Origin of the sequence: Streptomyces sp. NPDC051576 (assembly GCF_040681835.1) — a bacterium.
Classification (GTDB): domain Bacteria; phylum Actinomycetota; class Actinomycetes; order Streptomycetales; family Streptomycetaceae; genus Streptomyces.
This window is the reverse complement of sequence record NZ_JBFAZO010000005.1, coordinates 1-55770: the sequence shown is the minus strand read 5'-3', so window position 1 is coordinate 55770 and position 55770 is coordinate 1. Positions and strand designations below refer to the sequence as shown.

Here is a 55770-nt window from a genome sequence, read left to right as displayed (position 1 = left end):
GCGACGACCTGCTCCGACAGGCATCCGGCGCCGGCTTCAGCTCCGTCATGTACGACGCGGCCCGCCTGCCGTACGCCGAGAACCTCGCCGCGACCCGCACCGCCGCGGACTGGGCGCACGCCCAAGGGCTGTGGATCGAGGCCGAGTTGGGAGAGGTCGGCGGCAAGAACGGCGAGCCGCCGCTCGACGCCCACGCACCCGGCGCCCGCACCGACCCCGCCCGGGCCCGCGCCTTCGTCGCCGACTCCGGCATCGACGCCCTCGCCGTCGCCATCGGCAGCTCCCACGCCATGACGACCCGTACCGCCACCCTCGACCACGACCTCCTCAAGCGGCTCACCGCCGCCCTGGACATCCCGCTCGTCCTGCACGGCTCCTCAGGAGTCCCCGACGACGAACTGACCGCGGCCGTCGCCGGCGGCATCACCAAGGTCAACGTGGGTACGGCCCTCAACCTCGCGATGACGGGCGCGATCCGCGCCTTCCTCGCCGAGCATCCCGAGGCGGTCGACTCCCGCACGTACCTGAGCGTGGGGCGCGAGGCGATGGCCGGGGCGGTGACCCGGATCATCGGCGTGCTCGCCGGACGTGGCCCTACTACCGCTTGACGGCCTTCAGCACCACGAACTTGGCGTCGCTGGCGACCAGTCGGCTGTTGCCGAACAACCGCTTCAGCTTCACGTGGTAGGCGAGATGCCGGTTGCCGACCACGTACAGCTCGCCGCCCTGCCGCAGCGCGCGCCGCGCGTCGGTGAACATCCGCCAGGCCGTCGCGTCGGTCGTCGCCTGGTGGGAGTGGAACGGGGGATTGTTCAGCACGAGGTCGACGCTGTCGGCCGGCACCCCGGCCAGCCCGTCCCCGACCCTGAACTCGGCATGCCCCGGAACGCCGTTCGCCTTGTACGTCGCCTCGGCGGAGGCGACGGCCTGGAACGACTCGTCCACGAACAGGACTTCGGCCTCCGGATCGGCCAGCGACACCGCCGTACCGACGACTCCGTTGCCGCATCCGAGGTCGACGACCCGGCCGAGGCCACGGCTGTCGGGCAGGTGCTGGAGGAAGAAACGGGTGCCGATGTCGAGGCGCTCGGCACAGAACACCCCCGCGTGGTTGACCACGGTCCGCCCCGAGACGACGCCGATGCCCTCGGGCAGGGCGTAGCTGTGCGGCCAGGGGTTGGCGGCGCGGGCCGCCGACTGCCGTGGCGCGCACTGGATCAGGCGGGCCTTCTTCTCGGCAAGCGAGGTCCGGGTCGGACCCAGGATCCGCTCGAACAGCTTCAGCGTCGAGGTGTGGATCTCCTTCACCATGCCGGTGCCGACCACGACCGTGCCGGCGTGCACCGCGGGCGCCAGCCGCAGCAGTTGGTCCTCCAGGAGCGCGAGACTCTTGGGCACCCGCACCAGCAGGACGTCCACGCGTTCGGGCGGCGGATCCTGGGTGGTGAGCAGCCGTACGGAGTCCGCGGCGACCTCGTTCCGCGCGAGGTTCGCCCGCGTCGCCTCCTGGGTGAGGAACGAGTCCGTGATCTGCACCGGGCCGTGCTCCGCGAGCGCCGTGGCCAGCGCGCCCCAGCGGTCGCCCACGATCACGACCGTGCCGGACAGCGGGGTTTCCTGCTCTGCCAGGTGCCGCAGAAGGTATTCGTCGGAGGCGTCCCAGGCGCGCAGCCGGTCGCGCGGGTCCTCGGGGAAGCGGGCCAGGGCGCGCTCGCCCCACGGAGTCGTCATTCGGTCGGTACGGTCGTCCATCGTGCGCCAAGGCTAACCGAGTCCCAGCTCATGGCCCGTCGAGGCAGGATGGGGATATGGACGCCGAGCTGTTTCCGAGGGCCCGTAAGGAGATCGCGCCGGGCGCGGTGCACCTGCCGGACTGGCTCGACCCGGACCGCCAGCGCGAGCTGCTGACGGCCTGCCGGGAGTGGGCCCGGCCGCCCGCCGGACTGCGCACGGTCCGCACACCCGGCGGCGGCACGATGACCGCCCGGCAGGTCTGCCTGGGCTGGCACTGGTACCCGTACGCCTACTCCCGCACGGTCACCGACGGCGACGGCACCCCGGTGAAGCCGTTCCCGGACTGGCTGGACGAACTGGGGCAGCGGGCGGTCACCGACGCACTCGGGGCGCCGACGGCGTCGTACGACATCGCACTGATCAATTTCTACGACGGCGACGCCCGCATGGGCATGCACCGCGACAGCGACGAGAAGTCCGATGCGCCGGTCGTCTCGCTCAGCCTCGGCGACACCTGCGTCTTCCGCTTCGGCAACACCGGGACCCGCACCAAGCCGTACACGGACGTCGAGTTGAGAAGCGGCGACCTGTTCGTGTTCGGCGGGCCCTCGCGGCTGGCCTACCACGGGGTGCCGAGGGTCCACGAGGGCACGGCGCCGGTGGAGTTGGGGCTGACGGGGCGGTTGAACGTCACGCTCAGGGTGAGCGGGTTCTAGCCCGCGCCCTTGGTGGCCCCGCCTGCGGATCATGGGAGACTCGCCCTCATGAGCGGCAAGGCGGACCCCCGGCCGGCGGGGGAAGGGACCACCTCAAGGGCGCGGCTGGACCGGGGGCGCGGTGCGCTCGGGCCCGCGCTGGAGCTCGTGCACACCGGGCGGGCGCCCACCCGGGCCGTCCTGACCGCCGAGCTGGGGGTGACCCGGGCCACGGCCGGCGCGGTCGCCGCCGAGCTGGAGGCGCTGGGGCTGATCCGGGTCGACGCCCGGCCCGGCGCCGCGGCCGGTTCGCAGGGGCGGCCCTCGCACCGGCTCGCGCTCGCCGAGGACGGCCCCGTCGTCCTCGCCGCCCAGGTGCACGCCGACGGTTTCCGGGCCGCGCTGGTCGGGCTCGGTGGGCAGCTCGTGGCGACCGCGCCCGGCTGCGAGACCGTGGACGCCGACCCGGCGAAGGTGTTGGTCTCGGTCGTCGAGGCCGGTACCGAGCTGCTGCGGGACACCGGCCGGCGCTGTGTCGGCGCCGGGCTCGCCGTGCCCTCCGCCGTCGCCGAACCCGACGGACTGGCTCTGAACCCCCTGCACCTGGCCTGGCCCGCAGGCGCGCCGGTGCGCCGGATCTTCGCCGAGTGCGTGCGCGCGGCCGGCATCACCGGTCCCGCGTTCGCGGGCAACGACGTCAACCTCGCCGCGCTCGCCGAACACCGGCACGGCGCGGGGCGGGGCGCCCGCGACCTGCTGTGCGTGGCGACCGGGCACCGGGGTGTCGGCGGTGCGCTCGTCCTCGACGGGCGTCTGCACACGGGGAGTTCGGGCCTGGCGCTCGAAGTCGGACACCTCACCGTCAACCCCGAGGGCCGCCCCTGCTACTGCGGCAGCCGAGGCTGCCTGGACGTCGAGGCCGACCCGCTCGCCTTCCTCGTCGCCGCCGGCCGCGAGCCCGGCCCCGAGGTGTCCCTGCTCCAGCAGTCCAACGACCTGATCCGTCACCACTACGACGACCCGTCCGTCCGCGAGGCCGTGGAAGCCCTTGTCGACCGCCTCGGGCTGGGGCTCGCCGGGCTGGTGAACATCCTCAACCCCGACCGGATCATCCTCGGTGGACTCCACCGCACCCTCCTCGACGCCGCCCCCGAGCGGCTGCGCGCGGTCGTCGCCGACCGCAGCCTCTGGGGCCAGAGCGGAGGGGTGCCGATCCTCGCCTGCACCCTCGACCACAACAGCCTGGTCGGCGCAGCCGAGTTGGCGTGGCAGCCGGTCCTCGACGATCCGCTCGCGGCCCTGTCCTGACCGCGCGGACAGCCCGCGACAGAAGGAATCGACGAGCCCGTTGGGAGCCGGGGCAGAGTAGGTCTATCGTCGGAAACCTAAGGCCAGAGGATGGAGGGCGGCCGGTGATGCCGCAGGATGAGCCCGTGATCGGATGCACGGGGCAGGTGATCATCGGAACCCGCGGAAGCGCGGGCCCCGGCGAGGTCCTGGTGCGCGTCCGGGGTGGCTCCGAGACCTTCCTCGCCTGGTCGGACGATCCCCTGCCCACGGGGGCGACCGTGCTCGTGATCGAGTCGCGTGGGGGTCGTGAGGTCCACGTCATCGAATGGGTGGATCCATTGGACGCGCTGGGCGGGGACTCCGCCGGCGCAGAGTGAGGAGTACCAATGTTCGGTTACCGCGTTCCCGCTCCCGACGAGGCGATGCTGATCTCGGGTGGCAGGCGGGGACTGGGGGGCGCGCCGTTCCGAGTCGTGACGGGGCACGGAAAGTTCGTGCTCCCGGTCTTCCGCAAGACCCGTTTCCTCACCCTGGCGATGTGCGAGGCAGAGGTCACCGAGACCTGCGTGACCCGGCAGGGCATCGCCCTGAACGTCCGCGCCGTGATCGCCTTCAAGGTCGGCAACGACACCGAGAGCATCATCAACGCGGGCCAGCGCTTCCTGTCCGACCAGGACCAGATGTCGGTGCTGACCGGCCGCATCTTCGCCGGTCACCTGCGCGCCATCATCGGCTCGATGACCGTCGAGGAGATCGTCACCGAGCGGCAGAAGCTCGCCGCCGAGGTGCTGGACACCTCGAAGATCGAGATGGCGAAGATCGGCCTCATCGTCGACTCGCTGCAGATCCAGTCGATCGACGACGGCGCCACCGGCTACATCGACGCGATGTCCGCCCCGCACAAGGCGGCCATCCAGCGCCAGGCCCAGATCGCCCAGGCACAGGCCACCCAAGCCTCGGCCGAGGCGGAACAGGTGGCGGCCCGCAACCAGGCCGAGTACGCCCGGCAGACCGCCGTCGTCAAGGCGGAGTACTCCGCCGAGGTGGACCGCGCCCAGGCACAGGCCGCCCAGGCCGGACCGCTCGCGCAGGCCCACGCCCAGCAGGAGGTGCTGGCCGCGCAGACCGAACTGGCCCAGCGCCAGGCCGAGTTGCGCCAGCAGCAGCTCGTCGCCGAGATCGTCAAGCCCGCCGAGGCCGAGGCCCAGCGGATCAAGCTGCTCGCCATCGCCGAGGCCGACCGCATGAAGATCCAGGCCGAGGCGGCGGCCTCCTACGACCGGGTCGCACTCGACCGGATGCTGATCGACCAGCTCCCGCAGATCGTCAAGGAAGCGGCGGGCGGCCTCGCCGGAGCCAACGTCAACGTCCTCAACGGCGCGGACGGCCTCGGCGAGATCGCCGCCGGCCTGGTGTCCCAGGGGCTCACGATCCTGGACTCCGTCCGCGGCAACCTGAGCGGCTCGGACAACGACGGCCGCCACCCCGGCGAAGAGGTCAAGAACCTGCTCCAGCTCCAGGCCAAGAAGGACGACAAGAAGGACGACGGCCCGGTGAACCTGGACTGACCACCCGTTCGCCGGTGGTTCTACGGCGGTCCCACGGCCGGTCCTACGGTGCCGTGAGGCTCCACAGGGCCGCCACCAAGGGGCGGCGCAGATCCGCCCGCCGTACGCACAGCCCGATCGGGAACGGCTCCGGGGGCGGGTCCGCAGGGACCACCGTCAGCCGTTCCCGTACGGCGCTGCACTCCAGCACCAGCCGGGGCACCACCCCCGTCCCGCAGCCCAGCGCGACCAGGGTCAACAGGCCTTCGTGGCCGTCCGGTTCAGCGGCTACGTCCGGGGCCGTGCCCCGGGATCGGAACCAGCGGTCGGCCGCCTCCCGGACCAGGCCCCGGTGCGGGAGGACGAACGGGCCGTCGAGAGCGGGGTCGGGGCGGTCGCGTGCGGTGACGAGGACCAGGTCGGTCACCGCGACCGTCCGGCTCACCAGGGGCTCCGGCAGCCGCGCCGGGATGCCCGCGACCGCGACGTCCACCTCGCCCTCGTCGAGCCGGGCCAGCGCCGCCGCCGCGTCGCCCGTGCGCAGATCGAGCCGTACCTGTGGGTGCGCGGCCCGGAAGGGCGCCAACAGGTCGGGCAGCAAGGCCTGGCAGGCGGTCACCGTGGCGAACAGGCCCAGACGGCCGGTGAGTTCGGCCGGGTCGGGGTGCTCCTCGCGGTAGGCGCGCCACAACTCCAGTGCCTGGACCGCGTATTCACGGAAGCGATGCCCCTCCGCCGTCAGGGACACCCCGCGCGCACCGCGGTCGAACAGCCGGTGTCCGAGGTCGGCCTCCAGCCGCTGCACGGTCCGCGTGAGCGTCGCCGGACTGACATGACAGTCGAGACTCGTCCGCCCGAAGTTCAGCGTCTGCGCCAGATGCAGGAAGAGCCGTAGCTCCCGGTGATCGTCCCGCATGCCGTGACCTGGCCCTTTCGTTTCACGCAATAGCCCGCTGCACATGTTGCGCTTGCCGCAACACTCGCCCGCAGCCTACAACTCGACCATGACCTCGACCACGCACACCTCCGCCGTCTTCACCCTCGAAACGATGGACGTGCCCGGCGGCACGGAGACCATCCTGCGCGGCGGCCGCCACCTCTTCCCGCTGCTCCCGCAGGCCTTCGCCGGCATCCGCCGCATCGGCGTCATCGGCTGGGGCCCACAGGGCCGCGCCCAGGCCCGCAACCTGCGCGACTCCCTCTCCGGTACGGACATCCGGGTGAGCGTCGGCCTGCGCCCCGGCTCGGCCTCCGCCACCGACGCCCGCGCCCACGGCTTCACCGAGGCGGACGGCACCCTCGGCGACTGGCTCGCCGTCACCGCCGACAGCGACCTCGTGATCCTGCTCATCGCGGACGCCGCCCTCGCCGCCCACCACGAGCAGATCTTCGCCGCCCTCAAGCCCGGCGCCACCATCGGCCTCTCCCACGGTTTCCTCCTCGGCCATCTCCGCGAGAACGGGGGCGAGTTCCCGCCCGGGCACGCCGTCATCGCCGTCTGCCCCAAGGGCATGGGCGACTCCGTGCGCCGCCTCTACGAACAGGGCGCTGAGATCAACGGCGCGGGCATCAACAGCAGTTACGCCGTCCACGCCGACCCCGACGGCCGGGCCACGGACCGCGCGCTGGGCTGGTCGGTCGCGCTCGGCTCGCCGTACACCTTCCGCACCACCCTGGAGAGCGAGTACCGCTCCGACATCGTCGGCGAACGCGCCATCCTGCTCGGCGCCGTCCACGGCATCGTCGAGAGCCTCTACACGCGCTACCGCCTGAGCGGCGACGACCCGGTGACCGCGTACGAGCGCTCCTGCGAGAACGTCACCGGACCCGTCGCCCGCACCATCTCGCGCGCCGGACTCCGCGCCGTCCGCGAGAACTTGGACCCGGCCGGCCGGGAGGTCTTCGACCGCGCGTACTCGGCGACCTACGGCCCCGCCCGCGAGATCGTCGCCGAGATCTACGACGAGGTCGCCGACGGCACCGAACTGCGCAGCGTCGTCCTCGCCGAACGGCGGCTCGGGACACGGGAGATGAGCCGGATCGGCGGCTCTCCGATGTGGGCCGCGGGGGCGGAGGTGCGGGCGCGCCGGGCCGAACGGGCCCTGCCCGTCGAGCCGTTCACGGCAGGCGTGTTCGCGGCGACGATGACCGCCCAGGTCGACGAGTTCGCCGAACGCGGCCACCCCTGGTCGGAGATCGTCAACGAGTCCGTCATCGAGGCGGTCGACTCCCTGCTGCCCTACATGCACGCCCGCGATGTGGCGTACATGGTCGACAACTGCTCCCGCACGGCCCGCCTGGGCGCCCGCCGTTGGGGACCCCGTTTCCAGGCGGCCTACGAACAGATCGCCTACCCGGCCGCCGAACTGCCCGCCGACGAAGCCCTGTTGACGGCCTTCGACGGTCACCCCATGCACGAGGCGCTGGCCGCCGCGGCGAAGCTACGGCCGTCCGTGGACATCTCGGTGGTCTAGCCCTGGCCGGTCAGGTCAGCGCGAGGCCGGGAACGGCAGGGCGTCCTGGTAGGCGTTGACCGGCTTGGCGACCTTCTCGACGGTGACGCCGTCGAGCGCGGCCATGGCGGACTTGGTGCCCAGGGTTCCGCCCGCGTGCCAGGTCCCGGTGATCGTCACCCAGGTGTTGGCGGCCAGGGCCGGGATGCCGTAGACCCGCACCTTGATGGACTGGGCGTCCGCCGCGCAGCACGAGATCATGATCCGCGTCAGGTCCCAGTACGTGCCGGCTTTGTCGGGCGTGACGAAGCCGGTCATCTGGAGGGTGTGGCCCTTGATGGACCCCTTGCGGTCCTGCTGCACGCGGGTGGTGAAGTCGGTGAGGGTCATCGGCAGCGGCGAGGTCGCGGGCAGCGGATCGAAGGAGTCCTGCTGGGCGACGGCCTTGGGAGCGGCACGGGAGGCGGTGTAGGCGCCGAGGGCGGGTGGGGCGTAGAAGAGGAGGCTGAGCGCGGGGAGGAAGAGCAGCCAGGCGACGCGGGGCACCTTGGAGTGGTTGTGGCCGGCGTGCTCCTCGTCCGCGTCCGGTCTCCGCCGTGACCACGCCTCCGCGATGCCGAGCAGGATCAGCAGGAACCCCGAGACGACGAGCATCGGGCGCATGCTCGGCTTGACGTAGCGCAGGCACAGGTCGGTGAAGAGCGAGGCGTGCAGCAGGCCCAGGCCGCTGAGGACGAGCAGGGTCACCTGGAGGGGGCGTCTCACAGCAGTACGGCTCCGATCAGCGCGCTGGACAGGACCGCGACGACCGTCGTGGCGGCGGAGAAGCGGGCCGCGAAGGCCCGGCCGAAGGTGCCCGCCTGGAGGGCGATCAGCTTCAGGTCCACCATGGGGCCCACCACCATGAAAGCCAGCCTGGCAGTGGGCGAGAAACCTGTGAGTGAGGACGCCACGAACGCGTCGGCCTCCGAGCAGACCGCGAGGATGATCGCGAGCGCGGCCAGGAAGAGCACGGACAACCAGGGCGAACCGGCGAAGGTGTCGAGCACGGAACGCGGCACCGCGACATTGAAGGTCGCCGCTGCCATCGCCCCGATGACGAGGAACCCGCCCGCGTGCAGGAAGTCGTGCTGGAAGCCGGTCCGGAACTCCGTCCAGCGGCTGTGCCCCGGCTGATGCCCGGCATGCCGTACGGCCGGCCGCAGCCACTCCTCACGCCCCAGCCAGAGCCACAGCCAGCCCATCACGACGGCCGTGGCCAGCGAGGCGAGCAGCCGGGCCAGCACCATGACCGGGCTGGCGGGGAAGGCGATCGCGGTGGCCGTGAGGACGACCGGGTTGATCGCGGGCGCCGAGAGCAGGAACGCGAACGCGGCGGCCGGGGTGACCCCGCGCCCGATCAGACTGTTCGCCACCGGCACCGACGCGCACTCACAGCCCGGCAGCACCACTCCCGCGACCCCGGCGACGGGGACGGCGAACGCGGCCCGCCTGGGCAGGACCTTCGTGAACACCCGTGCCGGAACGAAGGCGTTGATCGCTCCCGACAGCGCCGTACCCAGCAACAGGAAGGGCAGAGCCTGCGTGGTGATGGCCAGACACACGGTCCGCCACGCCTGCACGGCCGGCGCGTCCAGCCACCGCCCGACGGAGAAGAGCAGCAGACCGGGAACGACAGCGGCCGCCAACAGCAGAAGCGGCCAGGACCGGGGCCACCCGGCCGCAGCGACCTCCGCCTCCGCCGCTCTGGGCGGTTCCACTGTCGTCTGCACACCAGCTCCACATGTTCGATGTTCGCGTCGAACATAGCGGGCGCCCGTCAGCCGTCGACGACCGGCTCCGCCGAGGGGGCGTACTGCGCGACGCCGTCGCCGAGCGACCAGTCGACCGACGCGTTCTCGGTCACGGTGACGAACACGTTCCGCGGCTCGGTCCCCGCGTACGCGTGCGCGAGTTCCGCGATCCGCCGGTACAGCGCCCGCTTGCGGTCGGGGCCGCGCCCGGAGCGCATCGTGATCGCGACGAACACGATGCCGTCGTCACGGCGTACACCGAGGTAGTCGCCGTACCGGATGGTGCTGTGGGTGCCGTCGTGACCGACCAGGACCTGGAACCGGTCGTCGTCCGGAATCCCGATCGTCTCCACCAGGGCGTCGTGCACGGCACGGCCGAGCGCGTCGAGCCGTGCGGAGTCGGCGTGCAGCGCGTCTATGCGTACGAAGGGCATGCCGGTTCTTCTCCCGTGTTCTCAGGGCCAGTTGACGGCGAACGCCCGCGCGGGGTTCTCCGTGAAGATGCGCCTCACCACTTCCTCGCCCAGTTCCAGCGCGAGCCGTGGCCCGACCCGGCGCAGCAGATACGGCATGCCCGGGCCGCCGTCCACCGAGCGGGCGCCGGCGACCACCGTGTCGCCGCCCAGCAGGAGGCGGTCGGCGAAACCGGACTCGGCGAGGGCCCGGACGCCGTCCGGCATCCGCCAGTCCGTGGCGTGGTTGGCGCGGGACGGGCCGTCGAAGGCCAGGTAGGCGCCCGTTCCGGCGGCCTGGCGCTGCACCACGGGGTCGGGGGAGCGGTTGAGGTGACCGAGGATCACCCGATGCGGTTCGACGCCCAACTCCCCGCACAGCAGGTCGAGTACGTCGAGCGCGCCCGTGCCCAGCTCCAGGTGCACAGCGATGGGAGCACCCGTCGCACGGTGGGCCTCGGCCGCCGCGATCATCGTCCAACGGGCGTGCGCGTCAAGGCCGTGGAAGCCGCCCGCGACCTTGATGAACCCGGCGCGGACACCCGACGGCCCGATGCCCTCCGTCAGCTCCGCGACGAACAACTCGGCCAGCCTGCCGCGCAGCCCCTCGATCAACTCGGGGCTGTAGTGGGCCGCTTGGTGCAACCCGGTCGCGCACACCACCCGCACCCCCGTCGCCCGCGACAGCACGGGCAGATCGGCCACCCGGCGCCCCATCCCGTACGGCGTCCACTGCACGACGCTGTCCCCGCCGACGGAACGGAACGCGGCCAGCTCGGCCCGCGCGGCGGAGGCGTCGCCCAACTCCTGGCCGGGAAGCCGAGGGCTACGGAGGAAGAGGTGATCGTGTGCGTCGCACACGCCCAGCTCCCCTGGCGCAACATCCCCCAACACCGTACGGACGGCGGCGACTTCACTCACCACTGCCGGCCGCGCGGCAACTCGCGCCGACCCGGCGCCGAGAGATGCAGCACCTGGAACACGTCCCCCTCCGCCTTCGGCGTCTCGTGCTCCCAGAGCGAGAAGTGGGCCAGCTCCCAGCCGTGCGGGTCGACGGCCGCCGCCGCGAGCACCGCGCCGTCCTCCCCGGCCAGCCGCCGGGTCTCGTTCACCGCGTCCGCCATCACCGCGGCCAGCTCCACCCCCTCCGGTATCCGTCGGCGGTTGCGCACCGCGACGGCGGCGGGGGAACCCGCGGCACTGCCCTCCTCGTAGGAGAGGCCCGTCCACCGCAGCACCTGGGGCCGCCCGAAGTCGTCGGCGAGCCCCTGGAAGGCGCTTCCCCAGAGGAAGCGGTTCATGCCCTCCACCGTGTTCCACAGGTAGAACGGGGCGTACTGGTTGACCGGCGAGCCATGCACTCCGCGCTCGCGCAGCAGAAACGACTTGAAGCCGAGGCCGTCCCAGTCGTCGAGCAGATGCCCGATCCGCGCGACCCGGCCCCGGATGATTCCCGTGTCGTAGTCGGCGGGCAGGGTGAGTTCGTACTGCATGGCGAACATCAAGTGCCTCCTCAGGCGGGGTAGTCCGCAGGGTCGACGTGCTCGTGCCATTCGGCGGTCGTGCCGTCCTCGGCGGCCTCGACGACCGCGAGATGTGTCATGAACGTGCGCGGTGCGGCGCCGTGCCAGTGCCACTCGCCCGGTTCGATCCACACGGTGTCGCCCGCGCGGATCGGCTCGACGGCGCCGCCCTTGCGCTGCACCAGCCCCTCGCCCTCAAGGACGTGCAGCACCTGGCCGTGCGGGTGGGTGTGCCACGCGGTGTGCGCGCCGGGCGCGAAGTGCACGCTGAACATCCGGATCCGGGACGGCGGCCCGGGCGCCGCGATCTCGTCGAGCCACACCGTGCCGGTGAAGTTCTCCGCCGGGCCCTGCCGTGTGTCGCGGTGCTTCCTGGTGATCTGCACGTACGTGGACTCCTATCGGGATGACATGGAGGAGGTGGATGGCGAGGACATGGGGGAGAGAAGGGCGAGCAGCCCCCGGACACCCGCGTCGAACGCGGCCGGTGAACCGGACGCGCGGGCCAGCACATAACCACCCTGCACGGTCGCGAGGATCGTCGCCGCGATCTCCTCACCGTCCAGCTCCGGTCCGAACTGCCCCTGTTCCTTGCCCTCTTCGACGATTCCGGCGAGCCGCTCACGGATCGCGTCGAGCACCTCGTCCACCGGCTCACGCAGCTCGGCGCTGGCGACGACGTCCGGGTCCATCGTCAGCCGCCCGACCGGACACCCGCGCAGCACATCCCGCTCGCGCCGCAGATACGCCTCGATCCGCTCGTACGGCGAACCAGGCCCGTCGAGTACTCCCTCGGCGGTGGCCCGCAACTCCTCGGCCGTCCGCCGGATCGCCGCCAGCGCCAGATCCGGCTTGCCCTTGAAGTGGTGGTACATGCTGCCCTGCCCGGCGCCCGCGCGCTCCAGGATCGCCTTGGGGCTGGTGCCCACATAGCCGCGCTCCCACAGCAGCTCGCGGGTGGACTCGATCAGTCGCTCCGGGGTGCTCATGCGCTGACTGTACATACCAGTAGGTACAGAAGTCGAGTCCTTGAAGTCGATACCTCAAGGAGCAGCCGGAAGGAACTCGCGTACTCCCCAGGAGGTACCCGCACTGCCGCTGCCCGTACGACGCCCCGACCCCCTCCCCGGAGCCAGTCTCGATACATCACGAACAACCTCACACGAAGGCCCTTCAGGGCTTCGGACCCCTAGGAGATGAATCGATATGCAGACCCTGGCGAACTGGAACGGCGGCGGCCCCGGCCCGTGGATCCTGTTCTTCCCGCTGATCTGGGCGGCCGTGGTGGTCGGCGTGGTGACCGTCCTGCGCCGCACCGGTTGGCGCGGTCGCGGCGGCCCGTGGCGCGCGTCGGCCGACCCCCGCCCCACAGGCGACTCCCCGCTCGCCGTGCTCGGCCGCCGCTTCGCCTCCGGCGAGATCGACGAGGACGAGTACTGGCGTCGACTGTCCGTCCTGGACGAGCAGTTCGGCCGCATCGGCAAGGGAGGCGGCCCGGCATGACCACCGCTACCACCACCCGCACGGCCGCGCGGGTCGTCGACGCCGTCAAGGTGTACGGCGTCGGCGACACCGCCGTGCGCGCCCTGGACGGGGTGAGCGTCGACTTCCCGGCCGGCCGCTTCACGGCGATCATGGGTCCCTCGGGCTCCGGCAAGTCGACCCTGATGCACTGCGCGGCCGGCCTCGACACACTCAGCTCTGGCGCCGCCTACATCGGCGACACCGAACTCGGCACCCTCGACGACCGGCGCCTCACCCTCCTGCGCCGCGACCGCGTCGGCTTCGTCTTCCAGGCGTTCAACCTGATCCCGACGCTCACCGTCGCGGAGAACATCACCCTGCCCCTGGACCTCTCCGGAGCCAGGGGCGACCGGGAGTGGATCGACGCACTCGTCGACGTCGTCGGCCTGCGCGACCGCCTCCACCACCGCCCCTCCGAACTCTCCGGCGGCCAGCAGCAACGCGTCGCCGTGGCAAGGGCGTTCGCGGGCCGGCCCGAGGTCGTCTTCGCCGACGAGCCGACCGGCAACCTCGACTCCCGCTCCGGCGGCGAGGTCCTCGGACTCCTGCGCCGCGCCGTACGGCAGACCGACCGCACGGTCGTGATGGTGACCCACGACCCGGTGGCCGCCGCCCACGCCGACGAGGTCGTCTTCCTCGCCGACGGACGACTGGTGGACCGTATGGAATCGCCCACGGCCGACAAGGTGCTGGACCGCCTCAAGGCCTTCGAGGTGAGGTCATCATGAACGCCTCCGTCCGCCTGAGCATGTCCTCCCTGCGGGCCCACAAAAGGCGCTTCGCCGGTACGTTCCTCGCCGTGTTCCTCGGGGTCGCCTTCCTCGCCGGGACCCTTGTCATGGGCGACACCCTGCGCGCCAACTTCGACACCATGTTCGGCGACGCCACCAGCGGCACGGACGCCGTGGTGCGCAGCGCCGACGCCATCACGACACCCGGCGAGAGCCAGGGCGTACGCCAACCGGTGAGCACGTCCCTCGCCAAGACCCTCGACCGGGTCCCCGGCGTCGCGGCCGCCGCCCCCAGCATCCAGGGCGCGGGCCAACTCGTGGGCGCCGACGGCAAACCCGTCGGCGGCCAGGGCCCGCCCACCCTCGCCGGGAACTGGATCACCGACCCGAAACTCAACCCGTACCGGCTGGCCGAAGGCCGCACCCCGACCCACCCCGGCGAGGTCGTAGTCAACCGAGGCGCCGCCGACAAGGGCCACTTGAAGATCGGCGACACCACGACCCTGCGCACCCCCGACCCCGTCCAGGTGACCATCGTGGGCCTCGCGACCTTCGGCGGCGAGGACGGCATGGCACAGGTGACCTTCACCGGGATGACCCAGGCCGACGCCGAGAAATACCTCACCGCCAAGCCCGGCCAGGCATCGACCATCAGCGTGCGCGCCGGCCCCGGCATCAGCCAGCGACAACTGGTCGACCGACTGACTCCCGTCCTCCCCAAGGGAGTTGAGGCCATAACCGGTCAGGCGTCGGCGCAGGAGAACACCGACATGATCTCCTCTCAATTCCTGAGCATCTTCACCACCTTCCTCCTGGTGTTCTCCGGCATAGCCCTCCTCGTGGCAACGTTCTCCATCCACAACACCTTCGCGATCGTCATCGCCCAACGCACCCGCGAGAACGCCCTGTTGCGAGCCATCGGCGCCTCCCGCCGCCAGGTCACCGCGGCCACTGTCACCGAGGCGAGCGTCGTCGCCGTGACCGCGTCCGCCGCCGGACTCGCGGGCGGCATCGGCATCGCCGCAGGCCTCCAGGCACTGTTCCCGGCCATCGGATTCCCCTTCCCGGACGGCGACCTGGTCATCAGGACACTGTCGATGACCCTGCCGCTCGCCGTAGGCACAGTCGTCTGCCTCGGCTCCGCCCTCATGCCCGCCATACGGGCCGGCCGCACCGCACCCCTGGCCGCACTGCGCGAGACGGCCGTCGACCAGTCCGGCGCGTCCAGCGCCCGCGCGGTGACCGGCCTGGCCCTGGCAGCCCTCGCGATCAGTGTCACCCTCACCGGCGTACTGGTCTCACCGTCCCTGCCCCTAGCGGGACTTGGCGCCGTACTGGCCCTGGTGGCCTTCGTCGTCCTGGGCCCGGTCGCCTCCTCCACGGCGGTACGCGTCCTCGGCGGCCCCCTCGACCGGCTGCGCGGCGTCACCGGCGGACTCGCCCGCCGCAACGCCCTGCGCAGTCCCCGGCGCACGGCCGCCACGGCCAGCGCGCTGATGATCGGCGTGGCCGTGGTGTCGCTGTTCACCGTCTTCGGCGCCTCGTTGAAGGCCACGATGGACCAGACCGTCTCCCGCTCCTTCGCCGGTGACGTGGCGGTCAGCACCCCCTCCTTCGGTGCGGGCGGCAGCGGCCTGAGCCCTCGACTGGCCGGGGCCGTCAGCCAACTGCCCGAGGTGGACACGGCAGTGGGACTCGGCCGAGGAGTGGCCGAAGTGGACGGCAAGGGAAGGGCGTTGACAGTCACCGACCCCACCGCCCTGGCCCGCACCTTCGACCTCGGCACGGTCGACGGCTCCCTGCGCACCCTCGGCTCCGACGGCATAGCCATCACCAGGACAGAAGCCGACCGACAACACCTCACCACCGGCAGCAAAACCCAACTCGCCTTCACCGACGGCAAGAAGAAGACCTTCACGGTCCGCGCGGTCTACGGCCGCTCCGAACTCGCCGGCGACTACGTCATCACCCGCACCGCCTGGGCCCCACACCGCACCCAGGACTCCGACACCCTCGTTGCCGTCTCCTTCAAGGACGGAGTGAGCACGGCCAAGGGCAAGGCGGCGGTCCAAAAGATCGCAGCCCAGTACGGCAACCCCCAAGTCCAGACCCGCCACGAGTACGCCCAGTCCTCGGCCGGCGGCATAGACATGATGCTGACTCTCGTCTACGCCCTGCTGGCCCTGGCGGTCCTCATCGCCCTGCTGGGCATCGCCAACACACTCACCCTGGCGATCCACGAACGCACCCGGGAACTGGGCCTGTTGAGGGCAGTGGGCCAGACCCGTTCCCAACTGCGGGCCATGGTCCGCTGGGAGTCAGTCCTGGTAGCAGCCTTCGGCACGCTAGGCGGACTCACCCTCGGGGCGTTCCTCGGCTGGGTCCTGGTAAAGGCCTCCGACGGCGCGAGCGACAGCACCTTCGCCTTCGCGATACCACCCCTGCAACTCCTGATAGTGGCAGTAGTCGGCCTATCCGCAGGAGCCCTGGCCGCACTCCGCCCAGCACGAAGGGCAGCACACCTCGACATCCTCGGGTCCATCGCCACGGAGTAACGAGGGTCGCGGGCCCACCAACTCCCGCTGTCCCCACGCGCCGGCCGTGAGGGAGCCGTAGGGGCGCGCCGGTGTCGAGAGCCCGAACGCGCGGAGGCCCGAAGGGTCGAGCACGATCGGGCTCTCGACACCGGCTCCCAGCGCCCCGAAGGCGACCGAACCAATAGAGGTGCGCGCGACGGGAGTTGTGAACACCGGCCCAGGAAACTCAAGACGCTGAGGCCCTAAGGCGACAAGACCCTCAAGGCAATGAGGCCCCCAAGCCCTTGAAGCCCTCCCCCCACTCCCCAAAAGCCATCACCGCCCGATCAACCGGCAACGGCCGACCGGGCGGGAGCGTGCTGAGGCCGACGACCGTCGACAGGTTGCTCAACCTCGGTGACGAACCGGCGCGCCGACTTCTCCACGCTTACGCCCACGCCCGCGGCTACCACCGCAGCCGCGGCCGTAACCCCAAGCCGAGGCGGCCGCCCCGCCGTAGCCGGCGCATCCGTCGCGGGCTCGGTCGCGCTGAGCGTGAACCACACGACCTTGCCGGACTCCCCGTCCGGCCGCACACCCCAGCTCTCGCTCACCGCGGCGACCATCGCGAGCCCGCGCCCGCAGGTCGCCGTGGGCGAGACCTCGTCGATGTCGCCGACCACCGGAAGCCGGGGGTCGTGGTCGTGCACCGAGACCATGAGCTGGTCGAGCAGCAGCTCGATCTCGACGGTGCACGTCTTGTCGGGCTGGGCGTGCCGGTGGACGTTGCTGAGGAGCTCTGTCACACCGAGCGCGGCCCGGTCTATCAGAGAGTCCAGATGCCAGTAGCGCAACTGCGCAGATACGATTCTGCGGACCTGGCCGATCCGCGACGGCAGGGCTTGGAGCTCCACCGTGCAGTGCCTGCTTGGGTGACTGGTCACGGCTGCGACTCCCCGACTGAGGTCCGGAAGAACACGGAGTTCGGATCAGCAGGATGGTCGATGGAAACGGCCGCCTGCTGCTGTGCCCGGCGGGCTGGTTCGCAGCGTTATCGCCGGTAAACCCAGAGTGACGTGAGACCAGAGTGGCGCAGGGTGCGCGGTCCCGCAACTCGCGGCCGACCGCTGCCCTTGCGAGGCGCCTGTCAGCCCCCGCGCCCCGCGGCCTTGCGCACGGCCTCGATGAACCGGCGTGCCGCCGGAGGACCGGGCTGACCCGGTGCGGGGTCGTGTTCGCCGAGGGTCAGCAGATAGCGGTTGCCGTTGAGGTCGGCCAGTGCCCGATCCTCGGGGGCGAACCAGGGCTTCGACGCCCGTACCGCCTGCACCGGCGCGCTGTCGATCTCGCTGCCGTAACTGGTGAGCAACTCCAGCCTGCCGTCGTTGATCCGGACCTGCCCGGCCCGGGTGAGCGAGCGCAGCCGCTTCCCGATCCGCACGCCCGTGGCCGTGAACTCCGGCTCCGCCATGCTTCCCCGCCCCCTTGCTCCAGGCCCTTGTTCCAGGACATGTCGATCGTGATCGTGATCCAGTGTGCGCCCCCGTTCAGGACGTTCGTCCCGCTCGGGTGCAGTCTGCCCGCCGCGGGCGTCGAGCACCAGTACGTACCGAGCGGTCACGGTGAGTACCCGGAGCACTCGCATAAATGCGCCCCCTCGGATTCGGCGAGATCGCTCCCAGGGGTGCCTTTGACCCTCCCAAAGAAGTGTTTATGCAGGTGAGAAGCGTGCGGAAGGTGCTTATGATCGAGGTGTCGGCCGCGTGAGGCGCCGTCGGCGCGAAGCGTAAGGAGTCCCGCCGTGAGCACCACCCCACAGGCCCTGACCGGTGCCACCCTCGACGTCGACCGCAGTGACGCCGCCTACCGGAGCTGGCTGAAAGAGGCCGTCCGCAAGGTCCAGGCGGACGCCAACCGCTCGGCCGACACGCACCTGCTGCGGTTCCCGCTCCCCGAGCACTGGGGCATCGACCTGTACCTGAAGGACGAGTCCACCCACCCCACGGGCAGCCTCAAACACCGGCTCGCCCGCTCCCTCTTCCTCTACGGCCTCTGCAATGGCTGGATCCGGCCCACCCGCCCGGTGATCGAGGCCTCCAGCGGTTCCACGGCCGTCTCCGAGGCGTACTTCGCCAAGCTGATCGGGGTCCCCTTCATCGCGGTCATGCCGCGCACGACCAGCGCCGAGAAGATCCGCCTGATCGAATTCCACGGCGGGCAGTGCCACTTCGTGGACGACTCGCGCAAGATGTACGAGGAGTCGGCCGCCCTCGCGGTGGAGACCGGCGGCCACTACATGGACCAGTTCACCTACGCGGAGCGGGCCACGGACTGGCGCGGGAACAACAACATCGCCGAATCCATCTTCCGGCAACTGGAGTTGGAGCGTTTCCCGGAGCCCGCGTGGATCGTCGCCACGGCCGGCACCGGTGGCACCTCGGCCACCCTCGCGCGCTATGTGCACTACATGCAGCACGACACCCGCGTCTGTGTCGCCGACCCGGAGAACTCCTGTTTCTTCGAGGGCTGGACCACCGGCGATCCGGACGTCACCTGCGACTGCGGCTCCCGTATCGAGGGCATCGGCCGCCCCCGTATGGAACCGAGCTTCGTTCCCGGCGCCATCGACCGCATGATGAAGGTCCCGGACGCGGCCAGTGTCGCCGCCGTACGGGCACTGGAACAAGCCATCGGCCGCAGAGCGGGCGGCTCCACGGGCACCGGCCTCTGGAGTGCCCTGAAGATCGTCGCCGAGATGGTGGCGGCGGGGCGGCAAGGCAGCGTCGTCACCCTGCTGTGCGACCCGGGCGACCGCTACCTCGACAAGTACTACTCGGACGCGTGGCTCGCGGAACAGGGCCTGGACATCGGACCGTACAGCGAGGCGATCGAGTCACTGCTGGCGACGGGCGTGTGGCCGACCTGAGCCGAAATGCCCCTTATGGCGCGGAGAACCGCGCGCTCAGCCACAACAAACCGCGGACGACGAACGACCCCTAACGCGCCAACCGCCGATCCAGCGAAGCCACCGCCGCCTTGAACGCCCGCCCCAACCCGGGACCGGCCAACCGCACCACTCCGCGAAACACCGCCGTCCCGTCCGCGGCGAACGTCCACTGAACCCGCGTCCCGCTCCCGGCAGGGACCAGTCGCCACTCCTCGGCCAGCGCGCGTGCGCCGGGCGCGTTGGTCTCGTCGACGCGGTAGGCGTACACCTCCGCCTCCTTGGCCGCGATCACCGTCTCCCGGAAGTGCCCGCCGCCCTTGAGCCGGATGTCGCGTCCGGCGCCGTCGTCGAGCGACCGCGCCCGGGTCACGGCCGCGAACCACTCCGCCCAGCCGGGCACATCGTCGTTGAGAGCGTGGAAGACCGCGTCCGGCGCCGCCGACATCTCCGCCACGAAGACCAGGCGGACCGGAGCGGAGTCGATGAAGTCGAGCCCGACGGTGCGTAGACGGTTGACCATGGACGCGAACCCCCTTGACGGATAAGGGAAGTTGACCGGGGCGAGCGACGTCACCATAACTGGCGAGCCGTCAGATGTCTGCCCCGTCACCGGGTTCGCCCGCGACCACGAGCCGCAGGTGCTCCGAGATGTCGGTACGCGCCTCGGCCGGCAGTCCCGCGTCCGTCACCAGCGTGTCGACCTGTTCCAGCGCGGCGAACGAACTCAGGCCCACCGTCCCCCACTTGGTGTGGTCGGCGACGACCACGACCCGCCGCGCGGACTGCACGAGCCTGCGGTTGGTCTCGGCCTCCGCGAGGTTGGGTGTCGACAGTCCGGCCTCGATCGATATGCCGTGGACACCGAGGAACAGCATGTCGAAGTGGAGCGCCGCGATCGCCTGGTCGGCCACCGGGCCCACCAGCGAGTCGGAGGGGGTGCGCACTCCGCCGGTCAGGACGACCGTGGCCGCGCCCTGCCGCTGCCCCGAGCTGCGCTGCGCCGCGTGGAAGACGTCGGCCACCCGCACCGAGTTGGTGACCACGGTGAGGTCGGGGACCTCCAGCAGATGATGTGCCAGCGCGTATGTCGTCGTACCGCCCGAGAGCGCGATGGCCGTGCCGGGCGCGACCAGCTCCGCGGCGGCCCGTGCGATGTCCTCCTTGGCGGTCAGCTCCAGGCCGGACTTCGCCTCGAAGCCCGGCTCGTGCGTGCTCGCCTCGACGACCGGGACCGCTCCGCCGTGCACCTTCTCCAGGACGCCCTGGCGGGCCAGCGCGTCGAGATCGCGGCGCACGGTCATGTCCGACACGCCGAGCTTCCGGGTCAGTTCGTTGACGCGGACACCGCCCCGGCGCCGGACCTCGTCGAGGATCAGGGCGCGCCGCTGCTCCGCGAGGAGGTTCTGATTCTCACTCACGTACGCTCCGGTCCTTTCGCCGCGACCCGTCCGACAGTCCGGCGCACCTGCTCCGACCAGGACGTTCGTCCCGGCTGCGGTGCGCGGACGTCCCATCCTCGCACGCCACCGCAACCCCCGCGCCACCGCCTGTACCGACGCGCACATGTCATTCGGACATCATCGGTCCCTCGCGTGTCACACGGATCGGGGAGATTCGGTGACCGGGCGTGTGCGATGCGTCGGATGGGGCGATCCTGGTGAGCACACGAACACAGGCAGACGGTGCGTCACGGGGGATGTGCGAACAGTGGAGCGTGTGCAGGAACACGCCGTCGCGAGCGAGGCCGACGGCCTCGCCGGACGGCCCGAGAAGACCGAACCCGCCCTGGAACTCCTGGTCCACGGAGTCGGCGGTGCCACACCCGAGGAGATGCTCGGTGATCCGCGCACGGTGCGGATCACCGGCGACGACACGGCGGCCGTCTTCCGGCGCGCCGCCGACGTCGACGCCGAGTCCCGCCCGGCCGACCGGCCCGCCGGACCGATCCGCGAGGCCTACGTCTGGTGCAACCTGACCTCCGGCAACGGCACGCGTGCCCTGTGGCTGTTGCTGCTGCCGTTCATGGTCGTCAACCTCGCGCACTGGATGCGCCCCACCGCACGCGGCCGGAAACGGACGGTGCGTTTCTACGGTCTGCTGGTGCGCCTCACGGGACTGACCTTGACCGTGCTGCTCGTCGCGGCGGCCTGCGAGGTCGCCCTCGACCTCGCCGCCTGGCAGTGCGCCGGCACGCGCGCGTGCGCCGACCGGCACACCTGGCTGGGCTTCCTGTCGCCCACCGTGTCCCACGACAGTTGGTGGAGCCGCCCGGGCCGCCGCCTCGCGCTCGCCGCCCTGGTGCCGACCGCGCTCACCGTCCTGCTCTGGTATCTCTCCCGTCGCACCTGGAGCGCGTACGAGTCCCAGCAGCCGATGTCCCGCAGACCCGAACCCGAGGACGAGATCGGCCGCACCTCGCTGGGCCGTCCCGGCTTCTGGTACGGCCGCCGTCTGGTGGCCCGGCTGCGCGCCGCCCACACCGCGGCCGGCCTGCTGACGGTCGCCGCGGCCGTCACCGTCACGGCGTCCCGCTTCGACCGCGGGCCCGACGGGTCCCCGGCCCTGGCCACCTTCGGCACACTCCTGGAGACCGCGCTCGCCGGGGTCGCCTTCGTCGTGGTCTACGTGGTGTGTCGCCGGGGCCGCAGCGAGAACCGCCTCGACCAGGCCCTCGACCACCGTCTCGTACGACGCCTGCCGCTCGGCGCGCTCCTGCTGCTCGCCCTCTCCCTGCTGTACGCCGGCTGGTCGCGTCCGGGATGGGAATCGTCCGGGCGGCTGCCGGGTGACGCCGCCTTCGGTGGAATCGCCCTGGCCCAGGGGTTGTTGGTGATCGCCCTCGCCGTGGTCGCCCACCTGCTGCACCGCACCAGCCCCGACCCGCGCGCCGCGATGCGCGGCCTCGGCGGACCGGCCGTCGCGATGCTGGCCTGCGCCCTGGGCGGGGTGATGTCCGGCGGAGTGTCCCAGCGGGTCTCCGACTGGCTGGACGGCACCGGAACCTCCATCGCGGGCCCGCCCGTCCTGCTCACCTGGCAGGCCTCGGTGATCCCGCCGCTGCTCGTCGTCGTCCTCGTCCTCTGCGCCGGACTCGGCCGCCGCACCTGGCGGCTGCGCCGTACCGAACTGGCCGCCGTGGCACGCGACTACCAGGGCGGCCGGAAGGACCACGCGCGCACCGCCCGGATCGCGAGCACGCGCGCGATGGCCACACTCACCGACCGCGGCCCCCTCCTCGTCGCCGTCGTCTCCACCGCGACACTCCTCCTGGGCGCCGGAGCACTCGTCGGCGCCTTCACCACCGACCGGACCCCGGAGCAGGCGGGCGAGGAGACATACGCCTTCGTGCACGGCGCCGCGCAGACCTCGCAGGGGCTCGGATCCTGGATGATCGGGCTCGGCTTCATCCTCTTCGTCACCTGGGGCAGGCGCGCCTACAAGGACGCCTCCGCGCGGCGCACCATCGGCATCCTCTGGGACGTCGGCACCTTCTGGCCGCGCGCCGCCCACCCCTTCGCCCCGCCCTGCTACGCCGAGCGCGCGGTCCCCGACCTGACCTGGCGGATGGCCACCTGGACCCACGCCACCGGCGGCCGCCTCGTCATCTCGGGCCACTCCCAGGGCAGCGTCCTCGCCGCCGCCGCGGCCTGGCAACTCAAGCCGGCCCAGCGCAAACGCGTCGCCCTGCTGACCTACGGCTCACCCCTGGAGCGCCTCTACGGCCGCTGGTTCCCGGCCCACTTCGGACCGGCCGCGCTCAGCCGGCTGCACCGCGAGGTCGACTGCTGGCGCAATCTGTACCGGCTCACCGACCCCATCGGCGGCCCGGTGCGCGTGTCCTGCGACCGCGGACCCGAGGTGGACCACGAACCCCTCAAGGACCCACTGGAGTACGGCCGTACGGCCCGGCATCCGCTGCCCGCGCCGATCCTCGGCCACTCCGACTACCAGGCCGACCCGGCGTTCGCCGAGGAACGCGAGCGGCTGCTGGCCCGGCTGCGGCCCGAGGTGCCGCCTCAGGGCAGCTCGGGCAGATCCTCCGCGTAGAGCAGGGTCAGGTCGTCCGTGCTCGGCTCCTCGAACTGGGCGACCCGGCTCGCATGCCGCTCCACCATCGCCTCGAAGGTCTGGCGCGCCGTACGGCCGTTGCCGAACGCGGCACCCTTCGGGATCGCCGTGAAGTACTTCGTCAGCCCCTCTGACGCGCCCTCCGCCAGCCGGTACTCGTGCTCCTCGGCCTGCTGCTCGACGATCCTCAGCAGTTCCTCGGGGTTGTAGTCGCTGAAGGTGATGGTCCGTGAGAAACGCGACGCCACGCCGGGGTTGACCGAAAGGAAGCGCTCCATCTCCGCCGTGTAGCCCGCGACGATCACCACGACCGCGTCCCGGTGGTCCTCCATCAGCTTCACCAGCGTGTCGATGGCCTCTTTACCGAAGTCGCGGCCCGAGTCCTCCGGCGACAGCGCGTACGCCTCGTCGATGAACAGGACTCCGCCGCGCGCCTTGTCGAAGGCCTCCTGAGTGCGGATCGCCGTGGAGCCGATGTGCTCGCCGACCAGGTCGACCCGGGACACCTCGACGAGATGGCCCTTCTCCAGGACACCGAGGGAGGCGAGGATCTCGCCGTAGAGCCGGGCGACCGTGGTCTTGCCGGTGCCGGGGGAGCCGGTGAAGACCAAGTGCCGTTTGACGGAGGCCGCCTTGAGGCCGGCCTGCTGGCGGCGGCGGCCCACTTCGATCATGTCGGTGAGGGCCCGCACCTCGCGCTTGACGCTGTCCAGGCCGACCAGGGCGTCGAGTTCACCGAGGACGGCCTTGGAGGTGCGGGACTCCTTGTCCGGCTCCGGCGCGGTGACCAGGGGCTCCTGCTCGGTGATGCGCTGGCCCGGGATCGCGCCCAGCAGACCCGCGGACTGGCTCGCCGTCTCCACGGCCGTCTCATGGGCGGTGGGCGGCCTGAGACTGCCGCTCTCGTCGCTGGTGCAGTCCTCGACGTCGGGCCCGGTGCCGGGCCCCGCGTCCGGTCCGGCGTCCGCGAACTCGTAACCGCCGCGCGCGCAGCGCTCCGTACGGCACTTCTTCAGCGTCGTACGACAACCGTCTATGACGTGGAAGCCGTAGCCCCCGCTGCCCGTCACACGGCAGCCGAGGAAGGTGCCCCGGCCGCCCGCCGAGACGTAGAAGCCGGCCTCGGCGGGGGAGTCGACCGTGCAGCGCTCGATGGTGGGGTCGGCGCCCTTGGTGACGATCACGCCGGTCTGAGTGGCGTCCACCGTGCAGTTGTTGAGGGTGCCGCCGCTGCCGTGGTCGCGGAACCACGCGCCCGTGGCAGCGTCCCGGATCCGGCAGTCGTCGAGCTGCGCGGTCGCGCCGTCGCTCACCGACACGGCCGTGTTGCGCACTTGGGAGATGTCGCTGTCGACGACGTCCGCGCGGGAACCGCGGTCCAGCACGAACAGCGCGTCCGGTACGTCGTGCACCCGGCAGGAGTCGAGGACCGCGGTGGCGCCGTCGCTGACCCACACCGCCGGATAGTCGCCCGTGCTGTCGAAGATCTCGCACTGGTTGGCGTCCACGCGCGTGCCCGGGTCCCACACCGACAGACCGTTGCGCCCGAACTGCCGCACGGTCGTGCGGGTCAGCGTCAGCACCGAGCGGGAGCGCAGGTCGACCGCGTTCTCCGGGATGTCGTGGATGCGGCAGTCGGCGAGTGTCAGCACCGCGTCGGTGTCGAGGGTGACGCCGTCGGCGGTCGTACGGTGCACATCGCAGTCGGTGAGGTGCGCGGTGGCCCGGCCGGTGATCTGGACGCCGCTGCCCCGTGTCTCGTAGACCTCGCAACCCACCGCCTCCAGCGCGGAGTTCTCACCCGTCGCGGAAAGGCCCACGCCCGAGGCGTGGTGGATCCGGCAGCGCTCCAGCCGTGGGTGGCCGCCGCCGCGCACCGCGAGGCCCGCCTGGCCGGCCGAGACGACCTCGCACTCCTCGAACACCCCGCCACCGCCGTCGAGTACGGCGATCCCGATGCCGGCCGGGTTGTCGACCGTGCAGCGCCGCACGGTGGGGCGGGCGCCGCCGCGCACCTCGATGCCGGACGCGGAGCGCGTGACGATCCGCAGATCCGTCAACTCCGGTGCGCCCTCCTCGACGAGGAGGGCGGGCGCGGCCGAGTCCTGGCCCTCGACATGCAGGTCCTGGACCACCGCCGAGGCACGCACGGTCAACGGCACGCCGTCCAGGGGCGCGATGCGCACCGAGCCGGGCGAACCCTCGGGGCCGCGCAGGGTCACCGACCGCTGCACGACGAGGTTCTCCCGGTAGGTGCCGGGAGCGACGATGAGGACGTCTCCCTCGGCCGCGGCCTCCAGGGCGGCGGCGAGCGACGCGTACTCACCTGTGCGGCGCCGCCACCGCGATGTGCCGGTGTGCGTCACCTGGACCGTGCCCTGTGCCATGGCGTTGCTGTGCCCCCACCTCGTGGTACGCGGGTTGATGCCGAAGCCTTCGCCGGTCCACCGTAGCGTGCGTGCGGACGGTGGGTTGACCAGAGTTGGAACGCTGTCAGCTGCCGGTGCCGGTGCGGCCCCAGTCCGGGCCCGCCCGCTCCCACGCCTGGTCCCAACGGGCGTACCTGCGACGGACCATGCGCCACAGGACGAACCGCCGGCCGCTGTCGACGAGCCCGGCGGTCAGCAGCGCCGCGCCGAACCCGGCGAGCACGGCGTGCGTCGTCGCCGTGGCCGAGTCCAGCGGGCGGGCCACTATGCGGCCGTGCCGGTCCGTCCAGAGCGTGAAGTGGTCGCCCGCGTGCGGGGTGTTGAGGCTCGCCATCACCGCGCCGTGCCGGGCGGTGCCGTCCGGGGCGGTCCAGTCGGCGAGGACCCGGCTGCGGACGTCCCGCGCGGTGGCCGAGTCGGGGTCGGGGTCCAGCTCGGCCCCCTTCAGCTTCTTGACCACGGTGGCCGTCACGACATGCCGGTCCGCGCGCTGCTCCCGCACCGACCGCTGCAGGGCGTCCTGTGCGACGACGCCGACGAGCGAGCCGATCACGGGTGCGGCGACCACGACCACCAGCAGGACCACGAGGGCCAGCCAGGCCTCGACCAGATCGGTAGCGCGACGCAGCGGATTGCGCCGCCAGCGCCACAGACCCCTGATTGCTCCCACCGTCCCGCACCCCCTTCCCGCTCCGTGATAACCCCAGGCGCAGCCGTTCATCCGAGAGCCCCGGCAAAGAGAGAGCGAAATCACCCCTCCCCGGACCTCTCATGAACTTCTCACGGGATCTCAACGACCGGGCCCACGAAGAGGGTTCCCGCCCCGGACACACGAACGCCGCCGCCGGGCAGAAGCCCGGCGGCGGCCAGTGCGAGACGCGGCTGCTCGCGGTGTGACGACCTTTCCCCCGTCGTCGACCAGCGCCCGACCCCCAAGGCTCCACGAGAGCCTCCCGGGACGAGAAGCCCCGGAGTGGGGTGCGGATCAGTAACCGCGGTACTGCTGCTGGTTGTTGTACGGGTCCTGCTGGTACGGAGCCGGAGCGGGCCGGGGAGCCGCCGGACGCATCGCCTCGTAGCCGGCCGGAGCCGCCATCGGACGCGGCTGCTGTTGCTGCTGCATGGGGTATCCGCGCGGCGGGGTCTGCTGCGGGATGTAGGCGGCGGGCGCCTGCTGCAGCGGAGAGGGCTGCTGCGCCTGCGGATAGCCGCCGTAGGAAGCCTGCGAGGGACCCGCCGGGAGGGCGGGCAGTGCCGACGGCAGCGCGGGCAGGTTGCTCCCCGGCATGTCGTAAGCGGCGGGGACCCGGATCGGAGCGATCTGCGGGGTACCCCGCTCGGCCACGAGGGAGTCGTAGATCGGAGTGTCCGGGAAGGAGGCGGAGTAGTAGCCGCCGCCATAAGTGGAGCGGGGGGAGGTCATGGCACATAAGTTAAGCCCACGATGTGGTGGTTGGGGAGACCGATTAGAGGGTTGTTTTCCGTGTCGGGGGTGGCACGGGATCCCCAATGCGAGCGAACTTGGCAAAAAAGGGCATCGATCGGTGTTCTGATCGTGTAAAGGCCGAGTTCCCGGCGGGTTACCAGCGGTTGGCCACCTGAGTAGCCGCGCCCCACATGGGCGTTCGACGCCCTGGGGAATAGGTTGTGCGGGTAGACACCCGATGGGCTGCCGGGGCGTGCCTGGCACGGTGACACGTGATGGGGGCAGACATGTCAATGCCGAAAGGGTCGAATGTTCCGGTGCCGACGACGGCACTGCGGGTCGAATTGGGCTGGCGGCCAGGACCCGGCGTCCCCGACGCGGACGCCTCGGCGCTGCTGCTGGTGGACGGAAAGGTCCGCTCCGACGGCGACTTCGTCTTCTACAACCAGCCGGCGCACTCCTCCGGAGCGGTCCGCCACGAGGGCAAGGGCGACACCGGCGGCCGGGTGACCGACACCCTGCTCGTCGACCTCGCGCGCGTGGAGCCCGCCGTCGAGCGCATCGTCCTCGCCGCCTCGGCGGACGGCGGAACGTTCGGCCAGGTCCCCGATCTGTACATCGAGGTCCGGGACGCCGGGCAGAACACCGCGATCGCCCGCTTCGACAGCGCGGGCGCGACGGTCGAAACCGCCTTCGTGCTCGGCGAGTTCTACCGCCGCCAGGGCGCCTGGAAGTTCCGGGCCGTCGGTCAGGGCTACGACAGCGGGCTCGAAGGCCTGGCGACCGACTTCGGCATCACCGTGGACGAACCGCAGCAGCCGGCACCGGCCACCACCATGCCGCCGCCCTCCGGGCCGCCCGTGAACCTGCCCCCGCCGCCCGTCATGCCTCCCGTGACCGCGTCACCTCCGCTCGCGCCCCCGGTGAGCCCGCCCCCTCCCGCGGCCCCAGTCCGGCTGACCAAAGTGACGCTCACCAAGGCGGCCCCCTCGGTCTCCCTGACCAAGCAGGGCGGCACCTCGGGCGCCCTGCGCGTGAACCTCAACTGGGAGGTGCGCAAGCAGTTCTCGGGCTGGGGCAGCAAGCGCGGCCGGGCGGTCGCGATGCACGCGGACCTCGACCTCGACCTGTGCGCCCTGTACGAACTCGCCGACGGCCGCAAGGGCGTCGTCCAGGCCCTCGGCAACGCCTACGGCTCCCTTCAACGGCCCCCGTACATCCACCTCGACGGAGACGACCGCACCGGCGCTTCGGCGAGCGGCGAGAACCTCACCGTCAACCTGGACCACATCGGGGACTTCCGGCGGATCCTCGTCTTCGTGACCATCTACGAGGGCGCCCGCTCCTTCGCCGACCTGCACGCCACGGTCACGCTCCAGCCGCAGCACGGCGCCGCGATCGACTTCTCGCTCGACGAGTGCACGGTCCCCTCCACGGTGTGCGCGCTCGCCCTGATCACCAACACCGGAGGCGACCTCGTCGTCCAGCGCGAGGCCCGCTATCTCGTCCCGGACCGGGGGGTGAGCCCGCAGCGGACCGTGGACCGCGTCTACGGGTGGGGCATGAACTGGACCCCGGGTCGTAAGTGAGCCCTCAGCCCTCGTCGCCGACGACGGCGTCAGGACGCGCGTAGGTGCGGCCCTTCCAGGCCGCACCGCGTCCCCTGTAGTGCTGCACCGCGGAATCGACGGTCATCAGGAGATACAGGAACGCGGTGAACGGCAACAGGGGAGCGAGCCACAGCGGCTGTCCGTAGTAGCGGAGCATCGGGGCGTACGTCCCCGTCATCACCAGCCACGCGAGCCCGCCGAGGACCGCTGCCGCCGTACTGCCCACGGCCAGGCCGGTGAACAGGATCACCGGCGGCACGAGATACACCAGCGCCAGGCCGAGAACGGTGCCCAGGAGCAGCAGCGGGTTGTGCCGCAGTTGCGCGTACGCACTGCGCGAGACCATCCGCCACAGGTCGTGCAGCCGCGGATAGGGGCGCACGCTGTCCACCCGTTCGGCGAGCCCCAGCCAGATGTGACCGCCGCCGCCCTTGACCGCACGCGCGAGCGCCACGTCGTCGATCACCGCGTGCCGGATGGCGTCCGGGATCCGTGCCCGCTCGGCCGTCTCGGCGCGCAGGAGGACACAACCGCCCGCCGCGGCCGCCGTCCGGGCGCCCTTCCGGCCGATCCGGCGGAACGGATAGAGCTGCGCGAAGAAGTAGACGAACGCCGGCACCACCAGGCGCTCCCACAGGCTCTCCACGCGCAGCCGGGCCATCAGCGAGACGGCGTCGAAACCGCCGGTGCGCGCCGCCGCCACCAACTCCCGCAGGCTGTCCGGGGCGTGCGCGATGTCCGCGTCCGTCAGCAGCAGGTACTCGGGGCCACGCGCGCGTGCCAGACCGATGCCGTGCCGCACGGCCCACAGCTTCCCCGTCCAGCCCGCGGGCGGTTCACCGGGGGAGTCCACGGTCAGCGGCAGCCCGCCGTACCGGGCCGCCAGCTCGCGGGCCAGATCGCCGGTGCCGTCCGAACTGCCGTCGTCGACAAGGAAGATCTCCGCCCGCCCGGGATAGTCCTGGGCGAGGAGCGACGGCAGGCTGTCGGCCAGTACGGCGGCCTCGTCGCGGGCCGGGACGACCACACCGACCGACGGCCAGTCCTCCGGGTCGGTGCGGGCGGGCAGTCTGATGTCCGTGCGCCAGAAGAAGCCCTGGCAGAGCAGCAGCCACAGCCAGGCGGCGAACGATACGGCGGCGATCCACACGACGGTGCTCACGGCCGCAGTCTGCCCCACGGGGGCCGGTCGACCGAGGCCATCGTCTATCGTGACCGGGTGAAGATCGCGCTGATGGACTCCGGAATCGGCCTTCTCGCGGCCACCGCGGCGGTACGGCGGGTGCGCCCCGACGCGGATCTCGTGCTCTCGCTGGACCCCGAAGGCATGCCCTATGGGCCGCGGACACCGGAGGACGTCACCGGGCGCGCGCTGGCCGTCGCCGAGGCCGCCGCCGCGCACGCACCCGACGCCCTGATCATCGGGTGCAACACCGCGACCGTGCACGCCCTGACGGCCCTGCGCGAGCGTCTGGAGCCCGGCATCCCGGTCATCGGCACCGTCCCCGCGATCAAGCCGGCCGCGGCCGGTGGCACGCCGTTCGCGATCTGGGCGACGCCCGCCACCACCGGCAGCCCCTACCAGCGCGGCCTCATCGCGGACTTCGCCGACGGCGTGCCGGTGACCGAGGTCCCGTGCTGGGGACTGGCCGAGGCCGTCGAGCACGGGGACGAGGCGGCCATCGACGCCGCCGTCGCCGCGGCCGCCGAGCTCACGCCCGACGATGTAACGACCGTCGTCCTGGGCTGCACCCATTACGAACTGGTCGCCGAACGCATCCTGGCCGCCGTGCAGCGCCCCGACCGCCCGCCGCTCGTCCTGCACGGCTCCGCCGACGCGGTGGCCGCCCAGGCGCTGCGCCGGATCGGTGCACAGCCCGCACCCCAGGCACCGACCGACGGGACCCTGACGGTGCTCCTGAACGGACGCGAGGGCGCGCTGCCCGCCGCCGCGTCGACCTACGCCGAAGGCCGGCTGCTGCGGGCCACCGCACCGGCCCACTGACCACCGGCGACGAAACGGACGCTGTGCGTCCACCGAGCTGTCACACAAAACGGTCACCCTCCGCAACGCGGTACCCGCGCAGCGAAACCTGAGTAGTCTCGTAGGCATGAGGGACCACCCCCGCGACGAAACCGTCCCGCAGACCGAGATCTGGACCGGACGCGCCACCAACCGGTTCCAGTGGCTGCTGGCGCTCGCCGGTGCCGCCTGCATGGCGCTCGGCATCGAGCTGGCCGTGGACTCCGCCTGGACGTCCGGCATCGTCCCGCTCGTCATGTCCGTCGTCGGGTGCATCGCGGCCGGACTGCTCATGCTGTTCGGCACGCTCGCCTTCGTGCATGTCGCGCTGAAGGTCGACACCGAGTCCCTCGAAGTGCGCTGCGGCCACATCGGCGTCCCGCGCCGCCGTATCCCCCTCGCGAACGTCGCGGGCGCCGAGTTCGCCCCGCACGTCACCCCGCGCCAGTGGGGCGGCTGGGGCTACCGCTGGCGGCCCGAGAAGGGCACCGCCGTCGTCGTACGGCGTGGCGAGGGCATCGTGCTGCGGCTGTGGGACGGACACACGTTCACGATCACCGTGGACAACGCGGAGACAGCCGTACGGATCATCACGGACCGGCTGGTGCCGCCCACGCCCGGCGCGGTGCACTGACCTCTTTCCCGCCCCTCAGGGGGCCGATCGGTCGCCACGCGTGCGTGCGTCCGAGGTGGTGCGCGGGCTGTCGTCAGCGAGCGGGTGGGCCGTGGCAAGACCGGCCAGGAAACCGGCACCGACCGACACCGAGGTGAAGCTCAGCGCGTTGCCGACCGAGGCGATGAGCGCGAGCCCCGTCAGCGCGGCCCCCGCGGTGAGCGCGATCGGGGTGGAACGCGGAGTGCGCCACAGCGCGTGGAGCACCCAGCAGAAGGCCGCCGCCAGCAGGAGCACGCCGACGACCCCCTGCTCGGCCGCCATCTGAAGCGGCGCGGAATGCGGCTTGCCGTCCGGCAGCAGGGCCTCGGCCGCCGCGCCGCTCAGCTCCCCGAAGCGCCCCGGACCCACCCCCAGGGCGGAATCCTGATGCGCCATGTGCAGGGCGTCCTGCCAGAGCTGGACCCGGTGCGGGGTCAGTTGGCCCTCCAGGGACTCGGTGAGCCCGTCCGGCAGCACGTTTCCGGCGACGGCCCAGGCCGCTCCCGTCACCAGCGCCGTGGCCAGGCCCAGGCCCGCGACACCGAGACCCCGGTGTTCCATCCGGCCGGCGGCGAGCGAGCACAGCAGCACCGCCGTACACATGGCGAATCCCGTGATCGACCCCAGGACGGCCGCGGTCACCGTGATCCCGGCGGCCAGCAGCCCCAGCGCCAGCCGAGGCGCCGGAGCCGAGGCGGCCCAGGCGGCGCAGCACGCGGACCCGACGGCCAGGGTCAGCAGGGCCGCGGTGGCGCCGGCATGACCGAGCGGGACGGCGAACTGGGGGCCCGGGGCGAGACGCGGCTCGGCCAGCGCCAGGCCGAGCCCGGCCAACGCTCCGGCACAGGGCGCCGCGACCGGCACCAGCGCCCCGGAGATCCGCCCCGACGAGTAACCGGCGGCCACCGCGAGGACCGCGAGCAGCACGCCCTCGGGCCGGCCGTCGTGCATGGCGGCGGTGATCAGCGACCACGCGGCACACGCGCCGAGCACCACGATGCCCGCCGCGTCCGAAACGTTTCGTCTTTCACTGTCGGCGTCCGGACCGGTCGCCGACGCCATCCCCGTGGATCCCACCCCGCCGCCCCCTGAACCCGGCCGCCCCCGACCAGTGACGGCCCCGGCCGTCCTGGCCTGGACAGACCGCACGACAGAGGCTCCGGCACACCGTAACGGCTGATGACCGATTTGTGCACGAGTTGCGCAGGAACGATACGGCTGAGGCCCGGTTCAGTGCCCCGGGCCACCGTCCGGACCGCGCTGTCGGCGCCAAGGTCAACCGCCGTACACTCCCGGAGTGACCGTCACCGCAACTTCCGTGGACGAGTCGGACCAACTGGAGCCACCGGCCGCGCCCGCTTCGCGCCTGGCCCGCCTCGTCCGCCTGGTCCCGGCCGCCGTAGCCGCGCTCTCCGGAGTGCTGCTCTACGTCAGTTTCCCGCCGCGCATCCTGTGGTGGCTGGCGCTGCCCGCCTTCGCCTGTTTCGGGTGGGTGCTGCGCGGCCGCAGTTGGAAGGCTGGCCTCGGACTCGGCTACCTCTTCGGTCTCGGATTCCTGCTGCCGCTGCTGGTGTGGACCGGCGTGGAGGTCGGTCCCGGACCCTGGCTCGCCCTGGTCGCGGTCGAGGCGATCTTCGTCGCCCTGGTCGGCGCGGGCATCACCGCGGTGTCGAAACTGCCCGGCTGGCCTCTGTGGGCGGCGGCGCTGTGGATCGCCGGTGAGGCGGTACGCGCGCGTGCCCCCTTCCACGGCTTCCCCTGGGGCAAGATCGCGTTCGGCCAGGCCGACGGCGTCTTCCTGCCGCTCGCCGCGGTGGGCGGCACCCCGGTCCTCGGCTTCGCGGTCGTCCTGTGCGGCTTCGGCCTCTGCGAGATCGTGCGCCTGGTCCTGGAAGGCCGGCGCACGCGTGTCGTACGGCGGTCCGCCGCGACCGTGGCCCTGCTGAGCGTGGCCGTACCCGTGGTGGGCGCGGTGGCGGCGCGGTCCCTGGTGAGCGACAAGGCGGAGGACGGGACCACGACCGTCGCGGTGATCCAGGGCAACGTCCCGCGCGCGGGACTGGAGTTCAACGCCCAGCGACGCGCGGTCCTCGACTACCACGTCAAGGAGACCCTGCGGCTGGCCGCCGAGGTCAAGGCGGGCAAGGTCGCCAAGCCCGACGTGGTGCTGTGGCCGGAGAACTCCTCCGACGTCGATCCCTTCGCCGATGCCCAGGCGTACACCGACATCGACGACGCGGCCAAGGCGATCGGCGCGCCCATCTCGGTCGGCGGTGTCGTCGAACGGGACGGCAAGCTCTACAACGAGCAGATCCTCTGGGACCCGGTGAAGGGCCCGACCGACACCTACGACAAGCGGCAGATCCAGCCCTTCGGCGAGTACCTCCCGATGCGCTCGCTCCTCGGAGCCATCAACAAGAACTGGACCAGCATGGTCCGCCAGGACTTCAGCCGGGGCACCAAGCCGGGCGTGTTCACCATGAACGGCGCCAAGATCGGCCTGGTCACCTGCTACGAGGCCGCCTTCGACTGGGCCGTGCGGTCCGAGGTCACCGACGGCGCCCAACTGATCTCCGTGCCGAGCAACAACGCGACCTTCGACCGCAGCGAGATGACCTACCAGCAGCTCGCCATGTCCCGGGTGCGCGCCGTCGAGCACAGCCGGACCGTCACGGTCCCGGTGACCAGCGGAGTCAGCGCGATCATCATGCCGGACGGGAAGATCACGCAGAAGACCGGCATGTTCGTGGCCGACTCCCTGGTCCAGAAGGTGCCGCTGCGTTCTTCGGAGACACCGGCGACGAAGCTCGGCATCCTGCCCGAGATGGCCCTGGTGCTTCTCGCCGCGGGCGGCCTCGGCTGGGCGATCGGAGCGGGTGTGCGCCGACGACGCGCGGGTGACGCGTAACCGTACGTCTGTTGTACGCCCGCCGTGCGCACGGCAGTTCGTGGAGTGGCCATGGATCGTCCCGTTAGGGTCGGACCATGGCTACTCCTGATTTCATCCGTACGATCCGGGCCTCCGCGGGGCACCAACTGCTGTGGCTTCCCGGGGTGAGCGCCGTGGTCTTCGACGACACGGGTCGCGTCCTGCTGGGCAAGCGGTCGGACAACCACGAGTGGGCGTTGCCCTCCGGCATTCCCGAGCCGGGGGAGCAGCCTGCGGTCTGCGCGGTGCGCGAGGTGTTCGAGGAGACGGCCGTCGAGTGCGTGGCGGAGCGGATCGTCCTGGTCCAGGCAGGGGGGCCGGTCAGCTATCCCAACGGTGACGCCTGCCAGTTCATGGACATCACCCTGCAGTGCCGGGCCGTCGGTGGCGAGGCGACAGTGAACGACGACGAGTCGTTGGAGGTCGGCTGGTTCGACCTGGACGCGCTGCCCGAGATCAGTGATCACCAAATGTTCCGGATCAAGCAAGCCCTGGCGAATGCACCCACATGGTTTGACACCACGAGCTCCGACTGAAGTATGTGCTCAGCCCATATGTGGTGGGGCAGGGGCGCTGTCTAGGCTCGGCCTATGACCGCGCCCAGCGCCCTTGAGGGCTCCCACGCCGCTCCCTTCCTCGACCTCACTGGCCGTACCGCTCTGGTCACCGGTGCCGCCGGAGGTATCGGCCGCGCCTGCACGCTGCGGCTGGCGGCCGCCGGGGCCGAGGTCAGAGCGGTCGACATGGACGCCCCGGGACTGGAAACCCTCGCCGAGCAGACGCGGGGCCTCGCGGGCACCGTCGAGCCGCATGTCCTCGACCTCACTGACCTGGACGCGGCCGAGGACGCCGCCGCAGGCACGGACGTCCTGGTGAACAACGCGGGGCTGCAACTGGTGCGCCCCATCGAGGAGTTCCCGCCCGACGTCTTCCACACGGTGCTCACCGTGATGCTGGAGGCGCCCTTCCGGCTCATCCGTGGTGCCCTGCCCCATATGTACGCACAGGGCTGGGGCCGGATCGTCAATGTGTCGTCCGTCCATGGGCTGCGCGCCTCCGCCTTCAAGTCCGCCTATGTGGCCGCCAAACATGGTCTGGAAGGACTCTCCAAGACCGCTGCCCTCGAAGGCGCGCCCCATGGCGTCACCTCGAACTGTGTGAATCCCGCCTATGTGCGCACCCCACTCGTCGAGCGACAACTCACCGACCAGGCACAGGCGTACGACATCCCCGAGGAACGCGTACTGACCGAGGTGCTCCTGAAGGACAGCGCGGTCAAACGGCTCATCGAACCGGAGGAGGTGGCCGAGGCCGTCGCCTATCTGTGCGGTCCGCAGGCGTCCTTCGTGACCGGCACCTCGCTGGTGCTGGATGGTGGGTGGACGGCCCACTGAACCACCTGTGCGCAGGCGTTTTCGAGTTATCCACAGGCCTGACCGGCCGGCCCGGCGATGGGGAATCCTGTGAGCATGTCCAGCGATCACGTGCAGTCCGCCGAGCGTTCCGCCACCGTCACCGGTGCCGGAGCGCGGTCGAGCAGTGCCGAGGCGCCGTTCCTGGAGCTGTTGGCCCGGGGCGCCTCCGCCGACGCCTACGAGCAGCCGGTGCTGCTCGCCCGTGCCGAGGGAAGACCGGCCGAGCAGATCGCCGGACTCGAACACACCAAGTCGCTCGCGCTGCGCGTGCGTTCGGAGCTGGAGGGACGCCGACGGCGTGAGGCCGAGCTGTCCGCGCTCTTCGAGACGGCACACGATCTCGCCGGCCTGCGCGACCTGGACGCCGTACTGCAGGCGATCGTCCAGCGCGCCCGGTCGCTGCTCGGCACCGACGTCGCCTATCTCAGTCTCAACGACCCGGCCCGCGGCGACACTTATATGCGGGTCACCGAGGGCTCGGTCGCGGCCCGCTTCCAGCAACTGCGCCTGGGCATGGGAGAGGGCCTCGGTGGACTCGTGGCCCAGACGGCACGGCCGTATGTCACCGACGACTACTTCAAGGACGACCGCTTCCAGCACACCCTCACCATCGACTCGGGCGTACGCGACGAGGGGCTGGTGGCGATTCTCGGTGTGCCGCTGATGCTCGGGCACCGTGTCATCGGGGTGCTGTTCGCCGCCGACCGCCGGGCGCGGGTCTTCGAACGGGAGCAGATCGCGCTGCTCGGTTCCTTCGCCGCGCTCGCCGCGGCCGCCATCGACACCGCGAACCTGCTGACCGAGACCCGTGCGGCCCTGGCCGGGCTGGAGCGCGCCAACGAGATCATCCGGGACCGCAGCGGAGTCATCGAGCGCGCCTCGGAGATCCACGACCGGCTCGCCGAACTCGTCCTGCGCGGCGGCGGGGTCCACGACGTGGCCGCCACCGTCTCCCAAGTCCTCGACGGTGTCGTCGAGTTCACCGAGACGGACGCCACGCCGACGCAAGCCCTGGAGACGTCCCGCGCCGAGGGGCACGCCGTGCGGCACCGGGACGACTGGATCGCCGCCGTCGCCGCAGGCGGCGAACTGCTCGGCGCTCTCGTGCTCCGCGGACACCCCGGCCTCGACCCCGTCGACCAACGCACCCTGGAACGCGCCGCCATGGTCACCTCCTTGCTGCTGCTCGCCCGGCGGTCGGCCGCCGAGGCCGAACAGCGCGTCCGCGGCGAGCTGTTGGACGACCTGCTCGACGCCCGCGACCGCGACCCGCGCCTGCTGAGGGAGCGCGCGGCGCGGCTGCACGCCGACCTGGACGCCGTCCATGTCGTACTCGCCGCCCGGCTCGACGGCACGGCGGCCGACGCCGACCAGGAGGCCGCCGCCCGCAGACGGTTGTGGTCCGCCGCTTCCCATCTCGCCGGGACACGGCACGGCTTGGCCGCAGCCCGCGACGGCGGCACCGTCCTGCTGCTGCCCCTCGGCCCCGGCGACACCGCCACGGACCTGGCCCGGCGTACCGCGGCCCACCTGGGAGCGGCCGTCCACGAAGCGGTCACCGTCGGCGCCTCCGCACCCGTCGGGAATCTCACCGCCGAACCCGATGCGGTGGCCGCCGCCTACGAGGAGGGGCGCCGCTGCCTCGACGCCCTGCGTCTGCTGGGCCGTTGCGGAGCCGGCGCGGCCGCCGAGGACTTCGGCTTCCTCGGACTGCTTCTCGCCGGGGACCGGGATGTCGGAGGCTTCGTCGAGCGCACCATCGGCGAGGTCGTGCACTACGACGAGCGGCGCGGTACGGATCTGCTGCGCACGCTCGACGCGTACTTCGCCTGTGGCATGAGCCCCGCCCGGACGAAGGACGACCTGCACGTCCACGTCAACACGGTGGCCCAGCGGCTGGAGCGCGTGGGCCGGCTCCTCGGCGCGGACTGGCAGGACCCGGGCCGTGCGCTGGAGATTCAACTCGCCCTGAGACTACGGTTGTTGGCTGATCCGGTGCGGCGATGACCCTCGTGTGCGCGAGGCATACGAGGGTCGGTGCGGCGCGGGGTGATCAGGTGGTGCGTGCGTCCGTCGCGCTCTTCGCGGGAGCGGAAGCGGGTGAGGTCGCGGTCCCGGGCCGGTCGCCGGTGGTGGCCTCGACATCGGTCAGGTCGCGGTGGCGGGTCTCCTTGGCCGCGCCCACCGCGATCAGCGTCAGGACGACCGCCGCGATCACGTACAGGGCGATCGGGGTCGAGCTGTCGTAGTCGGCGAGCAGGGCGGTGGCGATCAGCGGGGCGGGGGCGCCCGCCGCGACCGAGGCGAACTGGGCGCCGATCGAAGCGCCGGAGTAGCGCATCCGGGTAGCGAACATCTCGGAGAAGAAGGCGGCTTGGGGCGCGTACATCGCGCCGTGCAGCACCAGTCCGACGGTCACGGCGAGGACCAGGTCGCCGAAGTCCCCGGTGTCGATCAGCGAGAAGAACGGGAACATCCACAGCCCGATGCCCGCCGCACCCAGCAGATACACGGGCCGCCGCCCGATCCGGTCCGACAGCGCGCCCCAGGCCGGGATGACGGCGAAGTGGACGGCGGAGGCGATGAGCACGGAGTTCAGCGCCGTCTGCCGGGAGACTCCGGCCGAGGTGGTCGCGTAGACGAGGATGAACGCGGTGATCACGTAGTAGCTGATGTTCTCCGCCATGCGGGCGCCCATCGCGACCAGGATGTCGCGCCAGTGGTGGCGCAGCACGGAGACGAGCGGGAGCTGCTCGGTGTCGGTGCTCCGGGCCGCTGTGCGGGCGGCGGCCTTGCGGGCCTCCGCCTGTGCCAACGCCTCCTGGAACACCGGGGATTCATCGACAGACAGACGAATCCACAGACCGACGGCGACCAGGACACCGGAGAGCAGGAAGGGGATGCGCCAACCCCAGCTGCCGAACGCCTCGTCCGACAGGACGGCCGTCAGCAGGGACAGCGCTCCGGTCGCGAGCAACTGGCCCGCGGGCGCCCCGGTCTGCGGCCACGACGCCCAGAATCCGCGCCGCCGCGCGTCTCCGTGTTCCGACACGAGCAGTACGGCCCCGCCCCATTCGCCGCCCAGTGCGAAACCCTGCACCAGACGCAGCGCGGTGAGCAGGACCGGCGCCGCGGCTCCCACGGTCGCGTGGGTCGGCAGCAGCCCGATCGCGAAGGTCGCCCCGCCCATCAGCAGCAGACTCAGCACCAGCAGCTTCTTCCGGCCGAGCCGGTCGCCGTAGTGCCCGAAGACGAGGGCGCCGAGCGGGCGGGCCGCGAAACCGACGGCGTAGGTCAGGAAGGAGAGCAGGGTCCCGACGAGTGGGTCGGAGTCAGGGAAGAACAGCTTGTTGAAGACGAGCGCGGCTGCGGAGCCGTAGAGGAAGAAGTCGTACCACTCGACGGTGGTGCCGATGAGGCTGGCGGCGACGATGCGTTTGAGGTTGGCGGGGGGTGGGGGAGCGGTGGTTGCGGAGGTCATGTGCGCCACTTCCTCGTGTGCGGTGGGGACGGTCGGTGATGGCACACGGTAGGAAGCGGCACGTCAGCGGCACATGTGGTGGGACACCATAGTTCTGGGTGGTGCAGTGGGCGAACCCATCAAGCAGGGGGAGCCTTGCGGCCGCGAAGTGTGGCGAGGGCCAGCAGTGCGGAGAACAGTGCGGCACTGCCGCAGACGACGAAGCCGATCGAGTAGCCGTGGCCGAGGGCGTCCAGGGCGAGTGGGTGCAGGTCGGCCAGTTTCGGGGAGGCGGCCGAGGCGCCGTTGACCGCGAGGGGGCCGCCCTCCTCCAGTACGGCCGTGCCCGCGCCCTTCAGTGCCGGCGGCAGGGCGGAGCCGTGCAGGGAGGCGGAGAAGCTGGTCGCCGCGCGGCTCAGGGCGACGGCGCCGATGATGGCCGGGCCGAGGGTGAAGCCGAAGTCCCGCAGCAGATTGGTGGTCGCGCTCGCCATGCCGGCCAGGTGCGTCGACACGGTGTTGACGGCCGTGGCCGTGATCGACGAGACGGTGATCGCGAAGCCCAGCCCGACGAGACCGAGCGGCATGATCAGCGAGGTGAAGGCGCTGTCGGTGATCGGCAGCGTGGCCGCCCAGTAGTCGCCCGCCGCGATCAGCAGCAGCCCGGCGCCCAGGAGCAGCCCCGGTGCGACATTCCTCAACAGCCGTTCCGTGAGCGGCAGCATCGCCAGGGTGATGCCGTTGAGCAGGACGAAGGCCAGGCCGGTGCGCATCGGGGCCTGGTCCTGCACCGCTCCCAGCCGGATGCTCACGGAGTAGGCGGTGCCGAGGAAGGCGAACATGCCCACCACGGCCACCACCGAGGCGACGGCGAAGGCCCGGTTGCGGAACAGGTCCAGGCGGAGGAGCGGCGACTTGGCGTGCTTCTCCGCCAGCACGAACGCGGCGAGGAACACGGCCGCCAGGACGAAGGCGATCACGATCGAGGGCGAGGCCCAGCCGTCCGTCGGGCCCTGGATGATGGCGTAGAGGAGGGCGAAGAGGCCGAGGCCGATGGTGACCTGGCCCGCGATGTCGAGTGAACGGCCTTCGGGGGCACTGGAGTTGACGGCGAAGAGCGCGCTGACCGCGGCGCTGGCCACGGCGATGGCGGTGACCACGACGAAGGACCATCGCCATGAGCCGTAGGTGGCGGTGACGCCGCCGAGGAGCGGGGCGATGAACCCGCCGGTGGAGAGCAGCGCGGCCCACATGGCGATGACGCGGGCCCGTTGTGCGGGTGAGGTGGTGCCGGCGGCCAGGATGGCCAGCGAGGTCGGGAAGAGTGCGGCGGCGCCCAGGCCTGCCAGGGCCTGCCCGGTCCAGAGCTGGTGGACGCCGGACGAGGTGGCGCTGACCACCTCGCCCACCGCCAGCAGTGCCGCGCCGCCGACCAGCAGCCGCTTGCGGCCGAAGAGGTCGCCGAGCAGGCCGAAGGTCAGCTCCAGTACGGCGACCGGAAGCAGGAACGCGTCGGAGATCCAGGTGAGTTGGGAGCCGACCGGATTCAGGTCGGACTGGAACAGCCCGTTGAGGGTGGCCGGTATGGCCAGGCCGATCTGGGCGAGGCAGACGGCGAGGAGACCGGCGACCAGGGTGCCGGTGGTCAGACCGGGGCCGGTGGCGGTTCTGACGGAGGGTTCGGTCGTCATGGACACGGAGTGGCTCCTGGGGGCGCGCTGGACGGGACGGGGAGGAGACGCTTGGGGGGATCAGCGGGTACCGGTCAGCCGGCCCGGCCGGTAGTCGGTGAAGGCGGCGCCGTCGAGGCCCAACGCGTCCGCGCCGCGCTGGAGTTGGGCGGCGGTGGCGGCGTCGTCCCAGTGCCGGGTGTCCAGCCGGTGTTCCACGGCGTGCAGAGCGGCGACGACCTCGGCGGTGGTGAAGTTGCAGTGGCTCTGGCGTGCCACGAAGGCCTGGCGCAGCAGTGCGGAATCGCCGGCCGCGCGCACCCGCCCGGCGAGGGCCGACTCCTGTTCCACGGGCACCAGTTGGTCGGCGGTGGTGTGGATGTCCAGCAGCGGCACGGCCAGGCCCTGTCCGGCGGTCGAGGTCCGCCGCAGACGGGCCACGGCGGCCGGGTCGGCGGCGATGTCCGCGCCGCGGGTGAGCCGGTTCAGGTCGTTCGGCAGGTTGAGTCCGGCGTCCCGGTACAGAGCCCTGACCTGCTTGGCGTGGGCGGACTTGCGCAGCAGCCCTGCGTAGTCGACGCCCTTGTTCCAGGACGTGTTGCCGCCCGCGGACTGCTCCACCGACCAGCGCGCCGGCACGATGAACGAGAGCAGGCCCTGAGCCAGCCAGGTGTACTGCTGCTGCTCCTGGCCCGCGAAGTCGCCCTGTGCGGGCGGCTGTTCACCTGGTGCCCAGTCGGCCAGGTTGAGGTAGGCGGCTGCCAGGGCGATCCGGGCGCGTCCCGCCGGGGTCTGCTGCGCGGCTTCCACGGCTTTCGTCAGCCGGTCGGCCAAGGCGGCGGCGTCCGTCTGGTTGTCCAGGTTCACCAGGGCGTCGGCGTCGGCGGGGTCGAAGAACGTGGCCAGGGTGTACTCGGCGTCCAACTGGTAGTTGTCCAGGTCGACGCCGCCCGCGACCAGCCCGCACAGGCCGAGCGCGCCGTCGACGCGTCCCGCTCCGTCGCGGGCGATCTGCGCGTTGACCAGGCCGCCCATGGACTGGCCCACCGAGATGACCCGGGTCGGTGTGCCGACCTGCCGGCGGAACGCGGTGAGCGCGGCGAACTGGTCCCGCTCGGCCGAGTCGAGCGCCCACATCGAACCGCTGGGGTCGTAGGAGGAGCCGACGAGGGCGTAACCGGCGTCCAGCAGGGTCTGGCGGACCGCGGGCGAGGGAGAGTCGGCGGCGGTGGTCGGTCCGAAGCCGTGGCTGAACAGCAGCAGGGTGCCGTTCCACTGCTCGGGTTGGTCCGCGATCCAGGTGGCACCGTCGGTCAGCGTGCCGGAGTACTGCCCGGCGGCGGCGGTGGCATGGGCGCCGGTCGCGGGACCGATCAGCGCGGTGGCGAGGGCGGTCGCGCAGGCGGCGGTGAGGGTGGAGAGACGGGGTCGGGGCATGGCGGCGGCTCCGCGGGTCGTGTGGGGACCGGGTGGGGGAGCGAGCTGGAAGAGCGCTGCGAATGTAGGGCTCTTTTTTCACTGCCGTCAATACACTGACCAATAATGAGGCGGACGGGTCCCCGTGGGGACGCGCTCGGTCGGAGATCAGTCCAGCGTCAGGGTGTCCAGCAGCCGTGCGGCCGCGCGCGCCGCCGGGCGCTCCCAGCGGCCGGCCAGACCGCGGAAGACGGTCTCCGCCTGGGCGGCCGGCCAGTCCCCCGGCAGATGCTCGGCGGGCAGATGCGGGTCCCGTCGTACCAGGTCCAACCAATCGGTGTGCACCAGGAGTTGACCCGCGAGTTCGTCGCCGGAGGCCGCGGCCGGCAGGGGATCGGTGCGGTCCCAGCGGTCCAGGAACGCCCGGTAGCGGGCGCCGATGGCCGGCACGTCGAAGGCCTGCTCCAGCACCTCACGGACGTCGGTCGGCGACTCCACCTCGGCGCGGAACACCCGCAGATACGGTTCCAGGCCGAGGCCGGCCACCATCTCGCGGACGTCGACGCGCGCCGGGGCCACCCACAGGCCGTTCTGCAGGGGGCCGAAGCCCGCCCAGATCAGGCGGGAGCGCAGATCGTGCCGTTCACGGCTCCATGCCTCGGGCAGCGAGAAGCCCACCATCGTCCAGCGGCCGTCCCAGTCACGGTTGACCGCGCCCGTGCTCCAGATGCGGTCCCTGCCGTCCGTCAGCACCTGGGCGGCGTGCGGTGTCAGCCCGAAGTAGGTCTTCCGGCCCTGGCGGCGGCGCTCCAGCAGATCGCGTTTGACCATCCGGTTCAGGGTGGTCCGTACCGCCTCCTCGCTGCTGCCCGCCCGCCCGAGGGCGGCGATCACACTGCCCGACGACACGGCGATGGGCCGTCCCAGCACATGCGCGCCGAAGAACGTCAGCATCAGGGACTGGGTGCGTGGCTCGGGGCCGCTCTCGGCGGCGGGTCCGGCGGCGACATCGACACTGGTCACCGCCACAGCGTAGGCCCGTGACGATGAAGCGGTGCCTCCGGCTCGCGAAGTGGGTCACTTTTTTGACGGCGAGAGGCAATCGGACCTCTATTGTCGATCGTCGCTCAGAACGCGAACGCCTCCGTCAGGCGCAGGACATAGCCGTCCTCTTCCATCAGGACGACCGTGACGCCGAACGGGGACGGGTGGTCCAGCTCGATGGGGGTGAAGGCGTAGTCGACCGCGGCCCGGACGGGTGACACCAGTTCGCCGCCGGGCTGGGGAGCCGGGGCCGGTTCCCACCGCGGCCCGGCCGACGCGGAGTCCTCGGTGTACGGGAACTGGTGGAGCGTATGGCCGTCCTTCGTGGCGTGCACCATGTTGAGGCACGGCGACGGGCCGACGACGGGCAACTCGCAGGCGGTGGCGACGTCCTGGGTCTCCCAGGCGAGGACGACCTCGTCGGCACCGGCCGCCGCGGCGATGTTCGAGAGCGACGCGATGGCGGTCAGCGCGTCCTCGCCGGCCTTGACGGGGCGCAGCCAGATCAGTCCGACCAACTGGCCGCCCACGAGCGGCATGATGACCGGGCGCGGCACGGCACCTTCACCGAGACCCGCGACGTACGCGCTCTTCATCGACTCCGTCAGCGCGTCGAACGTACGCGTGTCCATGAACTCCCCATCCGCAGCGGCTGTGTGACGTCCATTCTGCCCTCGTCGCGGAACGCTCGAAGCCGCCGTGGAACGAAAGAGCCCCGGCTGGACGGGGGAGACCAGCCGGGGCCGTTGGTGGTGGCGCGCGGCCACATGTAGAGGAACGGGCAGCCGCCCTGAGTTGTTCCCGCCCACGCCCTGCCGATGACTGTGACCTGCGGAACACCCTTACGGCAGCGCTCAGTTGAGGTAGTCGGCGATCAGTGTTGCGAACTCGGCGGGTGTGGCGAGGCGGATGCCGAGGCTCTCGGCCTTGGCGCGCTTGGAGCCCGCGTTGTCGCCGGCGACGACCAGGGTGGTCTTCTTGGAGACGCTGGAGGAGGAACGGCCTCCCGCGCGCTCGACGAGTTCGTTCATCTGGTTGCGGCTGAGCTTCTCCAGGGGGCCGGTCATCGCGCCGGTGACGACCACGGTCATTCCGGCCAGTGGCCCGGCGGCCGTGTCCGCGGCCTCCGCGCTGTCGGCGGTGGCGTCGCCGGTCGTGGGGGCGGGCGGGGTCGCGCCGGGCTCGGTCATGTTGACCCCGGCCGCCGCCAGCTTGTCGATCAGCGGGGCGAGGTCCAGGAGTTCGGCGACGATCGAGGGGGCCTTCTCGGTGCCGATGCCCTCGACCCGCTGCATCGCCTCCGCGTCGGCGGCACGGATGGTGTCCATCGTGGCGAAATAGCGGGCGATACGGCGGGACATGGAACGGCCGGTGCCCCGCACCCCGAGCGCGCACAGCACCCGGGACAGTGGCTGGTCCTTGGCGGCGCCGATCGCGGCGAGGAGGTTGTCGGTGCTGGTCTCGCCCATCCGCTCCAGGCCCAGAAGCTGGTCGCGGGTGAGGGCGAAGAGGTCGGCGAGATCGGCGACCAGTCCGGCGTCGACGAGCTGTACGACGCGGGTGTGGCCCAGGCCCTCGATGTCGAGCTGGTCGCGGCCGGCGGCGTAGGACAGAGCGGCGACCAGATGGCAGTTGCGGCCCTGCTCGCAGCGCCACCGCAGTTCACTGGTGTCGATGCCGGAGCCGCAGCGCGGGCACACCTCGGGGAACACGATGGGCTGTTCCTCGCCGGTGCGCAGATGTGCGACCGGTGCCTCGATGCGGGGGATGACGTCGCCGGCCCGGTGCACCATCACGTGGTCGCCCAGGCGCAGATCGCGGCGGGTGATGTCGCCCGGGTTGTGGAGGGTGGCGTAGGTGATGGTGGCCCCGTCGATCTCCACCGGCTCCAGGACGGCGCGCGGGGCGATGATGCCGGTGCGGCCCACGTTCCACTCCACCTCCAGCAGCCGGGTGATCTTCTCCACGGCGGGGAGCTTGTAGGCGATCGCCCAGCGCGGGGCGCGCGAGCCCGATCCGGCGGCCTGCTGGTCGGCGGCCAGGTCGGCCTTGATGACGATCCCGTCGATCCCGAACGGCAGCCCGGCCCGCAGCGCGCCGATCTCCTGGACCCGGGCCAGCACCTGCTCGACCGTGTCGGCGGTGATGCCGGGCACGGGCGTGGTGGCGGTGGTGTTGACCCCGTAGGCGGCGGTCTGTCCCATGAGGTCGCTGTGCGCGCTCTCGGCCAGCCGGGCCGCGAGCCCGGCCTCGGTGTCGGCGAGGGGGAGCAGGCCGTAGCCGAAGAACGTCATCGGCACCGTGTATGCGCGTTCCTTTGCGCGCAGAGTGCCCGCGGCGGCGCCGCGCGGGTTGGCGAAGGGCTGCCCGCCGTGCGCCGTACGCACCTCGTTGCCGTGCTCGAACTGGGCGGTGGTCATGAGGACTTCGCCGCGCACCTCGATGGTGACCGGCTCGGCCAGCTCCTGGGGCAGGCCCTCGATGGTGCCGATCGCGTGGGTGACGTCCTCCCCGGCCGTGCCGTCGCCGCGGGTGATGAGCCGGGTGAGCCGGCCACGGGTGTAGCGGGCCGCGATAGCCAGGCCGTCCAGCTTCGGTTCGACACTGAACCGGACGACCTCGCGGTCGATTCTTCGGGCCAGCGAGGTGGTCCAGGCGGTGAACTCCTCCGGCGAGAACACGTTGTCCAGGCTCAGCATCGCGACCGTGTGCGGGACATCGCCCTCGACCGCGCCACCGGCGACCTTCCCGCTGGGGGAATCGGGCAGCACCTCGTCGGGATGGTCGGCCTCCCAGGCGGCGATGCCGCGCACCAGCCGGTCGTAGGAGTCGTCGTCCAGCGCGGAGGTGCCGGCGGCGTAGTAGGCGGCCGACGCCTTCACCGCGTCCTCGACCGCCTGCGCGTAGGCGGCGGCGTCCACGATCACAGCTGCAGGAGTTGTCATGACTCTCATCCTGCCTGCCACCACTGACAATGCCCCGGGGACGCGGGCCGGGGCCGTCCTCCGGGCCGTCTCAGCGGACCCGTGCGACCGCCGAGTAGATCCCGCTGCCTTCTGGGGTCTCGTCCGACGCCGGGGGGTTCCACTCGGTCGTGGTCACCAGGCCGGGCGGTACGAGATCGAGTCCGTCGAAGAAGCGCTCGACCTGTTGGCGGGTGCGGAGGCCGAGTTCGATGCCGCCCTTGGCGTATTCGGCGATGACCCGCTCGGTGAGTTCGGGGTAGAGGTCGGACGAGGCGTGCGACAGCACCAGATAGCTGCCGGGCGGCAGGGTGGCGACGAGATTGCGGACGATGCCGTGGGCGTCCTGCTCGTCGGGGACGAAGTGCATCAGCGCGATCAGCGAGAGGGCGATCGGGCGGGTGAAGTCCAGGACGTGGCGGGCGTGTTCGACGATGGCCTCGGGCTGACGTACGTCGGCCTGGATGTAGTCGGTGACCCCGTCGGGGTGGCTGACCAGCAGCGCCTCGGCGTGACGCAGGACGATCGGGTCGTTGTCGGTGTAGACGACCTTCGCGGCCGGCACCGACTGCTGGACGATCTGGTGCAGGTTGGGCGCGGTGGGGATGCCGGTGCCGATGTCCAGGAACTGGTCGATGCCCTGGCCGGCGAGCCAGGTCGCCGCCCGGTGCATGAACTGGCGGTTCTGCCGGGCCGCGTCCTTCGCCTCGGGAGGCAGTCGCTCTCCCACGGCCTCGTCGACCGGGTAGTTGTCCTTGCCGCCCAGCAGCCAGTCGTAGACCCGCGCGGGATGGGCCTTGCCGGTGTCGATCTGCGGTGACGGCTGGGGGTCGGTCGACATGGCAACTCCATCGCGCCGGGTGAACGGGGATCGGGCCGAGCTCTCGATCATCGTACCTGGGTGTCTGTCACGAGGCGTGCGGAGCAGGGGAGTTGGGCCCGTGCAGGCCGTCGAAGAGGATGGTCGTCAGGGCGTCGGCCAGTGTCTGCGCGGTGAGGCCGCGGTCGGGGCGGTACCACTCCACGAGGGAGTTGACGGTGCCGAACAGCAGCCGGCTCGCGAGGTGCGGATCGATGTCCGCGCGTATGCCTCCCTCGGCCGCCGCCCGGGTCATCAACTCGGCTACCCGGTGGTCGAATTCACGGCGTCTTGCGAGCGCCCGCTGCTCGACCAAGCTATTGCCGTGCAGCCGCAACAGCAGCGTGACGTAAGGCAGTTCGGCGGCGAGCACCTCGACGCTGCGGTGGACGACGCGCTTCATCCGGGCGGTGGCCGTGAGGTCCCCGGCCCGCTCCCCGTGCGCACCGCCGTCCTCGTCGAGTACGGCGAACAGCGCGTCCAGGGCGCGGTTGACCGCGAGTTCGAGGAGTTCCTCCTTGCCGGACACATGGTGATAGATGCTCGACTTGCTCAGGCCCAGGCGCCTGGCCAGTTCCTCCATGCCGGTGCCGTCGTAGCCGCGTTCGTTGAAGACCACGACGGCGATCTCCAGCAGCGAGTCACGGTCGTAGGCGGGCCGGCCCTGGCGGCCGGCCGGGTTCTGCACAGGTGTCCTGGTCACCCGGTCATTGTGACAAGGCCGGCGACCACGGCAACCAGGGCGATCGCAGCCACGGATGTCACTTCTCCCGCAGGTCCTTGACCCGGCGGATCTTCCCCACCGAGCGCTCCAGGGTCTCGGGGTCGACGATCTCCACGTCCACGGTGACCCCCACGCCGTCCTTGATGCCCTTGCCGATCGCCACGGCGGCGGTCGCGCGCTGCTCGGGGCCGGTGCCGGGGCGGGCCTCGGCGCGGACCGTCATGTGGTCCATCCGGCCGCGTCGGCTGAGCTGGATCGTGAAGTGCGGGGCGACGGCGGGGGTGCGCAGGATGATCTCCTCGATCTGGCTGGGGAAGACGTTCACCCCGCGCAGGATGATCATGTCGTCGCAGCGGCCGGTGATCTTCTCGATGCGCCGGAAGGCCGGGCGGGCGGTGCCGGGCAGCAGCCGGGTCAGGTCGCGGGTGCGGTAGCGGATGATCGGCAGGGCCTCCTTGGTGAGGGAGGTGAAGACCAGCTCGCCGCTGTCGCCGTCGGGGAGCACCTCGTCGGTGAACGGGTCGACGACCTCCGGGTAGAAGTGGTCCTCCCACACATGGAGGCCGTCCTTGGTCTCCACGCACTCCTGTGCCACACCGGGGCCGATCACCTCGGACAGGCCGTAGATGTCGACCGCGTGGATGTTCATGCGCTCCTCGATCTCGCGGCGCATCTCCTCCGTCCACGGCTCGGCGCCGAAGATGCCCACCTTGAGGGAGCTGGTGCGCGGGTCGATGCCCTGGCGCTCGAACTCGTCGAGGAGGGTGAGCATGTAGGACGGGGTGACCATGATGATCTCGGGCTTGAAGTCCTGGATGATCTGCACCTGGCGGGCGGTCATGCCGCCGGAGGCGGGGATCACGGTGCAGCCCGCGCGCTCGGCGCCATAGTGGGCGCCCAGACCACCGGTGAACAATCCATAGCCGTACGACACATGGATCTTGTGGCCGGGCCGGCCGCCGGCCGCGCGGATCGAGCGGGCCACCACGTCGGCCCACATGGAAAGGTCGTTCTCTGTGTAGCCGACGACTGTGGGGCGGCCGGTGGTGCCGCTGGAGGCGTGGATACGACGGACCTGGTCCATGGGGACGGCGAACATGCCGAAGGGGTAGGTGTCCCGCAGGTCGGCCTTGGTGGTGAAGGGGAACCTGGCCAGGTCCTCAAGGGTGTGACAGTCGCCGGGCTTGACCCCGGCCTCGTCGAACTTGCGGTGATACAGCTCCACGTTGTCGTAGGCGTGTCGCAAGGTGGCCTGGAGCAGGCGGAGTTGGTGCTCGCGCAGCTCCTCGCGGGTGAGGCGCTCGGCGGCGTCCAGCAACCCGTCGGGGAGCGGTTCCCCCCGTCGCGGACTCACGGGCGCCGAAGCCGGTGGGGCCGCCGGGGCTGTCGGGTCGCTGCTCATGGAGACTCCTTCGTCCTCGCGCTGCTGATACTGCGGCTGCGGCCGCGGAACTCCGCGATCACCTGGTCGCCGCGCTCCACGCTCACGTCGTAGATACCGCTGCGCCCGAACCGGGTGCGCTCCGTGGCGGTCGCCACCAGGACGTCGCCCTCGTGCGCCGGGGCGACGAAGTCGATGTCGGCAGCGGCGGCCACGGTCACCGGGCCGTGGCTGTTGCAGGCACAGGCGAAGGCGGAGTCGGCGAGCAGGAACACATAGCCACCGTGGGCGATCCCGTGTCCGTTGACCATGGCCGGGGTCACGGTCATCCGGAGCACGGCGGTCCCCGCGCCGTGCTCGACCAGCTCGATGCCGAGAGCCCGGGACGCCTCGTCGGCGGCGAACATCCGCTCCGTCGGGCTCGAAGCCGTGTCAGCGTCCCGCGTCATCCTCCACCACCTTTTCCACCGTCGGTTCCACGGCCTTGTGGACCGACCGAACATTCGGTTAGCGTGCGGCACGGCCATGTAATCCAGCAACGCCACTGCCTGTCAAGGGGTGGACCGCATGCCCCGGACCAGCTCAGGGCCGCCCGACCCCGCGTTCGCCACCGGCCGCTTCGCGACCCCGCGGTCACACCGGCCCGCCCCCCCCGCCGAGGAGCCCATCGATGCCCGAGTTGCCGTCCGACGAGGTCTATCTGATCGACGGGGCCCGCACCCCGCAGGGCCGCTACGGCGGCGCCCTGGCCTCCGTGCGTCCCGACAACCTCGCGGCGCTGGTCGTCGGCGAGGCCGTCCGCCGCGCCGGGATCCCGGCCGAGGAGGTGGACGAGGTGATCCTCGGCGCCGCCAACCAGGCCGGCGAGGACAACCGGGACGTGGCCCGCATGGCCGTACTGCTGGCCGGGCTCCCGCACACCGTGCCCGGCTACACCGTCAACCGGCTGTGCGCCTCGGGCCTGACCGCCGTGGCCTCGGCCGCCCAGGCGATCCGCGCCGGGGAGGCGGACCTGGTCGTCGCGGGCGGGGTGGAGTCGATGACCCGCGCGCCCTGGGTGATGGCCAAGCCCGGCACGCCGTGGGCCAAGCCGGGGGAGGTGCACGACACCTCGCTCGGCTGGCGCTTCACGAACCCGAACTTCGCCGCCCAGGACACCCTGTCGATGGGGGAGACGGCCGAGGAGGTCGCCGCGCTCGACGGGATCACCCGGGCCGAGTCCGACGCGTTCGCGCTGCGCAGCCATCGGCGGGCCGTCGCCGCGCAGGAGGCGGGACGCTTCGACCGGGAGATCGTGCCGGTCGCGGTGAAGGACGGCGAGGTGACCCGCGACGAGGGGCCGCGCCCGGGCACCACGCTGGAGAAACTGGGTTCCCTGCGGACCATCTTCCGCGCCGATGGCGTCGTCACCGCGGGCTCCGCCTCACCGCTGTCCGACGGCGCCGCCGCCCTGGTCGTCGCGAGCGGGGCGGCCGTCCGGCGCCATGGGCTCACCCCCAGGGCCCGGATCGTCACCTCCGCCTCGGCCGGAGTGCGGCCCCACCTCATGGGCCTCGGCCCGGTCCCCGCCACCGAGAAGGCACTCGCCCGCGTCGGATGGGGGACCGGCGACCTGGACGCCGTAGAACTGAACGAGGCCTTCGCAGCCCAGGCCCTCGCCGTCACCCGCCGCCTCAAGCTGGACGAGGAGAAGGTCAACGCCGACGGCGGCGCCATCGCACTCGGCCATCCCCTCGGCTGCTCCGGCGCCCGCATCCTGCTCACGCTGCTCGGCCGGCTGGAGCGCGAGGACGCCCGACGGGGCCTGGCCACGCTGTGCGTCGGAGTGGGCCAGGGCGTCGCGATGCTCGCGGAGCGGATATGAGCGCCCGCACCGACACCGGCCCGTACGAGACCCTCCTCGTCGAGGAGCGCGCGGACCGGGTGGTCGTCATCCTGCACCGCCCCGACGCCCGCAACGCCATCAGCGGACGGAGGATCCGCGAACTGCACGCCGTCTGCGACCAGTTGGAGCAGGACCCGAAGTTCCTCCTGCTCACCGGTCGCGGCGGGGTCTTCGCGGGCGGCGCCGACATCGCGGAGCTGCTGGCACGCGGGCGGGACGAAGCCCTTCAGGGCATCAACAGCCGGCTCTTCGAGCGGGTGCGACGGCTGCCGATGTCGATCCTCGCCGCCGGGCCCACCGCTGTCTACGCGGAGGTCAAGCCGCTGCTGCGAACCGCGCCCGCCGCAGGCCCCGCCAGCGTGCTGGAGCGCGAGGCCGTGGCCCGGGAGCGGCTCGGTACAGGGCCACCATGCCGCCGCGGCGGTCCCTCCCTCCCTCCCTCCCTCCCTCCCGGGCGGCGTCGTCGCTCCAGGAACGCTGACCAGCCATTCCCCCGATGGGTCTTGCCTCACCGGAGGAAACCCATCAGACTAGGTACCGAACGAATGGTCGGTTGGGAAGTTGGTGTGTCGATGAGCGGTACAGGCACGGAGGCGTCAGGTGCCGACTGGGACGGTGCTCGTTTCGAGGCGGAGTTCGACGCCACGATCGCGAGGGACCAGCGGATCGAGCCTCGCGACTGGATGCCCGACGGCTATCGCAGGACCCTGATCCGGCAGATCGCGCAGCACGCGCACTCGGAGATCATCGGGATGCAGCCGGAGGGTGACTGGATCACCCGCGCGCCCTCCCTGCGCCGCAAGGCGATCCTCTTCGCGAAGGTGCAGGACGAGGCGGGCCACGGACTGTATCTGTACTCGGCCGCCGAGACCCTGGGCGCGGACCGTGCCGAGCTGACCGACGCGCTGATCGAGGGCCGGCAGAAGTACTCGTCGATCTTCAACTACCCGACGCCGACCTTCGCCGACGTCGGCGTGATCGGCTGGTTCGTGGACGGCGCCGCGATCTGCAACCAGGTGCCGCTGTGCCGCTGCTCGTACGGACCGTACGCGCGGGCGATGGTCCGGGTGTGCAAGGAGGAGTCCTTCCACCAGCGTCAGGGCTTCGAGCTGCTGCTCACGATGATGCGCGGCACCGACGCCCAGCGGGCCATGGTCCAGGACGCCGTGGACCGTTGGTGGTGGCCGTCGCTGATGATGTTCGGTCCGCCCGACGACGACTCGCCCAACTCGGCCCGCTCCATGGCCTGGAAGATCAAGCGGCACAGCAACGACGAACTGCGCCAGCGCTTCGTGGACATGACGGTCCCGCAGGCACAGAAGCTCGGAGTCGCCCTGCCCGACCCGGAGTTGAGGTGGAACGCGGAGCGTGGCCACCACGACTTCGGCACCCCCGACTGGTCCGAGTTGCAGTGCGTGATCCGCGGCGACGGACCGCGCAACGCCGAGCGGATCTCGCGCCGCCGGGCCGCCCACGAGGAGGGCGCCTGGGTCCGGGAGGCGGCCACCGCCCACGCGGCCAAGCAGGCCGCCCGTACGCAGCGGACCGAAGGAGCGGCGGCATGAAGCAGGACTGGCCCCTGTACGAGGTGTTCGTACGCGGCAAGCGTGGACTGAACCACGTCCACGTCGGCTCGTTGCACGCCGCCGACGACGCCATGGCGCTCACCCACGCCCGCGACCTCTACACACGGCGCAACGAGGGCGTGTCCATCTGGGTCGTGCGCTCGGAGCACATCGCGGCCTCGACCCGCGACGAGAAGGACCCGTTCTTCGCGCCGAGCGCCGACAAGGTCTACCGCCACCCCACGTTCTACGACATCCCCGACGACGTCCCCCACATCTAGGAGCAGGGAATGAGCGACGACCACGTCTATCTGTCCCTGGCCGAGGGGCACGACGACAGCGACGCCCGCTGGGCCTTCGGCACCGGCTTCGAGGACCCGCTGCACGGCGTGGACCAGACCGTGCCGGAGGGGACGGACACCGCCCAACTGGCCGGCCATTGCCTGGCACTTGGCGACGACGCGCTGGTGAGCGCCCAGCGACTGGCCCAATGGTGCACCGCCGCCCCCGAGTTGGAGGAGGAGGTCGCGCTCGCCAACATCGGCCTCGACCTGCTCGGCCAGACCCGCCTGCTGTACGCGCGCGCCGGCCAGGTGGACGGCACCGGACGCGGCGAGGACGCGTACGCCTACTTCCGTGACGCCGACGCCTTCCGCAACGTACGACTGGCCGAACTGCCCAACGGAGACTTCGCGTTCTCCATCACCCGGCTGCTGGTGTTGTCCTCCTGGCGGCTGGCACTCTTCGAGCGGCTCGCCGCCGGCACGCCGGACCCGGTGCTGGCCGCCATCGCCGCCAAGGGCGTCAAGGAGCTGGCGTACCACCGCCAGTACGCCGCCGAGTGGGTCGTCCGACTCGGCGACGGCACCGAGGAGTCGCAGCGACGGATGCGCGACGCGCTGGCGGGCATCGCCCCGTACCTGGACGAACTCTTCGCCGGAGAGGGGGAGTTGAAGGAGGAGGTGCTGGGCGTGCTCCGGCAGGTCACCGACGCCGCCGGGCTCGCCCTGCCCGAGGCGGCACCGGTCCCCGGACACGGCCGCGACGGCGACCACACCGAACACCTCGCCCCCCTCCTGACCGAACTCCAGAGCGTGGCCCGCGCCCACCCGGAGGCGACATGGTGACCACCCTGCTCGACGCGCGGCACGCCCGGCACATCGCCGCGCAGGTGCCGGACCCCGAGATGCCCATGCTCACGCTGGCCGACCTCGGCGTACTGCGCGACGTCGAGGTGGGCGAGGACGGCACGGTCGTCGCGAGCCTCACGCCGACGTACTCGGGCTGCCCGGCGATGGCCGAGATGCGTGCCGAGGTGGCCGCGCGGCTGCGGGACGCCGGGTACACGCGCGTGGAGATCCGTACGGTCCTGAACCCGCCGTGGAGCAGCGACTGGATCACCCCGGCCGGCCGCGCCAAGCTCGCCGAACACGGCATCGCGCCACCAGGAGCCGCCCCCCGCGGCCCGGTCACGCTCACCCTGGCGCCGACCCGTCGTACGGTGCCCTGCCCCCGCTGCGGATCGGCGGACACCGAGGAGACCTCGCACTTCGCCGCGACCTCCTGCAAAGCCCTGTGGCGGTGCCGCGCCTGCCGCGAGCCGTTCGAGTACGTCAAGGAGATCTGATGGCGAGCCCCCAGCTCCCAGCCGTGGCGAGTCCCCGGCTCCCAGCCGTGGCGAGCCCCCAACTCCCGCTTCTGGAAAGGACAGTGGACCAGTGACCGCCCCGGCCCCGACCACCCCCGCCCGCCCGGCGCGCCGCCGCCCGGCCTTCCACGCCCTGCGGGTCGCCGCCGTCGAGCCGCTGTGCGAGGACGCCGCCGCCATCAGCTTCGACATCCCCGACCACCTCGCCGAGGAGTTCGCGTACCGGCCCGGCCAGTCGCTCACCCTCCGCCGCGAGGTCGAGGGACGCGACGAACGCCGCTCTTACTCCATCTGCTCCCCGGCCGGAGCACGCCCCAGGATCGGCGTACGCGTCGTCCCCGGCGGCCTGTTCTCCTCCTGGCTGGTCAACGACGTACGCCCCGGCGACACCGTCGACGTGATGGCCCCCACCGGCGTCTTCACCCCCGACCTGACCCGCCCCGGCCACCACGTCCTGATCGCCGCCGGCTCCGGAATCACCCCGATGCTGTCCATCGCGGAATCCGTCCTCGCCGCCGACACCCGCTCCCGCGTCACGCTCTTCTACGGCAACCGGCGCACCGACACCGTGATGTTCGCCGACGACCTCGCCGACCTGAAGGACCTGCACCCCGGCCGGTTCCAGCTCGCGCACGTCCTCTCCCGCGAACCGCGCGAGGCGGAGATCCTCTCCGGCCGCCTCGACGCCGACCGGCTCGCCACCCTCGTCGACGCCCTGGTCGACGTGGACACCGCCGACCACTGGTGGCTGTGCGGCCCGCACGGCATGGTCCGCGACGCCCAGCAGATCCTCGCCGGACTCGGCGTCCCCGCCGAACGCGTCCACCAGGAGCTGTTCTACGCCGACGACGAGCCCGTACGCACCAACAAACACATCGACACCGTCTACGACGGCCCCGTCAGCCAGGTCAGCGTCACCCTCGACGGCCGCACCACCAACTCCGCGCTGCGCAAGGACAGTTCGATCCTCGACGGCGCCCAGAAGACCCGGCCCGACCTGCCCTTCGCCTGCAAGGGCGGCGTCTGCGGCACCTGCCGCGCACTGGTCACCGACGGCACGGCGGACATGCGGCGCAACTACGCCCTCGAACCCGCCGAGGTGGACGCCGGCTACGTCCTCACCTGCCAGACCTTCCCCGTGTCCGACACACTCGCCGTCGACTACGACAGCTGAGGCCGGCCATGACCGTGAATCTCGAAGTCGCCGAGGGTGTCGGCACCATCCGTCTGGACCGCCCGCCGATGAACGCGTTGGACACCGCCGTCCAGGAGGGCTTGCGCGCGCTGGCCGGGGAGGTGACGCGGCGCGAGGATGTGCGGGCCGTGGTCGTCTACGGCGGGGAGAAGGTGTTCGCGGCGGGTGCGGACATCAAGGAGATGCAGGGCATGGATCAT

The 55770-nt window shown here is 71.5% G+C and carries 54 protein-coding genes and 1 pseudogene (1 of these 55 only partly in view); 27 read left to right on the top strand and 28 right to left on the bottom strand.

Annotated features, from left to right (window positions below):
• Positions 1–608, top strand: the 3' portion of a protein-coding gene (locus AB0M63_RS17535; protein ID WP_366019980.1) for a class II fructose-bisphosphate aldolase. 262 nt of this gene lie to the left of the window's left edge; only the last 608 of its 870 coding nucleotides appear in the window; the start codon falls outside the window, past its left edge; its stop codon occupies positions 606–608.
• Here the strand turns inward: AB0M63_RS17535 and AB0M63_RS17530 are convergent.
• Positions 598–1731, bottom strand: coding sequence for a methyltransferase (locus AB0M63_RS17530; RefSeq protein ID WP_366020372.1), 1134 nt, complete (start codon positions 1729–1731; stop codon positions 598–600). The genes AB0M63_RS17535 and AB0M63_RS17530 overlap by 11 nt on opposite strands.
• Before the next feature lie 77 nt (positions 1732–1808).
• Between AB0M63_RS17530 and AB0M63_RS17525 the strand changes: the two genes are divergently transcribed.
• From AB0M63_RS17525 to AB0M63_RS17510, 4 genes are all read left to right on the top strand, one after another.
• Entirely contained in the window at positions 1809–2450 is a 642-nt protein-coding gene (locus AB0M63_RS17525) for an alpha-ketoglutarate-dependent dioxygenase AlkB (protein ID WP_366019979.1), read from the top strand.
• A gap of 48 nt (positions 2451–2498) precedes the next feature.
• Positions 2499–3737: an ROK family protein gene (locus tag AB0M63_RS17520; RefSeq protein WP_366019978.1), complete on the top strand. Its 1239-nt coding sequence runs from the start codon at positions 2499–2501 to the stop codon at positions 3735–3737.
• Positions 3738–3844: 107 nt separating this feature from the next.
• Positions 3845–4096, top strand: coding sequence for a hypothetical protein (locus AB0M63_RS17515; RefSeq protein WP_355901543.1), 252 nt, complete (start codon positions 3845–3847; stop codon positions 4094–4096).
• Between the two features lie 9 nt (positions 4097–4105).
• Positions 4106–5287: an SPFH domain-containing protein gene (locus tag AB0M63_RS17510; protein ID WP_366019977.1), complete on the top strand. Its 1182-nt coding sequence runs from the start codon at positions 4106–4108 to the stop codon at positions 5285–5287.
• Between the two features lie 43 nt (positions 5288–5330).
• Here the strand turns inward: AB0M63_RS17510 and ilvY are convergent, their stop codons facing one another.
• Positions 5331–6182, bottom strand: a complete 852-nt coding sequence (gene ilvY, locus AB0M63_RS17505) for an HTH-type transcriptional activator IlvY (protein ID WP_355901541.1) — start codon at positions 6180–6182, stop codon at positions 5331–5333.
• A gap of 88 nt (positions 6183–6270) precedes the next feature.
• On the opposite strand from ilvY, the gene AB0M63_RS17500 reads away from it, so the two are divergent.
• On the top strand, positions 6271–7740 hold the full coding sequence (locus tag AB0M63_RS17500; protein ID WP_366019976.1) for a ketol-acid reductoisomerase: 1470 nt from the start codon (positions 6271–6273) through the stop codon (positions 7738–7740).
• Positions 7741–7755: 15 nt separating this feature from the next.
• Here AB0M63_RS17500 and AB0M63_RS17495 read toward each other — a convergent pair whose 3' ends face one another.
• The 7 genes from AB0M63_RS17495 to AB0M63_RS17465 are packed head-to-tail and all read right to left on the bottom strand — an operon-like array spanning position 7756 to position 12476.
• Positions 7756–8484 (bottom strand): TIGR03943 family protein, encoded by a 729-nt coding sequence (locus AB0M63_RS17495; protein ID WP_366019975.1) that lies wholly within the window; start codon positions 8482–8484, stop codon positions 7756–7758.
• The gene (locus AB0M63_RS17490) at positions 8481–9491 is read right to left on the bottom strand and encodes a permease (RefSeq protein ID WP_355901538.1); all 1011 of its coding nucleotides are present in this window, start codon (positions 9489–9491) and stop codon (positions 8481–8483) included. The genes AB0M63_RS17495 and AB0M63_RS17490 overlap by 4 nt, the downstream gene beginning before the upstream one ends.
• 47 nt (positions 9492–9538) lie before the next feature.
• Positions 9539–9946: a tautomerase family protein gene (locus AB0M63_RS17485; RefSeq protein ID WP_366019974.1), complete on the bottom strand. Its 408-nt coding sequence runs from the start codon at positions 9944–9946 to the stop codon at positions 9539–9541.
• Positions 9947–9967: 21 nt separating this feature from the next.
• The gene (locus tag AB0M63_RS17480) at positions 9968–10888 is read right to left on the bottom strand and encodes a phosphotriesterase (RefSeq protein WP_366019973.1); all 921 of its coding nucleotides are present in this window, start codon (positions 10886–10888) and stop codon (positions 9968–9970) included.
• Positions 10882–11466 (bottom strand): DUF4865 family protein, encoded by a 585-nt coding sequence (locus AB0M63_RS17475; protein ID WP_366019972.1) that lies wholly within the window; start codon positions 11464–11466, stop codon positions 10882–10884. The genes AB0M63_RS17480 and AB0M63_RS17475 overlap by 7 nt, the downstream gene beginning before the upstream one ends.
• A gap of 11 nt (positions 11467–11477) precedes the next feature.
• Positions 11478–11873: a cupin domain-containing protein gene (locus AB0M63_RS17470; RefSeq protein ID WP_366019971.1), complete on the bottom strand. Its 396-nt coding sequence runs from the start codon at positions 11871–11873 to the stop codon at positions 11478–11480.
• Between the two features lie 12 nt (positions 11874–11885).
• Positions 11886–12476: a TetR/AcrR family transcriptional regulator gene (locus AB0M63_RS17465; protein ID WP_355901533.1), complete on the bottom strand. Its 591-nt coding sequence runs from the start codon at positions 12474–12476 to the stop codon at positions 11886–11888.
• Positions 12477–12693: 217 nt separating this feature from the next.
• Here AB0M63_RS17465 and AB0M63_RS17460 point away from each other — a divergent pair, with 217 nt between their 5' ends.
• Genes AB0M63_RS17460 through AB0M63_RS17450 form a run of 3 tightly spaced genes read left to right on the top strand, consistent with a single transcriptional unit; the run spans position 12694 to position 16297 of the window.
• Positions 12694–12990, top strand: a complete 297-nt coding sequence (locus tag AB0M63_RS17460; protein ID WP_366019970.1) for an SHOCT domain-containing protein — start codon at positions 12694–12696, stop codon at positions 12988–12990.
• On the top strand, positions 12987–13739 hold the full coding sequence (locus AB0M63_RS17455; RefSeq protein WP_366019968.1) for an ABC transporter ATP-binding protein: 753 nt from the start codon (positions 12987–12989) through the stop codon (positions 13737–13739). Before AB0M63_RS17460 ends, AB0M63_RS17455 begins: the two co-directional genes overlap by 4 nt.
• Complete coding sequence (locus tag AB0M63_RS17450; RefSeq protein WP_366019967.1) at positions 13736–16297, top strand: FtsX-like permease family protein; 2562 nt, start codon at positions 13736–13738, stop codon at positions 16295–16297. The genes AB0M63_RS17455 and AB0M63_RS17450 overlap by 4 nt, the downstream gene beginning before the upstream one ends.
• A 308-nt stretch (positions 16298–16605) precedes the next feature.
• Here the strand turns inward: AB0M63_RS17450 and AB0M63_RS17445 are convergent, their stop codons facing one another.
• Positions 16606–17202, bottom strand: coding sequence for an ATP-binding protein (locus tag AB0M63_RS17445; protein ID WP_355924417.1), 597 nt, complete (start codon positions 17200–17202; stop codon positions 16606–16608).
• Between the two features lie 203 nt (positions 17203–17405).
• The gene (locus AB0M63_RS17440; RefSeq protein WP_019058105.1) at positions 17406–17729 is read right to left on the bottom strand and encodes a hypothetical protein; all 324 of its coding nucleotides are present in this window, start codon (positions 17727–17729) and stop codon (positions 17406–17408) included.
• Between the two features lie 330 nt (positions 17730–18059).
• Here AB0M63_RS17440 and AB0M63_RS17435 point away from each other — a divergent pair, with 330 nt between their 5' ends.
• Entirely contained in the window at positions 18060–19184 is a 1125-nt protein-coding gene (locus AB0M63_RS17435) for a PLP-dependent cysteine synthase family protein (RefSeq protein ID WP_355924419.1), read from the top strand.
• A 70-nt stretch (positions 19185–19254) separates the two neighbouring features.
• Here AB0M63_RS17435 and AB0M63_RS17430 read toward each other — a convergent pair whose 3' ends face one another.
• Complete coding sequence (locus AB0M63_RS17430; protein ID WP_355924421.1) at positions 19255–19725, bottom strand: SRPBCC family protein; 471 nt, start codon at positions 19723–19725, stop codon at positions 19255–19257.
• A 70-nt stretch (positions 19726–19795) separates the two neighbouring features.
• Positions 19796–20623 carry a DeoR/GlpR family DNA-binding transcription regulator gene (locus AB0M63_RS17425; RefSeq protein ID WP_355924423.1) on the bottom strand — a complete coding sequence of 276 codons (828 nt, stop codon included), beginning with the start codon at positions 20621–20623 and terminating at the stop codon, positions 19796–19798.
• A 289-nt stretch (positions 20624–20912) separates the two neighbouring features.
• Here AB0M63_RS17425 and AB0M63_RS17420 point away from each other — a divergent pair, with 289 nt between their 5' ends.
• Positions 20913–23252: a hypothetical protein gene (locus tag AB0M63_RS17420; protein ID WP_366019966.1), complete on the top strand. Its 2340-nt coding sequence runs from the start codon at positions 20913–20915 to the stop codon at positions 23250–23252.
• On the opposite strand, the gene AB0M63_RS17415 is transcribed toward AB0M63_RS17420, so the two are convergent.
• Complete coding sequence (locus AB0M63_RS17415; RefSeq protein ID WP_366019965.1) at positions 23222–25660, bottom strand: right-handed parallel beta-helix repeat-containing protein; 2439 nt, start codon at positions 25658–25660, stop codon at positions 23222–23224. The two genes, AB0M63_RS17420 and AB0M63_RS17415, sit on opposite strands and share 31 nt — an antisense overlap.
• A 106-nt stretch (positions 25661–25766) precedes the next feature.
• Positions 25767–26372: a hypothetical protein gene (locus tag AB0M63_RS17410; protein WP_366019964.1), complete on the bottom strand. Its 606-nt coding sequence runs from the start codon at positions 26370–26372 to the stop codon at positions 25767–25769.
• A 101-nt stretch (positions 26373–26473) separates the two neighbouring features.
• Between AB0M63_RS17410 and AB0M63_RS17405 the strand changes: the two genes are divergently transcribed.
• A complete protein-coding gene (locus AB0M63_RS17405) occupies positions 26474–26599 on the top strand; it encodes a hypothetical protein (protein ID WP_366019963.1) in 126 nt (41 codons plus the stop codon).
• An 88-nt stretch (positions 26600–26687) separates the two neighbouring features.
• Here AB0M63_RS17405 and AB0M63_RS17400 read toward each other — a convergent pair whose 3' ends face one another.
• Complete coding sequence (locus tag AB0M63_RS17400; protein ID WP_355924431.1) at positions 26688–27125, bottom strand: DUF6643 family protein; 438 nt, start codon at positions 27123–27125, stop codon at positions 26688–26690.
• A gap of 296 nt (positions 27126–27421) precedes the next feature.
• Between AB0M63_RS17400 and AB0M63_RS17395 the strand changes: the two genes are divergently transcribed.
• Positions 27422–28717, top strand: a complete 1296-nt coding sequence (locus AB0M63_RS17395; RefSeq protein ID WP_355924479.1) for a TerD family protein — start codon at positions 27422–27424, stop codon at positions 28715–28717.
• A 4-nt stretch (positions 28718–28721) separates the two neighbouring features.
• Here AB0M63_RS17395 and AB0M63_RS17390 read toward each other — a convergent pair whose 3' ends face one another.
• Positions 28722–29900, bottom strand: coding sequence for a glycosyltransferase (locus AB0M63_RS17390; protein ID WP_355924433.1), 1179 nt, complete (start codon positions 29898–29900; stop codon positions 28722–28724).
• A gap of 57 nt (positions 29901–29957) precedes the next feature.
• On the opposite strand from AB0M63_RS17390, the gene AB0M63_RS17385 reads away from it, so the two are divergent.
• Positions 29958–30743 carry an aspartate/glutamate racemase family protein gene (locus AB0M63_RS17385; RefSeq protein WP_366019962.1) on the top strand — a complete coding sequence of 262 codons (786 nt, stop codon included), beginning with the start codon at positions 29958–29960 and terminating at the stop codon, positions 30741–30743.
• A gap of 106 nt (positions 30744–30849) precedes the next feature.
• Entirely contained in the window at positions 30850–31395 is a 546-nt protein-coding gene (locus AB0M63_RS17380; protein ID WP_366019961.1) for a hypothetical protein, read from the top strand.
• 15 nt (positions 31396–31410) lie between these two features.
• On the opposite strand, the gene AB0M63_RS17375 is transcribed toward AB0M63_RS17380, so the two are convergent.
• Positions 31411–32478 carry a hypothetical protein gene (locus tag AB0M63_RS17375; protein ID WP_355924439.1) on the bottom strand — a complete coding sequence of 356 codons (1068 nt, stop codon included), beginning with the start codon at positions 32476–32478 and terminating at the stop codon, positions 31411–31413.
• A 235-nt stretch (positions 32479–32713) separates the two neighbouring features.
• Between AB0M63_RS17375 and lnt the strand changes: the two genes are divergently transcribed.
• From lnt to AB0M63_RS17355, 4 genes are all read left to right on the top strand, one after another.
• Complete coding sequence (lnt, locus tag AB0M63_RS17370) at positions 32714–34324, top strand: apolipoprotein N-acyltransferase (protein ID WP_366019960.1); 1611 nt, start codon at positions 32714–32716, stop codon at positions 34322–34324.
• Positions 34325–34401: 77 nt separating this feature from the next.
• The gene (locus AB0M63_RS17365) at positions 34402–34881 is read left to right on the top strand and encodes an NUDIX domain-containing protein (RefSeq protein ID WP_366019959.1); all 480 of its coding nucleotides are present in this window, start codon (positions 34402–34404) and stop codon (positions 34879–34881) included.
• A gap of 54 nt (positions 34882–34935) precedes the next feature.
• Positions 34936–35739 carry a 3-hydroxybutyrate dehydrogenase gene (locus AB0M63_RS17360; RefSeq protein WP_355924444.1) on the top strand — a complete coding sequence of 268 codons (804 nt, stop codon included), beginning with the start codon at positions 34936–34938 and terminating at the stop codon, positions 35737–35739.
• 75 nt (positions 35740–35814) lie between these two features.
• Positions 35815–37767, top strand: coding sequence for a GAF domain-containing protein (locus AB0M63_RS17355; RefSeq protein ID WP_366019958.1), 1953 nt, complete (start codon positions 35815–35817; stop codon positions 37765–37767).
• Positions 37768–37813: 46 nt separating this feature from the next.
• On the opposite strand, the gene AB0M63_RS17350 is transcribed toward AB0M63_RS17355, so the two are convergent.
• The 10 genes from AB0M63_RS17350 to paaI all read right to left on the bottom strand — a co-directional run bounded on the left by AB0M63_RS17350 (position 37814) and on the right by paaI (position 49726).
• Positions 37814–39241 (bottom strand): MFS transporter, encoded by a 1428-nt coding sequence (locus AB0M63_RS17350; protein WP_366019957.1) that lies wholly within the window; start codon positions 39239–39241, stop codon positions 37814–37816.
• Between the two features lie 119 nt (positions 39242–39360).
• Positions 39361–40911 carry an MFS transporter gene (locus tag AB0M63_RS17345; protein WP_366019956.1) on the bottom strand — a complete coding sequence of 517 codons (1551 nt, stop codon included), beginning with the start codon at positions 40909–40911 and terminating at the stop codon, positions 39361–39363.
• A 60-nt stretch (positions 40912–40971) separates the two neighbouring features.
• On the bottom strand, positions 40972–42327 hold the full coding sequence (locus tag AB0M63_RS17340) for an alpha/beta hydrolase (RefSeq protein WP_366019955.1): 1356 nt from the start codon (positions 42325–42327) through the stop codon (positions 40972–40974).
• Positions 42328–42474: 147 nt separating this feature from the next.
• A complete protein-coding gene (locus AB0M63_RS17335; RefSeq protein ID WP_355924454.1) occupies positions 42475–43335 on the bottom strand; it encodes a PaaX family transcriptional regulator C-terminal domain-containing protein in 861 nt (286 codons plus the stop codon).
• Positions 43336–43433: 98 nt separating this feature from the next.
• Positions 43434–43982: a hypothetical protein gene (locus AB0M63_RS17330; protein ID WP_355924456.1), complete on the bottom strand. Its 549-nt coding sequence runs from the start codon at positions 43980–43982 to the stop codon at positions 43434–43436.
• Between the two features lie 222 nt (positions 43983–44204).
• Positions 44205–46304 (bottom strand): NAD-dependent DNA ligase LigA, encoded by a 2100-nt coding sequence (gene ligA / locus AB0M63_RS17325; protein WP_366019954.1) that lies wholly within the window; start codon positions 46302–46304, stop codon positions 44205–44207.
• 61 nt (positions 46305–46365) lie between these two features.
• A complete protein-coding gene (locus AB0M63_RS17320; protein ID WP_366019953.1) occupies positions 46366–47154 on the bottom strand; it encodes an SAM-dependent methyltransferase in 789 nt (262 codons plus the stop codon).
• Positions 47155–47221: 67 nt separating this feature from the next.
• Positions 47222–47875 (bottom strand): TetR/AcrR family transcriptional regulator, encoded by a 654-nt coding sequence (locus tag AB0M63_RS17315; RefSeq protein ID WP_366019952.1) that lies wholly within the window; start codon positions 47873–47875, stop codon positions 47222–47224.
• Between the two features lie 58 nt (positions 47876–47933).
• Positions 47934–49298, bottom strand: a complete 1365-nt coding sequence (gene paaK, locus AB0M63_RS17310; RefSeq protein ID WP_366019950.1) for a phenylacetate--CoA ligase PaaK — start codon at positions 49296–49298, stop codon at positions 47934–47936.
• A complete protein-coding gene (gene paaI / locus AB0M63_RS17305; protein WP_355924465.1) occupies positions 49295–49726 on the bottom strand; it encodes a hydroxyphenylacetyl-CoA thioesterase PaaI in 432 nt (143 codons plus the stop codon). The genes paaK and paaI overlap by 4 nt, the downstream gene beginning before the upstream one ends.
• 221 nt (positions 49727–49947) lie before the next feature.
• On the opposite strand from paaI, the gene AB0M63_RS17300 reads away from it, so the two are divergent.
• From AB0M63_RS17300 to AB0M63_RS17265, 8 genes and pseudogenes are all read left to right on the top strand, one after another.
• Positions 49948–51141 (top strand): thiolase family protein, encoded by a 1194-nt coding sequence (locus AB0M63_RS17300; protein ID WP_366019949.1) that lies wholly within the window; start codon positions 49948–49950, stop codon positions 51139–51141.
• A pseudogene (locus AB0M63_RS17295) lies at positions 51138–51440 on the top strand (enoyl-CoA hydratase/isomerase family protein); the annotation flags it as partial. The gene AB0M63_RS17300 and the pseudogene AB0M63_RS17295, both read left to right, overlap by 4 nt.
• 294 nt (positions 51441–51734) lie before the next feature.
• Complete coding sequence (paaA, locus tag AB0M63_RS17290; protein ID WP_366020371.1) at positions 51735–52727, top strand: 1,2-phenylacetyl-CoA epoxidase subunit PaaA; 993 nt, start codon at positions 51735–51737, stop codon at positions 52725–52727.
• Complete coding sequence (gene paaB / locus AB0M63_RS17285; RefSeq protein ID WP_355924471.1) at positions 52724–53008, top strand: 1,2-phenylacetyl-CoA epoxidase subunit PaaB; 285 nt, start codon at positions 52724–52726, stop codon at positions 53006–53008. Before paaA ends, paaB begins: the two co-directional genes overlap by 4 nt.
• 9 nt (positions 53009–53017) lie before the next feature.
• The gene (gene paaC / locus AB0M63_RS17280; RefSeq protein ID WP_366019948.1) at positions 53018–53854 is read left to right on the top strand and encodes a 1,2-phenylacetyl-CoA epoxidase subunit PaaC; all 837 of its coding nucleotides are present in this window, start codon (positions 53018–53020) and stop codon (positions 53852–53854) included.
• On the top strand, positions 53848–54354 hold the full coding sequence (paaD, locus tag AB0M63_RS17275; RefSeq protein ID WP_355924475.1) for a 1,2-phenylacetyl-CoA epoxidase subunit PaaD: 507 nt from the start codon (positions 53848–53850) through the stop codon (positions 54352–54354). The genes paaC and paaD overlap by 7 nt, the downstream gene beginning before the upstream one ends.
• A gap of 91 nt (positions 54355–54445) precedes the next feature.
• Positions 54446–55549 (top strand): 1,2-phenylacetyl-CoA epoxidase subunit PaaE, encoded by a 1104-nt coding sequence (paaE, locus tag AB0M63_RS17270; RefSeq protein ID WP_366019947.1) that lies wholly within the window; start codon positions 54446–54448, stop codon positions 55547–55549.
• Between the two features lie 8 nt (positions 55550–55557).
• Positions 55558–55770: enoyl-CoA hydratase-related protein (locus tag AB0M63_RS17265; RefSeq protein WP_366019946.1), on the top strand; the 213-nt coding region annotated here is incomplete at its 3' end.

What these genes read in the sequence shown, in the direction of transcription:
- AB0M63_RS17530 (WP_366020372.1), bottom strand. Translation starts at nt 1,731, where the DNA reads ATGACGACTCCGTGGGGCGAGCGCGCCCTGGCCCGCTTCCCCGAGGAC.
- AB0M63_RS17525 (WP_366019979.1), top strand. Translation starts at nt 1,809, where the DNA reads ATGGACGCCGAGCTGTTTCCGAGGGCCCGTAAGGAGATCGCGCCGGGC.
- AB0M63_RS17520 (WP_366019978.1), top strand. Translation starts at nt 2,499, where the DNA reads ATGAGCGGCAAGGCGGACCCCCGGCCGGCGGGGGAAGGGACCACCTCA.
- AB0M63_RS17515 (WP_355901543.1), top strand. Translation starts at nt 3,845, where the DNA reads ATGCCGCAGGATGAGCCCGTGATCGGATGCACGGGGCAGGTGATCATC.
- AB0M63_RS17510 (WP_366019977.1), top strand. Translation starts at nt 4,106, where the DNA reads ATGTTCGGTTACCGCGTTCCCGCTCCCGACGAGGCGATGCTGATCTCG.
- ilvY (WP_355901541.1), bottom strand. Translation starts at nt 6,182, where the DNA reads ATGCGGGACGATCACCGGGAGCTACGGCTCTTCCTGCATCTGGCGCAG.
- AB0M63_RS17500 (WP_366019976.1), top strand. Translation starts at nt 6,271, where the DNA reads ATGACCTCGACCACGCACACCTCCGCCGTCTTCACCCTCGAAACGATG.
- AB0M63_RS17485 (WP_366019974.1), bottom strand. Translation starts at nt 9,946, where the DNA reads ATGCCCTTCGTACGCATAGACGCGCTGCACGCCGACTCCGCACGGCTC.
- AB0M63_RS17475 (WP_366019972.1), bottom strand. Translation starts at nt 11,466, where the DNA reads ATGTTCGCCATGCAGTACGAACTCACCCTGCCCGCCGACTACGACACG.
- AB0M63_RS17465 (WP_355901533.1), bottom strand. Translation starts at nt 12,476, where the DNA reads ATGAGCACCCCGGAGCGACTGATCGAGTCCACCCGCGAGCTGCTGTGG.
- AB0M63_RS17460 (WP_366019970.1), top strand. Translation starts at nt 12,694, where the DNA reads ATGCAGACCCTGGCGAACTGGAACGGCGGCGGCCCCGGCCCGTGGATC.
- AB0M63_RS17455 (WP_366019968.1), top strand. Translation starts at nt 12,987, where the DNA reads ATGACCACCGCTACCACCACCCGCACGGCCGCGCGGGTCGTCGACGCC.
- AB0M63_RS17450 (WP_366019967.1), top strand. Translation starts at nt 13,736, where the DNA reads ATGAACGCCTCCGTCCGCCTGAGCATGTCCTCCCTGCGGGCCCACAAA.
- AB0M63_RS17440 (WP_019058105.1), bottom strand. Translation starts at nt 17,729, where the DNA reads ATGGCGGAGCCGGAGTTCACGGCCACGGGCGTGCGGATCGGGAAGCGG.
- AB0M63_RS17430 (WP_355924421.1), bottom strand. Translation starts at nt 19,725, where the DNA reads ATGGTCAACCGTCTACGCACCGTCGGGCTCGACTTCATCGACTCCGCT.
- AB0M63_RS17415 (WP_366019965.1), bottom strand. Translation starts at nt 25,660, where the DNA reads ATGGCACAGGGCACGGTCCAGGTGACGCACACCGGCACATCGCGGTGG.
- AB0M63_RS17405 (WP_366019963.1), top strand. Translation starts at nt 26,474, where the DNA reads ATGAACTTCTCACGGGATCTCAACGACCGGGCCCACGAAGAGGGTTCC.
- AB0M63_RS17400 (WP_355924431.1), bottom strand. Translation starts at nt 27,125, where the DNA reads ATGACCTCCCCCCGCTCCACTTATGGCGGCGGCTACTACTCCGCCTCC.
- AB0M63_RS17395 (WP_355924479.1), top strand. Translation starts at nt 27,422, where the DNA reads ATGCCGAAAGGGTCGAATGTTCCGGTGCCGACGACGGCACTGCGGGTC.
- AB0M63_RS17380 (WP_366019961.1), top strand. Translation starts at nt 30,850, where the DNA reads ATGAGGGACCACCCCCGCGACGAAACCGTCCCGCAGACCGAGATCTGG.
- AB0M63_RS17375 (WP_355924439.1), bottom strand. Translation starts at nt 32,478, where the DNA reads ATGGCGTCGGCGACCGGTCCGGACGCCGACAGTGAAAGACGAAACGTT.
- AB0M63_RS17365 (WP_366019959.1), top strand. Translation starts at nt 34,402, where the DNA reads ATGGCTACTCCTGATTTCATCCGTACGATCCGGGCCTCCGCGGGGCAC.
- AB0M63_RS17360 (WP_355924444.1), top strand. Translation starts at nt 34,936, where the DNA reads ATGACCGCGCCCAGCGCCCTTGAGGGCTCCCACGCCGCTCCCTTCCTC.
- AB0M63_RS17355 (WP_366019958.1), top strand. Translation starts at nt 35,815, where the DNA reads ATGTCCAGCGATCACGTGCAGTCCGCCGAGCGTTCCGCCACCGTCACC.
- AB0M63_RS17350 (WP_366019957.1), bottom strand. Translation starts at nt 39,241, where the DNA reads ATGACCTCCGCAACCACCGCTCCCCCACCCCCCGCCAACCTCAAACGC.
- AB0M63_RS17345 (WP_366019956.1), bottom strand. Translation starts at nt 40,911, where the DNA reads ATGACGACCGAACCCTCCGTCAGAACCGCCACCGGCCCCGGTCTGACC.
- AB0M63_RS17340 (WP_366019955.1), bottom strand. Translation starts at nt 42,327, where the DNA reads ATGCCCCGACCCCGTCTCTCCACCCTCACCGCCGCCTGCGCGACCGCC.
- AB0M63_RS17330 (WP_355924456.1), bottom strand. Translation starts at nt 43,982, where the DNA reads ATGGACACGCGTACGTTCGACGCGCTGACGGAGTCGATGAAGAGCGCG.
- ligA (WP_366019954.1), bottom strand. Translation starts at nt 46,304, where the DNA reads ATGAGAGTCATGACAACTCCTGCAGCTGTGATCGTGGACGCCGCCGCC.
- AB0M63_RS17320 (WP_366019953.1), bottom strand. Translation starts at nt 47,154, where the DNA reads ATGTCGACCGACCCCCAGCCGTCACCGCAGATCGACACCGGCAAGGCC.
- paaK (WP_366019950.1), bottom strand. Translation starts at nt 49,298, where the DNA reads ATGAGCAGCGACCCGACAGCCCCGGCGGCCCCACCGGCTTCGGCGCCC.
- paaI (WP_355924465.1), bottom strand. Translation starts at nt 49,726, where the DNA reads ATGACGCGGGACGCTGACACGGCTTCGAGCCCGACGGAGCGGATGTTC.
- AB0M63_RS17300 (WP_366019949.1), top strand. Translation starts at nt 49,948, where the DNA reads ATGCCCGAGTTGCCGTCCGACGAGGTCTATCTGATCGACGGGGCCCGC.
- paaA (WP_366020371.1), top strand. Translation starts at nt 51,735, where the DNA reads ATGAGCGGTACAGGCACGGAGGCGTCAGGTGCCGACTGGGACGGTGCT.
- paaB (WP_355924471.1), top strand. Translation starts at nt 52,724, where the DNA reads ATGAAGCAGGACTGGCCCCTGTACGAGGTGTTCGTACGCGGCAAGCGT.
- paaC (WP_366019948.1), top strand. Translation starts at nt 53,018, where the DNA reads ATGAGCGACGACCACGTCTATCTGTCCCTGGCCGAGGGGCACGACGAC.
- paaD (WP_355924475.1), top strand. Translation starts at nt 53,848, where the DNA reads ATGGTGACCACCCTGCTCGACGCGCGGCACGCCCGGCACATCGCCGCG.